Raw genomic sequence first — 56833 nt, forward strand, 5'->3', positions numbered from 1 at the left:
CGGTCCAGGAGCCAATTGAGCGATACCTGCCCCTCAGCAAGCATGGCATCGAGCATGGCTTCCAAGGCGAAGGAGGTGGGCGGGCGCAGGATCATTGCGCCGCCAACATAGGCACGCGCGGCGGTCTGCCAGCAATCGATCGTGCCTCGCTGGGCGAAGGCCATCGATCGGCTTGCGAGACCGCTCGCCGAACTAGAGCAGATCCCGATCAGCTGGACTCACCTGATCGGGTGAAGATGCTCGCAAGAACAAAGGCCTGGAGCGGTGTTCGTGAGCCGAGGCGAACGGAAACCGCTCTAGGTAGAAGCCGATCCTTCCGCGGCTGCTTCGCCGGTGGATAGATGCGTCCTTGCGATTGCCTGGCCCGAGCGGCACGCCGTCAACGGCTGGCGATTACGCACCTGACGGACATAGGCACAAGACGACTCTTCGTCAGCGCCGGCGGACGTCATCTCATCATCGATGCGTTGAAAGAGGAGAGTGGCCATGAGGCCGCTTCGAACACCCGACGCCCAGTTCGGCCAATATCCGCCGGCGCTTGCGCTGGATCGGCCAATGCCTTCCGTCAAGGACGAGTTGTTCCTGGTGCTGCCGTCCCTGCGAGGCTACGCCAGGGCCCTGACCCGCAATCATCACGACAGCGAAGACCTGGTTCAGGATTCCATTGTCCGTATTCTGGCCGCGGCGGATCGGTTCCAACCAGGGACCAACTTCCGTGCCTGGGCCTTCACCATCGTGCGCAACCGCTTCCTCTCCGCCTTGGTGGCGAGCAAGCGGCGGTTCGTATGTCTGGATGACGTGGATCTGGACACTGCGCGCAGCGCGCCCACGCAGATGCATGGGCTCGAGCTCCAGGATCTGCGGCACCAGTTCGATCTTTTGCCAATCAAGGCGCAACTCGTCTTGCGGCGTGCTGCCGACGACAATGTTGCGTATGCAACATTCGCGAAGGATGCCTGTTGCAGCGTGAACACCATCAAGAGCCGGGTGCATCGTGCGCGTGCCGCAATGCGCAAGCGGTTGCAGTCCGCCTACCAGCCAGCCCGCGCGGCAGGCCACGCGCGGACCACGGCTTCATCGGGACGTCCTCTCCGGCTCATTGTCGGCGCTTAGAAGGCCGGAGACGGGCTGTGGAGACCCGAGGCTCATCCGAACCTCAAAACCCGCAGCGTCGGCGCCCTGGACGACGCTGCGGTGCGTTCACGCGGGTGCGACGTTAGGTCGGATCAGCCACGGGGCTCGTAGGCGAAGGCCGGCCGTGCAGCGAGGTTCTCCTTCGTGGCACTGTTAAGGTGCCAACGGCTCGTCTGTTGATTGTAGGTCAAATCCCGCAGCGGCACTGTCACCAGACGAGAGCCCATGCCCAGGAACCCGCCAATCGAGAGCACGGCCGTCGGTCCGGCTGGATCGGTCCCAAGGATCAGGTCATCCACGGAGCCGATCGAATCACTCCCGCTATTGTAGACGGTGGAGCCGACGATGCGGCTCGTCCGCTGCTCTGACGATGCGTGCGTCGGCATCGGTGAGAGACCTGCCGCGGTGGTGGTGGGCGCAATCACGACGGACGGAGCGGGCCGCGTGGTGGTGGTCGAGGAGGGGATTCCGGGCGCGGCCGGTTGCATCGGCGTCGCCTGCGTGGCGGCGGGGGGACGCGTATCGGCAGTCTGCGCGTAGGCCAGCATTGGCACAACGAGCATCGCGCTGCAGGCGGTGGCTTTCAGCATCAGGATGCGGGAGGTCATGGGTGGTATTCTCCGGGAGGTCGCTGGTCGGCGGATAGGCCGATCGAAAGAGCAACCGGCGCAGACCTCTCAGGTTGCCTGGGCTCGGATAGAGTTTTGAACCGTGCAGCGATCCCGCACCGGCCCCCACATGATCGCCTACGACTGACGAAGCGCGTGAGGGCCGACCAGGCGTGCTGGAATCGACGTACCGCAAGGTGCCACCGTCCTGCAGCGACCAGGTGTCATCACCATGTTCCAAGCCTACGCAACGGAGTCAGCCGGCTTGGATCAGGACCAGAAGGCAGACCCTCGGCTCGGGCGATTGCCCAGGGAGCCCATCGACCGGTTCACCAGGCCCCTCGCGCGGTTCCTGCGGATCGAGACTGTCAGCGGCGCCGTCCTTCTCATCGCTGCCATGGTCGCCTTCGGACTGTCGAATTCGGCGTGGGCCGATGGCTTTCTGGCCTTTTGGGACACACCCATCGGCCTGCGTACCGGCTCCTTCCAGTTCCAACGCCCGCTTCGCGACTGGATCAACGATGGCCTGATGACTTTCTTCTTCTTCGTCGTCGCGCTCGAACTCAAGCGCGAACTGGTTGTCGGCGAGCTTAGGGAGCCACGCATCGCCGCATTGTCGATCGCTGCGGCAGCAGGCGGCATGCTGGCGCCGGCGGCGATCTACCTCGTGCTGCAATTCGGCCAGCCTGGCGAACATGGTTGGGGCGTCGTCATGGCGACCGACACGGCCTTCGTCATAGGGTGCCTGGCGCTGCTGGGGCAGAATGCGCCGCGGCGGCTGCGCGTCTTCCTGCTGTCCCTCGCGGTGGTTGACGACATCGGCGCCATCCTGGTCGTCGCGATCGGCTACAGCAGTGGCGTCGGCTGGATCGCGCTCGCGGTCGGCATCACGGGCCTCGCGGTCGTGTATGGCCTGAGGCAGCTCGGCATCCGGAGCGTGCTGGTCTATGTGCTGGCGGGCATCCTGATCTGGCTTGCCATTGATGCCTCAGGGATCCACCCCACGGTTGCCGGCGTGGCGCTCGGTCTGCTGACGCCGACGCGCGGCTGGGTCAGCGACCGGCGCCTGCGCGCCATCCTACGTCGCGTTCTCGCCTATCCACCCGGCAACCATTGGAGCGGGGATACCGAGGACAGGAAGTTGCTGCGCTCGGCTGGCAAGGCGGCGCGGGAAGCACTGGCACCGGTGGAGCGACTGGAATTGATCCTGCATCCCTGGGTGGCATTCGGCGTCATGCCGCTGTTCGCACTGGCCAATGCCGGTGTGCATATTTCCCTCGCCGGTCTTGCCAATCCGGTCACCTTGGCCGTGGTGATCGGCTTCACTTTTGGCAAACCGGTCGGAATTCTGGCCTTCGCCTGGCTGGCGGTACGCTTGAGCGTGGCCGTGCGACCGACGGCTCTGGGCTGGGGCGTCATGGCCGGCGGCGGCATGCTCGCTGGCATCGGCTTCACCATGGCGCTGTTCATCGCCGAGCTTGCCTTCAAGGACGAGCTTCTCGAAGCCGCGAAACTTGGCATCTTCATCGCGTCCGTCATCTCGGCGGCGGGGGGATTCTCGCTGCTGGCCTGGCTCGGCCATCGTGACCGCGATCGTTCGGCCATGGCGAGAGGTGTGGATGCCCAACGGCACGAAATGATGCTTCCCCGCGCCCTGTGATTCCGAGGTGTGCATCACGACCTGCCCTGTGCAGGCACATCACTTGCGGCCGCGCTGTCCGCAGCGAGGCGTGAGAATGCGTCGGGCCACGACCGGCAGCGCGCTGTGTCCGTCAATCACAGGAGAAAGCAATGGCCAAGGGTCAGAAGCGGAACAACCGGGAGGCGAAGAAGCCCAAGCGACCCAAGGTGAAGGTCATCGCTGCTGCGTCGCCTTTCGCAGCCACACGGGCGCAGGCGGCACTCCCGCCTGCGCGGAAGGCTTAGAGACGAGGCATCAGCAGGCCTCGATCGACGGAACGCACGAAGGGACACACGGCCCGGTGACGACGTCGTGACGTTTCTTTGTGCAGCATGACGACGAGCATGCCGATGTCTTGCCATGCGAACCTAGGGCTCGAACGACGCCACGGTGCAGATGTGGGTTGGTGTTCGTGAAGAATGCGCCGGTCCCGGGGGGCAATACGAGACCGGCGCAGCCGGGAGTTTCTGGAGCGGCGTGAACGTCAAACCGCCCAGCGACGCCCGGCAACCTGCTGCATCTGGAAAAGGATCTGGCGATTCATGAACGGCATCCCAAGGACCCGGCGGGTGCACCTGCATCAATGCGGGGATGCCAACGCGTGAACTGAGGCTTCATCGCCTGAACGACCAAGGGTGAAAGAGATCGCAATAGGGCTCCCGTACCGGCGGCTCGCACGACGTCCCAGCATTCGCGCGACTTCACCGAGCGTCACGGTGCCCGCAAACGCGCGTGAGACGACCGAATGGTCAAACACGATCCTCAGCAGGCTGTCGGTGGGCGAGCACGATTGCAGCTGCGTCATGGCGATCTCCAGGATCCTGCGAGCAAATGAGGCCGATCGCCGAGCGACACGGCCGCGGTGCGGCCACGAATGCCCCGGGGTCATCGACCGGAGTCGTGGTCGGCTCTGCGGCGACCTCGGACGGCCCTCATCAGTGCCGGCAGGGCCAAGAGACGCCGACCTACGCATACATGCCAGCCTCGGAAACTACCTAACCTCGGAGCGCCGCCGGCGAATCATGGCTGCGCAGCCGCGGCCAGCGCCAGCCGCGCGAGGGCCGGCAGCGACGCAGCCCCGGTCTTCTGCATGATCGCCGCACGATGGTTCTCAACGGTGCGCTGGCTGATGCCGAGATCCGCGGCAATGTTCTTGCTGGGGTGCCCGGCGAGGACACGGTCCATCACCTCGCGCTGCCGTGCCGTCAGGCTAGCGATACTGTTCGCTGCGCTGTCATGCCAGGCAAGACGCTTGCTCGAATCCCGCGCCAACTCGAGGGCCCGGCCAATGCTGGCGAGCAAATTGTCGCGGCTGACAGGCTTCTCGATGAAATCCACTGCACCCGCCTTCATGGCCTGCACGACCATCCTCGCATCGCCGTGGCCGGTGATCATGATCGTGGGCAGCCGGTGGCCCGCGGCTCGGAACCGATCCAACAGCTCCAGGCCATCCATCCCGGGCAGATGGACGTCGAGCAGCACGCACCCCTCAACACCAGGCCGATAGGCTTCGAGGAATGCCTTGCCGCCAGCGTGATCCTCGACGTGCATGCCCGCATCCTCGAGCACGGCACGGATGGCGGCGCGCACCTGGCTGTCGTCGTCGATGATGAAGACGGTCTGCGATACCGCATCGGTGGTGCGCGGCAGCGATCGCGTCGACACCAGAAGTTGCTGAATCGCCTCGGTCAATTCGGGCAGCTTCACGGGCTTGTGCAGCCGCACGCAGTCCAGCAGGGCGATTTCACGGAGCGAGCCGGTCGAGATGTCGCCTGTCAGCATGATGGCCGGCACCGGATGATGCAGCCTTTCCCGCAACTTCGTCGACAGTTGCAGGCCATCCAGGCCGCCTGGGAGGTTGTAGTCCAGGAGAAGCAGATCCGGGCGAAGTCCTCCACTCGCCACCAGTTCCAGTGCCGCGCTGCCGTCGGGTGCCGCGATCACCTGATGACCTTCTCCCTCCAATACCCGGGTCAGGAGGTCGCGCACCTCGGGATCGTCCTCGGTAAGCAGGATCACGCCACTGCGGCGCGTGCCGTCTGCGTCACCGGCCTGCGACGTGTCGTGCGGAGGAAACACATCGGCGCCACCGAGAGCCAGGGCCACATCGATGCTGAAGACCGAGCCCCGACCAGGTGCGGAGCGAACGCGCACCGCATGGCCGAGCATCAAGCCCAAGCGCCGGACGATCGACAGACCAAGCCCAAGCCCGCGGTTGCGCTCGCGTGCGGCATTATCGATCTGATGGTACTCGTCGAAGATCGCCTGCTGCTCGTCCGGCGCGATGCCGATCCCGGTATCCCAGACTTCGATGCGAAGCATTCCGGCGCTGCGACGGCAGCCGAGCAGCACCTTGCCTTGCCGAGTGTACTTGAACGCGTTCGATAGCAGGTTGCGGATCATCTGCTCGAGCAGCCGGCGATCGGTGCAGACTGATAGGCTGCAGGGCACCACACGCAGTGCCAATCCCTGAGCGCGAGCGTGATACGTGAATTCCTCGTGCATCCGAACAAGGATTTCGTTCACGGGAACGCTTGTGATCTGCGTGGTCACTGTCCCTGTCTCGATCTGATTGATGTCGAGCAGCGTGTTCAGCATGTTGGACATCGCGCTCAGGGTCGGATCCAGCAGGGCCACCAGATCCTGCCCTGGCTTACCCTGCACGGCCTTTGCGAGCAGGCCCTGCAGCAGCACCAGCGTCTGGAGCGGCTGCCGGAGGTCATGGCTCGCCGCGGCAAGGAAGCGTGATTTCGCGACGCTGGCCTGTTCGGCTTGATGCTTGGCGGCCTCCAGCGCCGCGGTTGCGTGCTTGCGTTCGGTGGTGTCGGTGAAGGTGATGACGACGCCCTCCACGCGGCCATCGTGAGTGCGATAGGGCTGGATGCGCCGCATGAACCAACCACCGTCCTGGCCCTGGATCTCGCGGCCGTTCGGGACCGCCGTTGTCAGCACCGCCTGTGCATCGGCCAGGAGGGTCTCGTCGGTTGCCAGGGAACGCAGATCGGCAAGCGGCCGCCCGACATCGCCCGGGATGACTCGAAACAGCGCCCTCGTGGCGGGCGTGAAGAAGCGGATCCGGAGGCTCGGGTCGAGGAAGATCGTCGCCACATTCGTGCTGTACAGCACGTTCTGCAAATCGTCCGAGGTGGTGCGCTGCCGTTCGAGTGTTTCCTGGAGTTGGCCGTTGAGCGCCGTCAGTTCCTCATTCAGCGACTGCAGCTCCTCCTTCGAGGTCAGCAGCTCCTCGTTCGCGGATTGGTACTCCTCGTTGATCGAGAGCGCCTCGTCATGGATCGTCTTCTGCTCATCCGCGGCGCGGTCCAGATTGTGGATGGCGGCCTGCAATTCCAGGCGGGTCACCTCGAGCTCCTGCTCGAGCTCGGTGACCCGCGGGAGGTCCTTCGGCCCCGCGGCAGCACGCGGCGCGGCCAGCAGCGTCGGCGCATCAACGAAGCAGATCAGGAACAGCGTCTCGCCATCGTGCAGCACTGGCCGCACGTCGATATTGAATGGCGTTCGCGTGCCGTCCTGCTGCGTGCGGCCGCCAGGAAGGATGACACGTGCCCTTCCTTCACCGGCCTTCTGGATCGCCGTACGCAGCCTGGAGCGCAGAGCCGGTGGAGCCATGGCGAGCAGTTCGTGGGTCGGATGTCCCAGCGCCGGGCGCAGGTATCGGTCTGTCGGACCCAGCGAATAGAGGCAGGCTTTGTTGCGGTCGATCAGGACCGCTGCCGGCGCAAATGCGTCGATCACCAGTCGGCGGCACAGTTCGGCCAATACCGTGGGGCGCATGGTCGCGACGATTGGCCCCAGACGAGCCGCGGCCCGCGCACCGTCATCAGTGGTGCTCGCGACGCGGAGCTCGCCGGAGCGGCTACGGCCGGTGCGGCGATAGATACGCTCCGTTCCGGCAATCGCCACGAAGCCGTCGTCGCCGCTGCCTACCGTCTCCGCACTGCCGAGCAGCAGCACACCGCCAGGGCGCAAGGCGAAGTGAAACAGGGCGATGATCCGGGCCTGTGCCTCCGCGCCGAGGTAGATGAGCAGGTTCCGGCACGAGACAAGGTCGAGGTGCGAGAAGGGGGGATCGGCCAGTATGTCCTGCACCGCGAAGATCACTGTTGCGCGCAGGTCCGGCACGACGCGGTAGCCACATTCCTCCTTCTTGAAGAAGCGGGCGAGCCGCGCGGGAGACACCGCTTCCGTGATGCTGTCCGGGTAGAGACCCTCGCGCGCGCTTGCGACAGCATCCGGGTCGATATCGGAGGCGAAGACCTGTAGCCTGATATCGAGGCCTGTTGCGGCGATCTGTTCCAGAATGAGCATCGCCAGCGAATAGGTCTCCTCGCCGGTGCTGCATCCCGCGATCCAGATGCGGAGGGGACGGTCGGGCGAATGGTTCCGCACGAGGTCCGGCAGGATGGCCGTCTCCAGCGCTTCGAACACCCTTGGATCCCGGAAGAAGCGGGTCACGTGGATGTGCAGGTCCTTCGCGAGGTCCTCGAGTTCGCCTTCATCGCGCCGGAGCAGGTCGAGGTAGCGATCGAGCGCCCTGCGTTCCATCCCCGCCATCGTCATGCGGCGTTCGATGCGTCGCCGCAGGGTGCCCGGCTTGTAGAGCGCGAAGTCCTGCCCGGTCTCGGCGGCCAGCAGGGCGATGATGTCGGGCAGGCAGTCCTTGTCGGCGGCACTCGGCGGCGTGCGATCGCCCGGACGCAGAATAATGCTCGGGATCTCAGCCACCGGCAGGACGAGATCGACCGCACCGGTGGCCATCGCGGCGCACGGCATACCGTCGAAGGCGGCTTCGGCCGGATCCTGCGCGATGACGAGGCCACCCTTGTCCTTCACGGCCCGCGCGCCGAGGCTACCGTCCGTCCCGGTGCCGGATAGGATGATGCAGATGGCGCGCGGGCCATACGCTGCAGCCAGTGAGTGCAGAAGGAAGTCGAATGGCAGGCGCGCACCGTGGCGCGCCTGCGGTGGCGACAGGTGCAACGCGCCGTCCTGGACGGAAAGGTAGGTGCCCGGCGGGATGAGGTAGAGGTGGTCAGGCTCCAGCGCCATGCCGTCGGCCGCCTGACGCACTGTCATCGCGGTGTGCCCGGCGAGCAGGTCCACCATCATGCTCTCATGCGTTGGGTCGAGGTGCTGGATCAGGATGAAAGCCAAGCCATTCATGGCAGGCAGCGCATCCAGGAGTTTGCGGCAAGCGTCGAGGCCGCCGGCCGAAGCACCGATGCCGACAACCGGGAAGGCGGCAGGGTCAGTCCCGAAGGGTGACGATCGCGGCTTCGCCGGATGTGGGATGGGTCCGACCATTCCCCGATTGTCTCTGGTGGTTGCCACGCGATGCGCACGGAAGAGAAGACACCGTAGCACGTCAGGCGCCTTGCGTTTGATCAATCGGCGCGGCCGACCGATCCTGTCCCGAGGTCATACGTAGTTTCCGATCCTTCTGCGTAGGGTTCGCTGACAGTCCGTCACACAAGCTTCACCCGCACAGCCAGATCAATTCGGTAAATCTACGCCCATGGAATTGATGGACGCGGCCACCTGCTTCGATGCTTTGGGTCAGCCAACCCGGCTTGGGCTGATGCGCACGCTCCTCGCCGCCGGCACCAACGGTCTGGGCGCCGGCGAGGTCGCAGAGGCCCTGGGTGTGCCGCCGTCCACGCTGTCCTTCCACTTTCGCGCGCTTGAGGCCGCCGGGCTGATCGCCGCTACCCGCCAGGGCAGGCACGTCATCTATGCGGCCCAGATGGAACGATTGCGGGCGGTGGTGACCTTCCTGGTCGATGCCTGCTGCGACGGCAATCCCGCCCGCTGCGGCAACCTCGGCCTTCTGCTGGACCAGGCCATGGGGAATGCCGCCGTGACACCATCGCTCTTCAACGTCCTGTTCCTCTGCACCCGCAACTCAGCCCGATCCATCATGGCGGAAGCCATCCTGACCAAGCTGGGCCGTGACCGCTTTCGGGCCTTCTCGGCCGGGAGCGATCCGGCGTCGGAGGGTCCGCTGCCCGAGGTCCTCTCCCAATTGAAGGCGATGGGGCATGATGTTTCGTCTCTGCGCAGCAAGAACTGGGATGAGTTCACGGGCCCGGCCGCGCCGAAGATCGATTTCGTCATCGCGCTCTGCGACACGCTGAACGGGCAGGCCTGCCCGGATTTTGGCGCCACCGTCATGACGGGCGCCTGGCCGTTGCCGGATCCCGCCAAGTTTGGTGGCTCCCCGGCGGAGCGGGCGACGCTGCTGAACGAACTCTACGCCGCCCTGCACCGGCGCCTCGCGATCTTCGCGGCCCTCCCGGTTGGCTCGCTCGATCGCATGGCGCTGAAGGCGCGGCTGGATGAGCTGGCTGACCCGCACGCGATGGCGCGCTGACGATGAGGGTCGGAATCAACGGCATGGGTCGCATCGGCCGGCTCGCGCTGCGCGCCGCCATGGGGGCGGCTGACAGGCAGCCCGAGGATCCGCGTGCCGGAAACCGGCTCGAGGTCGTGCATCTCAACGAGATCAAGGGCGGTGCCGCGGCCATCGCCCACCTGCTGGAGTTTGACAGCGTGCAGGGCCGCTGGCGCGCACCCATCACGGCCGAGGCGAATGCCGGGATCCGCATCGGCGCTCACCGCATGACCTATTCCGAGCACGCAAAGCCGGCCGAGATCCCCTGGGGCGATCTCGGCGTGGATGTCGTGCTGGAATGCACGGGGAAGTTCCTGACGCCGGAGACGCTGCAGGGCCACCTCGACCGTGGCGCCAGGCGTGTGATCGTGGCGGCGCCGGTCAAGTTCGACGGCGTGCTCAACGTGGTGGTCGGGGTGAACGAGGCGCTGTACCACCCGGCGCGGCACCCGATCGTCACCGCTGCCTCCTGCACCACCAACTGCCTCGCTCCCGTGGTGAAGGTGGTGCACGAGGCCATCGGCATCCGGCACGGCCAGATCACCACCATCCACGACCCGACCAACACCAACGTCGTCGTCGATGCGCCGCACAAGGATCTGCGCCGCGCGCGCTCCGCCATGCTGTCCCTGCAGCCGACCACGACCGGCAGCGCGACCGCCATCGCGCTGATCTACCCCGAGCTGAAGGGCAAGCTGAATGGCCACGCGGTGCGCGCCCCGGTGCTGAATGCCTCGCTCACCGATTGCGTGTTCGAGATGAAGCGGGAGACGACCGCCGAGGAAGTGAACGCGCTGTTCGCCGCTGCGGCGGCTGGGCCGCTGGCCGGCATCCTGGGCTGCGAAACCCGCCCGCTGGTTTCCGCCGACTATGCCCGCGATACCCGCAGCTCCATTGTGGACGCGCTCTCCACCATGGTCACGGACGGCACGCTGCTGAAGGTCTATGCCTGGTACGACAATGAGATGGGCTATGCCTGCCGCATGGTCGACCTGGCCTGCCACATGGCCGCGGTCGGAATCTGAGATGAGCAGCGGCGCCATGCCATCCGCCAATGCGTCGGGCACCCGCAACTACGCGATCGTGACGGCCGCCTATTGGGGCTTCACGCTGACCGATGGCGCGCTGCGGATGCTGGTGCTGCTGCACTTCTTCCGCCTGGGCTATTCGCCCTTCACACTGGCCTTCCTGTTCCTGCTCTACGAGGCAGCCGGCATCGGCGCCAACCTGATGGGCGGTTGGCTCGCCACCCGCTTCGGCATCGCGCGCATGCTGGCGGTTGGGCTGACCACGCAGATCCTCGGCTTCCTGATGCTGTCCGTGATGTCGCCAGCCTGGGGCGCGGCACTCTCCGTTGCCTGGGTGGTGGCGGCGCAAGGCGTCTGCGGCGTGGCGAAGGACCTCACCAAGACCGCGAGCAAGTCTGCCATCAAGCTGACGGCCGGCGACGCCTCGGGCCGACTGTTCCGCTGGGTCGCCTTCTTCACCGGCAGCAAGAATGCGATGAAGGGGGTGGGGTTCTTCCTCGGCGGGCTGCTGCTGCAACTGCTCGGCTTTCGCGGCGCGCTGTGGGCCATGGCGGCGATGCTCGGCGTCATCCTGGCCGGCGTGGTGCTGTCGCTGCCACCGCTGATGGGCAAGGCCAATGCGTCGAGATCCGCAAGGGAGCTGTTCGCCAGGAACCGCGGCGTGAACCTGCTGGCGGCGGCGCGGGTGGTGCTGTTCGGCGCGCGCGATGTGTGGTTCGTGGTCGGCCTGCCGGTGTTCCTCTATGCGTCGGGCTGGACCTTCACGATGGTCGGCGGCTTCCTCGCGCTGTGGACCATCGGCTACGGCGTCGTTCAGGCCGCGGCACCGGCGCTGGTCCGCCGCAGCTCGGATGGGTTGAGCACCGAAGTCCCTGCCGCGCGTCTGTGGTCCCTGCTGTTGGCGGCCATTCCCTTGGCGCTGGCCGCGGCGGTGATGGCGGGTGTCGCGCGGCCGGACCTGGTCGTGGTGGTGGGGCTGGCGGCGTTCGGCTTCGCCTTCGCGGTGAATTCCTCGATCCACTCCTACCTGGTGCTGGTGTATGCCGGATCGGAGAAGGCGGCAGAGGATGTCGGTTTCTACTATGCCGCCAATGCCGCGGGGCGCTTCGGCGGGATTCTGCTGTCCGGCCTGCTCTATGGCTGGGGCGGGCTGACCGCCTGCTTGCTGGGCTCCGGCCTGATGCTGGCAAGCTGCTGGCTTGTGACACTCTGCTTGCCTACGCGCGGGACGGAAACCCCCGAGGCAGCCTGATACGGCCTGCGGAACCGGCCCTTCATCGGAACCCCGACAACCCCGATCGGAAAGGGCTCCGAGGCAGTCGGCCAGCGAAGCCTTCCATGCAATAAGAAGACTACTCCTCCATCCCTTCCAGGCCATCGCCATCAATGTCGACCATGCCCGCCAACGCCTCAGCCGAACCCGCCCGCGCGGACCCGGCTCGGTTGCGCGGAATGCCTCTGTTCGGCGGGATCGGGCCCGTTGCGATCGGGGAAATCCTCCGGCTCGGGCGGTTGCAGGACGTCCGGCGCGGCGCGACGCTGTTCGCCCAGGGCGCCGCCGCAACCAGCCTCCACCTGCTGCTCGAGGGCTTTCTCAAGGTGGTGCAGACCGGCCCCGACGGCCGCCAGATCGTGGTGCGGCTTGTCGGCCCGCGGGAGCCCGCCGGCGTGCTTGCCCTGCTCGGCCCGGATCAGACCTACCCGGCCACGGTGCTGGCCGTAGCGCCGAGCGTCGTGCTGACCTGGGCCGGCGCGGCCCTGCACGACCTGCGCGAGCACCACACGGCGCTCACCCTCAATGCCATGCGTGCCCTCGGCTCCCGCACGCAGGAGGCGCATGCGCGGCTGCGTGAGGCCGCCGGCGATCCGGTGGAGCGGCGCCTCGCCGCCACGGTGCTGCGCCTGGCTGCCCAGATCGGTGCGCGTCTCGAAGACGGTTCCATTGCGATAGCGGCGCCGCTGGCGCGACAGGATCTCGCGGAACTCGCCGGGACCACGCTGGCCACGGCGAGCCGCGTCCTGAGCGCCTGGAAGCAGGCCGGGATCCTCGGCGGCGGCCGCATGCGCCTCGTCGTGCGCGATCGTCGCGCACTCATGCGCCTGGCCGGGGCCTGATATGGCGCGCTACGGCGCCCACTCCTCGGCGAGCGGCGGCAGGTCGAGCGCGAGCAGGTCGATCGCCCGCCGCGCCATGTGGTCCACGATCGCTCCAACGCTGGCGGGGCGGCGGTAGAAGGCGGGCACCGGTGGGGCCATGATGGCGCCGATTTCGGTTGCCGCCACCATGGCGCGCAGATGTCCCAGATGCAGGGGCGTCTCGCGCACCATCAGCACCAGGCGCCGGCGCTCCTTCAACTGAACGTCCGCCGCGCGCACCAGCAGATTGTCGGACGCACTTGCCGCAATCGCCGAGAGCGTGCGGATGGAACAGGGTGCGACGATCATGCCCGCGGTGCGGAAGGAGCCGCTGGCAATGCTCGCACCGATATCCTCGACCGGATGGCGGTGCGTCGCCAGGCCGGTGATGCGCGCGAGCGCCGCCGGGCCGGATTCCTGCGCGAGCGTTCTCTCGCCGGCCCGGGAGACGACGAGATGCACCTCGCACCGCCCGCTGCGCGCCAGCAGCTCGATGACCCGCTCGCCGATCATGGCGCCCGAGGCGCCGCTGATGCCGACCACCACGCGCAGCGGGGCCGTGCTCATGCCGCGCGCTCCGGCGCGGCGCCGCGCGGCGGCAGGCCGAGCCGCGACCACACGGCATCCACGCGCGCCACCACTGCCGGATCCATCTCCAGCACGCGGCCGAACTCACGCTCCGTCTCGGGCCCGATCTTCACCGTGGCGTCGATGCCGAGCTTGCCGCCGAGCCCCGCCTTCGGCGAAGCGAAGTCGAGATAATCGATCGGCGTGCCGTCGATGCGCAGCAGGTCGCGCGAGGGATCGGACCGCGTCGCGACCGCCCACATCACATCCGCCCAGTCCCGTACGTGCACGTCGGGGTCCACCGCGATCAGCATCTTCGTGTAGGTGAACTGCGGCAGCAGCGACCACAGGCCGAGCATCACCCGTCGCGCCTGGCCCGGATAGGACTTGCGCAGCGCCACCACGGCGATGCGGTAGGAACAGGCCTCCGGCGGCAGCCAGATGTCCGTGACTTCGGGGAAGTGCCGCCGCACGAAGGGCAGGAAGAGGGGGTTCAGCGCCTCCCCGATGCGGGAGGGCTCGTCGGGCGGCCGGCCGGTGAAGGTGGAGAGATAGACCGGCCGCTCCCGCATCGTGACGGCGCTGACGCGCATCACCGGGAAGTCCTCGACCGAATTGTAGTAGCCGGTGTGGTCGCCATAGGGGCCTTCGGGCGCGGTCTCGTCCGGGGCGACATGGCCCTCGATGACGATCTCCGCCTCCGCCGGGACCTGCATAGGGATGCTCGCGCAGCGCGCCAGCGCCGGCCGCTCCCCGCGCAGCAGGCCGGAGAAGGTGATCTCCGACACGGTCTCCGGCAGCGGCAGCGCGGCGGCCAGGATGGTGGCCGGGTCGGCGCCGATCACCACGGCGACAGGCATGGGCTGGCCGCGCGCCTGCCACATCCGGTGGTGCCGCGCGCCGCCGCGCTGCGCGAGCCAGCGCAGGATCGCGCGGTCCCGCCCGAGGACCTGCATGCGATAGACGCCGAGATTGTAGTCCTCGGGCGACTCGCTGTCCGGCGGGCGGGTGACGACGAGCGGCCAGGTGATCAGCGGCGCCGGCTCCCCGGGCCAGCAGACCTGCGCGGGCAACTGGCCGAGATCCACCGCCGCGCCGCGCCGCACCAGCGCCTGCACGGCCGGGCGCGTCACCTCCCGCGCGCGCATCGTGAGCGCGGCCCGCGCCAGGGGCAGCTTGCGCAGCACGTCGGTCAGGCCCTGTGGCGGGCGGGGCTCGCGCAGCTCGGCCAGCACATCGCCGAGGCCCGGCAGTCCGGCTGGCCGCACGCCGAGCCCCCAGGCCACGCGTTCCACCGTGCCGAACAGGTTGACCAGCACCGGCATGTCCGAACGCGCGCCATCGGCCCGCGCGACGTTCTCGAACAGCAGCGCCGGGCCGTCTTCCGCGAGCACGCGGCGGTGGATCTCGGTGATCTCGTGCACGGCGGATACCGGCTCGGCGATGCGCCGGAGCTGCCGGCGATCTTCCAGGAAGGTCATGAAGGCGCGCAGGTCGCGGAAGGGGGGCAGGTCTCGGCGCGGCACGGCGATGCTCCGGCAAGGCGGCGCCTGTCTGCCCGCCGACCCGCGGCGCGTCTTTGTCGGCCGACAAGGACGGGCGGCGGGGACGGCAGTATCGAAGCCGCGATGCCCATGAACGCGCCTGCGGCGGCGACCCTGCCGCCCCTGCTTCAGGCGGCGCTGCGGCCGCTGCCGCTGGCGCCGCTGGACCCGTTGCTCGGCCTGGTGCTGCGCGCCGTGCTGCGGCGCCACCCCGCCATCTTCGACAGGCTGGGCGGGCACGCGCAGAAGAGCTTCGGCCTGCGGCCGACCGACCTGCCCTTCGCCCTGGTGCTCACGCCATGCCCCGAGGCGCCGCGCATCGCGGCGGTGCGGTCGCTGCCGCGCCACGGCCTCGATGCGCGGATCAGCGGCCCGCTGCGCGCCCTCGTGGCGCTCGCGGAGGGGGAGATGGACGGCGACGCGCTGTTCTTCTCCCGCACGCTGACCGTGGAGGGCGACATGGAGGCAGTGCTGGCACTGCGCAATGCGATGGACGGGGAGGGGCTCGACCTGGTCCGCGACGTCGCCACCGCGCTGGGCCCGCTCTCGCCGCTCGCGGAGCGCCTGGGCATCAGGGGCCGGCGCCTGCTGGACCGGCTGTCACGCCCGCGGGGGAAGCCGGCATGGAGCTGATCTGCCCCGCCGGCACGCCGGCGGCCTTTCGCCAGGCGGTGGATGCCGGCGCGCACGCCGTCTATTGCGGCTACCGCGGCGAGACCAACGCCCGCAACTTCCCCGGCCTCAACTTCAGCCACGCCGAGATGCGCGAGGCGATCGCCTATGCCCATGCGCGCGGCGCCAGGGTGCTGGTGGCGATCAACACCTTCCCGCGCGCCGGCGCGCTCGATCTGTGGCACCGCGCGGTGGACGAGGCGGTGGCCGCCGGGGCCGACGCGCTGATCCTCGCCGACATCGCCGTGCTGGACTATGCCGCGCGCACCCATCCCGCGCAGCGGCTGCACGTCTCGGTGCAGGCGGCAGCGGCGAACCCCGAGGCGGTGCGCTTCTACGTCGAGGCCTTCGGCGTGCGGCGCGTGGTGCTGCCCCGCGTTCTCAGCGTGGCGGAGATCGCCGCCATCACGCGCGCGGTGGCACCCTGCGAGACGGAGGTCTTCGTCTTCGGCGGCCTCTGCGTCATGGCCGAGGGGCGCTGCTCGCTTTCCTCCTACGCGACCGGGCAGTCGCCCAACATGAATGGCGTCTGCTCTCCGGCCGGGCATGTCGCCTACCGGCAGGACGGCGCGACGCTCGTCTCACGCCTCGGCGACTTCACCATCAACAAGTTCGCCGAGGGCGAGCCCGCCGGCTATCCGACGCTGTGCAAGGGCCGCTTCGCCACGCCACGCATGGATGGCTACATCTTCGAGGATCCGGTCAGCCTCGATGCGGCGGAACTGCTGCCGGCGCTGGGCAAGGCCGGCGTCACCGGCCTCAAGATCGAAGGGCGGCAGCGTGGCCGCGCCTATGTGGAAAGCGTGGTGCGCGCCTTCCGCGCGGCGCTGGATGCGCTGGAAGCGGGCCGCCCGATCGTCTCGCCCGGCCTGCTCTCCCTGACCGAGGGGCAGAGCACGACGCAGGGCGCCTATCGGAAGACCTGGCGATGAGGCTCACCCTCGGCCCCGTGCTGTTCAACTGGGCGCCCGAAGCGTGGCGCGACTTCCACTTCCGCATCGCCGACGAGGCGCCGGTGGATCGCGTGATCATCGGGGAGGTGGTGTGCTCCAAGCGCTCGCCCTTCTTCGCCGATCATCTTCCCGAGGTGGCGGAACGGCTCGCCGCCGCGGGCAAGGAGGTGGTCTTCGCCTCGCTGGCGCTGGTGACGCTCGAGCGCGAGCGCCGGGCCATCGCCGAACTCGCCGCCGACGATGCGATCCTGATGGAGGCGAACGACGTCTCCACCCTTCGCGTGCTCGCCGGACGGCCCCACCTGATCGGGCCCTTCGTGAACGTCTACAACGAGGCCACGGCGCAATGGCTCGCCGCGCGCGGAGCGCGGGCAATCTGCCTGCCGCCGGAACTGCCCGGCACCTCCATTGCCGCCATCGCCGCTTCCGGCGGCGTGCCGCTGGAAGTCTTCGCCTTCGGCCGCGTGCCGCTCGCCATCTCGGCGCGCTGCTACCATGCGCGCGTGCACGGGCTGCACAAGGACAATTGCCGCTTCGTCTGCGACCAGGACCCGGACGGGATGGGCGTGGAAACGCTCGACCACGAGCCATTTCTCGCGGTGAACGGGTTGCAGACCCTCTCGCACCGCTGCGCCAGCCTGATCGGGGACATTCCGGCGCTGCGCGGAATGGGGGTGGCATCGCTGCGCCTCTCGCCACAGCATTGCGACATGGTGGCGGTCGCACAGGTGTTCCGGGACGTCGCGGATGGCCGGATGGAAGTCGCGGCGGGCCGCGCCGCGCTGGCGGGGCTGTTCCCTCTCGCGCCCTTCTCCAACGGGTTCCTGCACGGTCGCGCGGGCGTGGCGCAGGTGGGCACGGCGTGAGGGCGGGTGGCGCGCCGGGCGTCGCCGCCGTCCTGACCGGCCGCGCCTTGCCCTATGCGCGGCCCGGCGCCCGGAGCGCCATCGCCAAGCATCCGCGGGGGGGCGCCGTCGCCGTGGGGCTGCTCGGCCTCGATGGCGACGAGCAGGGCGATCCGCGCCACCATGGCGGGCCGGAGAAGGCGGTGCATCTCTATGCGCTGGACCACTATCCCGTCTGGCGCGCCGCGCTGTCGGGACAGCCCCCGGCACTGGCGGTCCTAGCCGCACCCGGCGCCTTCGGGGAGAACCTGGCGGTCACGGGCCTCGACGAGGAGACGGTCTGCCTCGGCGATGCCTGGCGCCTCGGCACCGCGGTGCTGGAGGTAAGCCAGGCGCGGCAGCCCTGCTGGAAGCTCGACCATCGCTTCGGCGTGCCGGGCATGGCGCGCCTCGTTCAGGAAAGCGGGCGCACCGGCTGGTATTGCCGCGTGGTGGTGCCTGGCGAGATCGCGGCGGACGACGTGCCGCGGCTCGAGCGGCGCCCGCAGCCAGGATGGCCGCTCGCGAGGTTGCTCCGGCTGCTCTATCGGGACACGCTGGACCGCAGCGCGCTGGCAGAGGCGGCGGCGCTGCCGGAACTCGCCGAAGGTTGGCGACGCCTGTTGGCCCGGAGATTGGAACGGGGCGACGTCGAGGATTGGCGGGCGCGCCTCGATGGCAGGTGAGGCGCGGGCGAGGTCAGGCGGCATGGGCAGCAGCACGGACAATGAAGCGGCGCACCCGGATCGGCCCGATTGGGATCCGCGCTCGCGTGAGACGCTCGACGACCAGATCGCGGCCTATGACGCGCTGCGCCGGCGCTGCCCCGTTGCGCGCAGCGACTACCTGAACTGGTCGTTCCTGACGCACGCCGACGTCATGCGCGCGCTTCGCGATCACGATACCTACAGCAACGCGGCGTCGACGCATCTCTCGGTCCCCAACGGGATGGATCCGCCGGAGCACACCTTGTTCCGCCGGATCATCGAGCCGTATTTCGCCCAGGATGCGATGGCTGTATTCGAACCGGCCTGTCGGGGCATCGCGGACGCCGTCGCGGCAAGCCTGCCATCGCGCGGCGAGATCGACCTTGTTCCCGCCGTGGCGGAGGATTTCGCCCTCAAGGTGCAATGCGCCTTCATGGGGTGGCCGGCCGAGCTGCACGAACCACTGCGGGCCTGGGCCCGGCGCAATGCGGAGGCGACCCTCGCGCGGGACCGGACGGAGATGGCCAACGTCGCGCTGGAGTTCGACGCGCATATCCGCGGCTTGCTGAAGATACGCCGCGACGCGGGCGAGCAGGCGCAGAACGACGTGACGACGCGGCTGATGCGGGACAGCGTCGACGGGCGGCCGCTGACCGAAGCCGAGATCGTCAGCATCGTCCGCAATTGGACCGTCGGAGAGGTCGGGACCATCACCGCCTCGATCGGAATCATCATCCACTACCTTGCCGAGCGTCCGGCGCTGCAGGACCAGTTGCGCAGGATGCCGGCCGCGTTGCCGGCGGCGATCGACGAGATCCTCCGGATCCATGCGCCGCTGATCGCCAATCGTCGCGTCACTACGCGCCCCGTCGTGGTCGGTGGACGCAGCATCCCGGCGGGTCAGCGCGTCACCCTGATCTGGGCGTCGGCCAACCGGGATGAGGCCGTCTTCGGCGATCCCGACGTCTTCGACCCCGACCGGAACGGGCCGCAGAATCTCCTCTACGGCGCGGGCATCCACGTGTGCCCCGGCGCTCCGCTCGCGCGCCTGGAACTCCGGCTGATAATCGAGGCCTTGCTTCGGCGGACGCGACGGATTGCAGCCATGCCCGACAGACTGCCCGTGCGCGCCGTCTATCCCGGCAGCGGTTTCACGAGCCTGCCGCTTTGGATCGACTGCGTCGAGGACGCCTGCTGAAACCGCTGCGGGCGCGTGCTGCGGGGACCGCTCCAGGCATGACGGCCGTGCATTGCCACCTGATGGACATCTCGGCGAAAGCGTTCTCAGATCGCTGCCGCTGCGTCGCCGCGGCCATCGTGACGTGCATGCTCTCCGGGGAAAGTCGGACATGAAGACCTACGGCCATTTCATCGACGGGGCCTATGTGGAGCCCACGGGCGGCAAGTGGATCGACAGCCTCAATCCCTACACGGGAGAGGCCTGGGCCCGCATTCCGCAAGGCTGTGCCCAGGATGCGGACCGGGCCGTCCAGGCGGCCGCCAAAGCGATGCACGAAGGCCCGTGGGCGGGCATGAACGCCTCGACCCGTGGAAAGCTGATGCTTCGGCTCGGCGAACTGATCGCCGCGAATGCCGAACGGCTGGCCGAGGTCGAGGTGCGGGACAACGGCAAGCTCCTGGCCGAGATGCTCGGCCAGGTTCGCTACAATCCGGAATGGTGGCGCTACTTCGGCGGCCTTGCCGACAAGCTCGAAGGCGCAGTGGTTCCGATCGACAAGCCGGACATGTTCGCCTTCACGCGGCACGAGCCCGTCGGCGTCGTTGCGGCATTGACGGCCTGGAACTCGCCGCTGCTGTTCATCGCCTGGAAATGCGCTCCCGCACTTGCGGCCGGCTGCACGGTCGTGGTGAAGCCGTCGGAGTTCGCGTCCTGCTCCACGCTGGAGTTCGCCGCCTTGACCAAGGAGGCGGGCATCCCCGATGGCGTGTTCAACGTCGTCACCGGTTATGGGCCGGAAGTGGGGTCGGCCCTCGTCGAGCACCGGGATGTTGCGAAGGTCACTTTCACCGGGTCGGACGCGACGGGCGCGCGCATCTATGCGCAGGCGGCGAAGACCATGAAGCGTGTCTCGCTCGAGCTCGGCGGAAAGTCGCCCAACATCGTCTTCGACGACTGCGACATCGATGCCGCGATCGCCGGCGTCATCTCCGGGATCTTCGCGGCGACAGGCCAGACCTGCATCGCGGGATCCCGCGTCCTGGTGCAGAACTCGATCAAGGAGCGGTTCACCGAGCGGCTGGTGGAGCTTGGGCGGACGGCGCGGAAGGGCGATCCGATGCTGCCCGACACCAATATCGGGCCCGTCACCACCGCACCGCAGTACCGCAAGATCCTCGACTACATCGAGATCGCGAAGGCGGAGGGCGCACGCTGCATCCTGGGCGGGGGGCCGGCGCCGGACCTGCCTGGCGGCCAGTTCGTGGAGCCGACCATCTTCGCCGACGTGACGCCGGACATGCGCATCGCCAGGGAAGAGGTTTTCGGCCCGGTGCTGTCGATCATCGGCTTCGATGATGAGGCGGAGGCCGTGCGCATCGGGAACGACACGATCTACGGGCTCGCGGCCGGCGTCTGGACGAAGGACATCGGCCGTGCGGTGCGGATGTCGGCGGCGCTGAAGGCCGGCACGGTGTGGGTCAATACCTATCGGGCGGTCAGCTACATGATGCCTTTCGGCGGCATGAAGCATTCGGGCATCGGCCGGGAGAGCGGGATCGAGGCGGTCCGCGAGTATCTCGAGACCAAGAGCGTGTGGATCTCGACAGCGCAGGGCGTGCCTGCAAATCCATTCGTCATGCGATGACGCATCACGCCCAACGCCGGTCCCGGAATTGAGCGCCGCACCGTTCGCGGCGGCGCTCCTTTCGGATCATTCGCCCTGCACGGCCTGCGCGGCGTGCAACTCGTCATCGCCGACGCCCATGAGGGGCTGAAGGCGGCCGTGCGGCGCGTGCTGCACGCCATCGCACAGCGCTGCCGGGTGCACGTCATGCGCGACGCGACCGCGCATGACGGCAAGGGTCAGGTTCCTGGCTCGCGCCCTGGTGGCCGTGCAATCACCACGCGGGAGAGGATCCTGCCTTCGCCATCCACCGTCAGTCGCAGCACGCGCCCGTGGTGGGAGAAGATCAGGCGGTGGCGCCCCTCATGCTCGTCGATCCCCTTTTCGCAACGGCTCGTGAGGATGCCCTCCCGCAGACTTCGGAAGACCTCGGCCGTGTTCACATGGAAGGCGCGGGCGAGATCCTCGGCATCGACGACGAAGGCCTCGCCGTCGACATGCACGGCGCTCACCTTGACCCCCGCCAATGGTCGTTGGCCGCCGCGATGGTCGCGAAATTCGTGGCCACGACCTGCGAGACGGCAATCAGGGAATCCGCATCCTCGGCGTAGTCCGGTCGCAGGCGGTCGCGCACGGCGGCGTCCGGCTGCGTGGATTTGATGGCCATGCGGGAGAGCTTGATCGCGAGTTCGAAGCCCTCAGTCGGCGTCGCCGTGGTGAGCGTCGGCAACCAATTGTCCATGGCGGTGTCCTTTCCGGTGGGGGTTGGGTTCGATGCACGCATCGGTGAACAGGATCCGCGATGCGGCGCCTTCAGGATCGTTGAACTGGCCGTGTTCCAGCGCCCAGAAGAAGGCGCCGAGCCCGATGAGCCCCATGCCGATCGACAGAGGGATGAGGATGAACGGGATCACCGCCGGGCATCCTCGGCGCCGATCGCGCACCAGGCATGCCAGGTGCCGTAGCCGAGCACGGGGAACACGATGACGAGCCCGAGCAGTCCCGTCGCGGCCGATAGCGCCAGGCCCGCGACGATGATCACTCCCCAGACGAGCACGGGTCTCAGGTTCTGGACCGTCATCGCGAAGCTCATGCCCATCGCAGTCAGCGCATCCCGCCGCCCGGCCAGCAGCATCGGGATCGAGAACAGGCTTGTGGCGAAAGCGAAGGAGGCGAAGAGCCCGCCCACCGCGCTGCCGACGCCGATCAGCGCCCAGCCCAGCGGTGTGGTCAGAACGTTTCCGAGCGCCTCCGCAGCCCCCGGGAACGGCGCGAGTCCGAAGAACAGCGCATAGAGAAGGTCCGCCGCGCGCAGCCAGAACACCACCAGAAGTCCGAGCATCAACCCCGCATAGGCGACCTGCGCGCCGGATGCCGGGCGAACCAGGACCATGCCGCGCAGGCTGAGGTCGCGGCTCTCCATGCGGGCGCGGCTCTTCGCATAGAGCCCGAGCGCCAGGAACGGCCCCACGATCAGGAAGCCGGCAATCGCCGGCAGGGCCAGGTAGAGCAGCCCGGCCGCACGGAGCGCGGCCAGCACGATGAGCGACAGCGACAGCAGGAACAGCCCGTAGGCCAGGCTCGGTCCCGGCGCCGCCCGATAATCCGCCCATCCTGCCGCGAGCCAGCCGAACGCCGCATGTGCCGGCAGGTGGCGCGCGAAGGCCGCGGGGCGGCGGCGGGGTGGATTGAGGGCGGGCAGCGGTCTCAGCATCGGGCCTCCCTTCAGCAGGCCGGGCGCGCCGGCGGCTTGCCGGGCGCCGGCTGCACGCAGTCGGACATCGAGGTGAAGGCCACCGTCACGAGATGGATGTTCGCCGCGAGGAACCCGCCGACGACGATCACCGCGGTCAGGATGGCGAGCCGCTTCTGCGCGCGCGGTCCGATCATGGGGCCTCCGCGCGTTGGCCGTTTGCGCCGAGTCGGGAGACATAGACCGCGAGGAGGTTGATCTCGGCCGCGCTCAGCCGATCGGCCCAGGACGGCATCACCCCCTGCCGGCCGCCATGGATCGTGGCGAGGACCGTCGCCCTGTCGCCGCCATAGATCCAGCGGCCGCCGGCGAGCGCGGGCGCGCCGGTCCCGAGGCCTCCGCTGCCGGTCTCGCCGTGGCAGGCGACGCAGTTCTCGGCGAAGGCCTGCGCCCCGGCGTGGTGCTGTCCGGCTGCGCCGCCCGGGAGGGCGAGCACATAATCGGCCACGGCCTGCACCACCTCGCGCGGCAGAAGGCCGTCGCGCCCGAAAGCCGGCATCTGGGAGACGCGGGTGTCGGGATGTCCGCTGTTGATGCCGACGCGCAGCGTCTCGACGATGGCGGCAGGCGAGCCGCCCCAAAGCCAGTCGGCATCGGTCAGGTCGGGGAAGCCGGGACCGCCCGTGGCGCGGGTCCCGTGACAGGCGGCGCAATTGTCGGCGAAGAGCCGCCGCGCCGCGGGCATGGCGCGCGCCATCAATGCCGGGTCGGCTGCGAGCGCATCGAGGTCGCCCGCGGCGAAACCTGCCATCCAATCGTCGCGGGCCTTCTCCAGCGCCGCGAACCCCTGCATGGCGACCTGTCGCTGATCTAGACCGAGGACCCCGCGCGTGTAATCGCGTCCGATCGGCCAGGCCGGCAGCAGCACCCAGGCGATGACGGAATACAGGAACGTCAGCGCCAGCGCCCAGATGACGATACGCGGGAACGGCGTATTGAGCTCCCGGATGCCGTTCCAGTCATGGCCTGTCGTCTCGTAGCCGGTGACGGGATCGATCTCCGCGTCGTGATGCTTCTCCGCGCTCATGGGCTGCCGCCCGGCACGCCGCTGTCGGCGAGGATCGAACGCGCCGCCCGCTCATGGGCGGCCTTGCGGCTCGGCCTATAGGCCAGCACCACGACGATGGCGAAGAAACCCATCATCCACAGCAGGCCGAAGGTCTTGGCGATGAACACCAGCATGTCGTGGGTCACGCGAGCCTCCTCTGCCTAATGCGGATCGTGGGCTGCCGTCGTCAGCCGGCCGAGGGATTGCAGATACGCCACCACCGCATCCATTTCGGTCAGGCGCGTCGGGTCGCCGCCGAAGGGGCGGACCGCCACGCGCGCGCCGTAGCGTTCCGCGACGCCCGTCGCGCCCGCACTGTCGGGGCGCGCCTGCGCCAGCGCGTCCTGCGCGGCGTTGGCGATCCTCTCCCGCGAATAGGGCACGCCGAGGCGCGCGAGCGTCGCCATCTGCGCGGACAGGGACGATGTCTCGAGCGGTGTGGCCGCGAGCCAAGGGTAGGCCGGCATGATCGAGGCAGGCACGACAGCGCGCGGGTTCACCAGGTGCGCGGCATGCCAGGCATCGGAGTACTTCTCCCCGATCCGCGCGAGGTCCGGGCCGGTGCGCTTCGACCCCCAGAGCATCGGATGGTCGTAGGCGGATTCCGCGGCGAGGGAGTAGGGGCCGTAGCGATCGATCTCGTCGGCGAGGGTGCGCACCATCTGGCTGTGGCAGGCGTAGCAGCCTTCGCGGATGTAGATCTCCCGCCCGGCGAGTTCGAGCGGCGTGTGCGGGCGCAGGTCGGCGGGCGCTTCGAGCGTCTCGTCGATGGTGAACAGCGGGGCGATCTCGACCAGGCCGCCGATCGAGGCCGCGACGATGATGGCCGCGACCAGTCCCATCGAGACGCGTTCAAGATTGTAGTGCAGCCGCAGCATCGGCCTACTCCGCGGCCTGGGGCAGAAGCGGGCGGTCCGTCGCGCCGGCGGCCGCGGGGGCCGCAAGCATCGTCGCGCGGACGTTCAGCGCGCAGATGGCGGCACCGGCGAGGAACAGCGCGCCGCCCACCGTGCGCAGCAGGTAGTAGGGCGCCATCGCCATCACCGATTCCAGGAAGCTGTAGGCAAGCCCGCCATTGGCGCCGTAGGTCCGCCACATCAGGCCCTGGGTGATGCCGGCGTTCCACATCGCGACGACGTAGATCAGCGTGCCCGTCACCGAGAGCCAGAAGTGCCATTCGATCGCCTTCGGCCAGGCCATCGTCCTGCGTCCCGACAACTGCGGCACCAGCGTGTAGAGCGCGCCGAAGATGATCATCGCCACCCAGCCCAGCGTGCCGGAATGCACGTGACCCACGGTCCAGTCCGTGTAGTGGGAAAGCGAGTTGACCGGGCGGATGGCGAGGAACGACCCCTCGAAGGTCGAAAGCCCGTAGAACACCGCCGCGACGAACATGAAGCGCAGCGTCGCGTCGTCGCGCACCTTGTGCCAGGCGCCGTTCAGGGTGGCGATCGCATTGCCCGCCGACGCCCAGGAGGGGACGAGCAGCATGACGGAGAACGTCATCCCCAGCGTCTGCACCCAGTAGGGCAGCGCGGTATAGTGCAGGTGGTGCGAGCCGACCCAGATGTAGAAGAAGACGATGCCCCAGAAGCTGACGATGGACAGCCGGTAGGACCAGATCGGCCGTTCCGCGCGCACCGGGAGGAAGTAGTAGAGCATCCCGAGAAAGCCGGCGGTCAGGAAGAACGCCACCGCGTTGTGCCCGTACCACCACTGCACCATGGCGTCCTGGATGCCGGCCCAGACGGTGAAGCTTCTCGATCCTGCAAGGCTGACCGGCAGGGCGATGTTGTTGACGATGTGCAGCATCGCCACCACCAGGATGAAGGCCAGGTAGTACCAGTTCGCGACGTAGATGTGCGGTTCGTTGCGGCGCGCCAGCGTGCGCAGGTAGAGCGCGAAATAGGCGACCCAGACCACCACCAGCCAGAGGTCGGCGTACCATTCGGCCTCGGCGTATTCCTTGGACTGCGTGCTGCCCATCAGGTAGCCCGTCACCGCCCAGGCGCAGAACAGGTTGTAGCCGATCAGCACGAACCACGGCGTGACCGAATCCGCCAGGCGCGCGCGCGAGGTGCGCTGCAGGACATGCAGCGATGTCGCGATCAGCGCATTGCCGCCGAAGCCGAAGATCACGCCGGTGGTGTGCACCGGGCGCAGCCGGCCGAAGCTGGTGGCGGGCCAGAGCGGCGTCGCTTCCGGCCAGTAGAGCAGGGCCGCGACCCATACGCCGATGCTCATCCCGATCAGGGCCCAGACGAGGGTCATCGCGATCCCGAAGCGCGTGGGTTCGTCGTAATAGAGGGCCGTCCGCCCGGCGGGCGCATCCGGCTCGAACAATGCCCCCGCGAGTGCGAAGGCGAGCAGGATGCCGAGCACCATCGCCATCGCGCCGTGCACCGCCATCGGGCCTTCCTTGGCGGCCCCCAGCATGGCGAGGCCCAGCACCGCGAGACCGATCGCGAGGATCAGGCCGCTCTGGCGCTCGGGCATGCTGAGCGATGCGATCATTGGTGCATCCTCACTTGCGACTCACGAAGGCATCGGGTCGGGAAGCTGCCGGTCGAACGGCAGTTTCACGCCGGGCGTGAGCATGAACGTCCACGCCCAGAACCATGCTTACGCGTTAAATTGGTATCGTCAATACCAGATTAAGCGGTGCCGGCGGCGCGGCACGGCGCCTCTCGCCGTATCGCCCGAACAGCCTGCGCCGACGACGATGCTCCGGCGGCATGGGTCCGCTTGCCGCCTGCGCCAAAGGTGATGAGCTGGCCTGCGTCTTTGCGCGGCTGCTGGTGTGGAAGGCTGCCGCGGGCGCATCGGCGGATTGCCGCTGCACTGCGCCGGTCACGGGCACCGGTCGTGGTCGCTCACGCGACAGCGTGACCTGCAAGGATGCGTAGCGCCGCAATCAGGCGAGGGGGGAAGAGTCGTGCCGCGGCCCGCGATCACTCTCCTCGTGAGCGTGCGGTTGGTCGGCTGGCCGATGCATGGTCCAACGGCCAGACCGAGGGTCAGATCAGCAAGCTGAAGCTGGTCAAGCGCCGGATCCACGGCCGCGCGCGGCTCCTCGCGGCCGCGTAGCACGGCCGGAGGAACCGCACCGAGAGTGAGTCAGAGCCCTTTTCCAGGCCGACCCACATTCACTTCGCCATCCCGGCCCGCTGCAGGATCGGTCCCATGGTTTCTGCTCCTCGACGCAGCAGCGCCGCGTATTCGGCGCCCGGCAGCGCCTGCGGATCGACCCCGGTCGCACCGATCTGCTCGGCCACGGCAGGGTCCCGCAACGCGGCGAGCGCCGCCGCCTCGAGCCTTTCGATGATCGGACGCGGCGTGCCCCGGGGGGCGGCAACGCCGAGCCAGGAATCGATCTCCACATCGTAACCCGCCTCCCGCATGGTCGGGACCTCGGGGAACTCCGGCCAGCGCATCGGGCTGGCCGAGGCGAGGAAGCGGAGCTGCCCCGCGCGGATCTGCGACACCACGTCGGACGGGTTCTGCACGATCACGTCCACATGCCTGCCGAGCAGCGCCGCGACCGTTTCCGCACCCGAGCGATACTGGACCTGCTCGAACTTCGCGCCGGTGACGCGCCCCAGTTCGAACATCGCGAGATTGTTCGGCGCGGAGGGAGCCCCGACGAACAGGCCGTTGCCCGCCTTCGCGGCGCGCACCAGGTCGTCGAGCGTCCGATACGGCGAATCCGCGCGCACCGTGACGCCATAGCGGAAGCGCCCGTAGCCGGCGATGAAGTCGAAGCTGTCGATCGTGTAGGGCACATCCCGCACATGCGGCTGGATGGCGACGGTCGAGTAGGTGACGACGCCGATGGTGTAGCCGTCGGGCCGCTGCGTGGCGATGAAGGCCGGACCGATCGTGCCTTCGGCACCGGGGCGGTTGAACACCACCACCGGCCTGGAGAGTTGCCGCTCAAGCCCGCGCGCGAAGGCGCGTGCTGAAACGTCGGTGTTCCCGCCGGCCCCGTAGTTCACGACCAGCTGGATCTCACGCTCCGGCCATTCCGCGCGGGCCGCGGACGTGCCTGCCACCAGCATGCCGCCCAGCAATCCGGGGATATGCCTGCGCCTGATCGCGATCGTCATGGTTCATACTCCATTTCTATCGTTCGTTCCGCCAGTAGCGCGCCCTGCACGTGGTAGAGCCGTCGGCGATCAAGTTCCGTGCGTCACGGGAATGCCGCACCGACCTGCCAGGACGCAACGCCCGGCCCTGGTCCGGGGGCTGCGTCCTGGCGCGGCCGTCGCGCGCGGCGGCTCAGGGCATGTAGCTGCCGCCGCCGATGTCGATCGTCGTCCCCGTGAGGTAGGAAGCCGCATCCGAGGCGAGGAAATGCACCAGCTCCGCGACCTCCTCGGGCTCACCCAGGCGGCCGAGGGGAATGCGCGCGAGGAACGCCTCGTTCATCCCGGGCGCCGCGCCGGCCACCATGTCGCTCTTGATGCGTCCCGGCGCGACGCTGTTCACGGTGATCCCGAACGGCCCGAGTTCCGCCGCGAGGTTGCGCGCGAGGCCCATCAGCCCGGTCTTGGACGCGCCGTAATAGGCGCCGGTGATGGTACTCGGCACGCGCGCCGCCTGGCTCGTCATCATCACGATGCGTCCCCAGCCGCGCTTCTTCAGCACAGGAATCGCCTGCCGCGACAGCATGAACGGCCCGTTGAGGTTCACGTCGATCACGCGGCGCCATTCATCGGTGGGTATTTCTTCCACCATGCGCTTGCGGCCGTTCACCTTGGGTGAGATGCCAGCGTTGTTGACCAGCACGCCGAGGCGGTCCCACCAGTTGCCGAGCACCTCGGGCAGCGCGGCGATCGCCTGCTCGTCGGCGACATCGAGGCGGATCGCGCGCGCCTGGTGTCCGGCTGCCGTGATCTCCGCCGCGGTGGCATCGACGCTGTCAAGCACGTCGGCCAGGACGACCGGATGCCCGGCGGCGGCGAGGCGCCGCGCGATGGCGGCGCCAAGGCCGCGTGCGGCGCCCGTGACGAGGGCGACGCGATCTGCGTTGCTCATGGCTGTGTCCTTGGAATGGAGCAGGGCGGGGGGCGTCAGGTCAGCCATCGACGGTGATGCCGAGCCGCTGCACCAGGGCGCGCTCACGCGCCGTCTGCTCGGTGACATAGCGCGTGTAGCCGGCAGGGTCGAAATAGGCGAGCTGCAGGTCGAAGCGCTCGCGGATGGCGATGTTCGACGCTTCGAACAGGCCTTCCTTGAAGGCGTCGTGCAGCCGCATGGCGATGGCCGGATCCATGCCCTTCGGCCCGCTGATCCCGTAGGGCGCGACGGAAACGAGATCGATGTCGAGATCCTTCAGCGTCGGGACCGAAGGGAAACGGCGGGAGCGCTCCGGCGACCACACGTGCAGCGCGCGCATCTCGCCGGAATCGACGAAGGGTGCCCAGGCGGCGCTGTCGCTGACCATGTCGACATGGCCACCGAGCGTCGCCGTCATCGCCTCCGCCCCGCCGCGATAAGGCACATGGGTCAGTTCGATGCCGAGCTTCTCCTGGATCTCGACCATCGTGAGGTGCGGGGAGGAACCCGCGCCGGTCGCTCCGAAGGTCAGCTTGCCCGGATTGGCGCGCGCCGCATCGACCACGTCCTGCCAGGAGCGGAAGCGGCTGTCCGCCTTCACCACCGTGCCGAAGAGCCAGCCGGCGAGGCCGATGACATGCGTGAAATCCGCCACCGGATCCCAGCGTGGCGTGCGCGTCATGAAGGGCCAGCGCATCACCGTGTGGTGCATCACCGTCAGCGTGTAGCCGTCGGGCCGCGCCTGGGCCGCCACCTGCTGCGGGCCGAGCGTGCCGGCGACGCCGGGGCGGCTCTCGATGACGATGGGCTGGCCGAGCACGCGGCTGGCCGTCTCGCACATGCCGCGGATCTGCGCATCGGCGGACCCGCCCGAAGGCCAGGGAAAGACGAGCCGGATCGGGCGATCCGGGTAGCGCGGCTGCGCCAGCGCAGGAGCGGCGAGGGCAACGCCGCCGAGTCCAAGCGCGGCACGGCGCGTCAGCCTGGCAGGCGCGGATGCATTGGTTTCGTCAGCGGTGCTGGGCATCATTCGTCACTCCCGGTTCATGGTTGCTTGTCGTCGTCACATGCCCCGGCGGACGGCGCGCGGCGTGCCGCCGCCACCGCGCCTGCCGGTGGCTGGCCGGCGCCCCTCGGGAGGCGCCGGCGGGCTCAGGGCATCAGGATCACCTTGCTCGCCGCGCGCTGGCGGGCGAGCTCGAAGCCCTCCAGCCCGCGCTCGAGCGGCATGCGGTGCGTGATCATCGGCCGGTAGGCCTCGGGGTCGCGCGCAAGCAGGGAGATCACGCGCTCCCAGGTCCGGTGCTCGGAACCGTGGGAGGCACGGAGCTGGTGCCGGTTGCGCACGAAGGTGGTCAGCGGCAAGGCGAGCGGCGCGGCGTGGATGCCGGCGACCACCAGGACGCCCTCGCGCTTCAGCGTGGGCAGGGCATCGGTGATCGAAGGCGGGTGGCCGGTCGCTTCCAGCACGACGTCCACCGGCTTGCCGCCCGTGGCCGCCAGCACCTGGTCGGCCAGCGGGCCCTCGGCGACATCGACGATGTCGGTGAAGCCGAGATCGCGCAGCACGGCGTAGCGCGGCTGGTCGGCACGGCCGGCGATGATCACGCGGCCGGCGCCGGCCGCGCGCGCCATCAATGCCAGCCCCTGGCCGATCGTGCCCGGCCCGAGCACGAGCACGGTGTCGCCGATGCCGACATCGCCCACCAGCACGGCCTCGGCCGCGACGGCGAGCGGTTCGACCAGCGCGCCGAGTTCCGCATCGACCGCATCCGGCAGCGGCAGGACATTGCCGGCGGACACGTTGACGAAGCGCGCGAAGCCGCCATCGGCGGTGAGGCCGAGGCTGAGCCGCGCGCCGCGCAGACGTGGGTCGCCCGGCCAGGCCGCCATTCCGTCGCCGCGCTGCACGCGCGGGTGCACGGCAACGCGCGTGCCTTCCGCCACCGCGACCCCGGCGCCGGCCGCGACGACGCGCCCGGCGAATTCATGGCCCATGGTCAGCGGCAGGTACGGCACCATGTGGCCGTAGCCGTCCGTCCACTCATAGGCATGGACGTCGCTGCCGCAGATGCCCACGGCCTCGATGCGGACCTGGACCTCTCCCGGCGCGGGGGCGCCGGGCTCGGGCACGTCCAGCGCCTCGAGCCCGAACCCCGCCTGCGTCTTGCGCAGGGCCAGCATGGTCAGAAGGGTTCCGGGTAGTGGGCGGCGTAGATGCCCAGCGGCGGCTTGCCGTTCGGGTCGGTCATGACCTCGATCAGCGTGGGCTTGCCGGAGGCGAAGGCTGCGTCGAGCGCCGGGCCGACATCCTCGCCGCGCTCGACGCGCACGCCGGCGATGCCGCAGGCGCGCGCGATCGCGGCGTGGTCGACCTCGGCGAAGTCGCAGGCGATGGTGTGGTCGCCGTACTTCGCGTCCTCGGCGTGCTTCTGGAAGCCGAGGATGCCGTTGTTCAGCACCACCACCGTCACCGGCACCTGCAGGCGGCGCAGCGTCTCGAGTTCCGCCCAGGAATGGCCGAAGCCGCCATCGCCCACCAGGCAGACGACGCGCTTGCCCGGCTCCGCGACCTGCGCGCCGATCGCCAGCGGCACGCCCCAGCCGAGGCCGGCGAGGCCGCGCGGGCTGAGGAAGCGCTGACCGGCGCGCTTCGCCGTCATGTAGATGTTGATCCAGTTCGACGAGTAGGACGCATCCGCGACCATGATGCCGTCGGCGGGCAGGCGCTTGTCGATCTCGGTCGCGACGCGCTCCGGCCGCACCGGGCCGCCGTCGCGCGTGGTCACGCCGGCGATGAGCTTCTGCCAGCCCTCGACGGCCTTGGCGATCTGCGCCTCGACCTTCGGGCGGGCGGCGGCGCGGGCCGAGAGGTCATGCTTCAGCACCGCCTCGCGCAGCGCGGCGAGGGTCAGCTTGGCATCGCCCGTCAGGCGCAGCGCCTCGTAGTTGCGGCCGATCTCCGAGGGATCCGGATCGATGTGGATGTAGCGCGCGCCGCGCGGATAGAGCGTCCAGGAATCCGTGCCGTTCTGGTTGGTCCGGTTGCCGACGAGCAGGACGACGTCGGCCTCCGTCACCATCGGCTTCAGGTCGTGCGTGCGGGCGCCGCGGGCCATCGTGTTGCCGACCACGCCGAGCGAGAGCGGGTGCGTCTCATCGACGCTGCCCTTGCCCATGAAAGTGGTGGCGACGGGCAGGTGGCCGTCCTGCTGGAGCGCTGCGAGTTCCTGCGCCGCGCCGGAGATGTGCACGCCGCCGCCGGCGATGATCAGCGGGCGCGCGGCCTTGGCGAGCAGCGCCGCCGCTTCCTCGATGCGGGCAGGGTCGGCGAGCGTCCGGTCGAGCGGGAAGGTGCCGAGCATGGCGCGGCGCTGCGACGCGGCCGCGGCCTTCTCCAGCAGCAGGTCGGCCGGCAGCAGCAGAACGGCCGGGCCCGGACGGCCGGAGGTCGCGGCCGTGAACGCCATGTCCACGTAGTCCTCGAGCCGGTCGGCGCGGTCGATGCGGCGGACGAACTTGGCCACGCCCTCGAACAGCTTGATGTGGTCGAGTTCCTGGAACGCGTTCTTGTCCACGGCATCGCGGGTGACTTCCTGCACCAGCGCGATGACCGGGATGCTGGCCTTCAGCGCCTCGGCGAGGGGCGGGACCAGCAGCGTCGCGGCCGGGCCGTTCTGCGCCGTCACCACGCCCACCTTGCGGGAGATGCGGGCGTAGCCGTCGGCCATCGTGCCGCCCATGTTCTCCTGGCGGTACACGGTCTGGCTGATGCCGGCGTGCGGCGCCGCGAGATGGAAGGCGGAAGGGAGGCTCTGCCCGAAGGTCGTGGTCACGCCGTGCCGCGCGAAGGCCTCGGCGAGACGGAGCGCGACGGTCGCATTTGCGGTTGCAGTGGCGGGGGGGGCGGCATCGGGCATTCGGGCGTCTCCAATTTCGAAATGATATTTGCTATAGCAAACATCATGACGCTTGACAGGTCAACCTTGCCCCCGGGACAAGCTTGGTGATGGCATCCGATACGACCCTTGCTCCGGTGGACCGCGACGAGACGCTTGCGGAGAAGGTCTATGGGCGCCTGCGCGGCGCCCTGGTGGGAGGGCGGCTCGTGCCGGGGCAGAAGCTGGTCCATCGCCAGTTGGCCGCCGAGCTTGGCGTGAGCCCGACGCCGGTGCGCGAGGCGCTGCTGCGGCTGGTTTCCGAAGGTGCGCTCGATCTGGATGTCCGCGGGATTTCCTGGGTGCCGCGCCTCTCACCGGGCCGCTATGCGGAAATCATGGACCTGCGTGGCGAGCTGGAGGGACGGGCCGCGGCACGTGCGGCACTCCTGGCGACGCCGGAGGAGATCGCGACGCTGCGCGCCATCCATGATCGGCTGATGGAGGGGCGACGCGCCAAGGATGCCCCGGTCGTCCTCGCAGAGAATGAACGCTTCCATTTCGGCGTGATCGCGATCGCCCGGATGCCGGTGCTGCAAAAGGTCGTCGAACACCTGTGGACCCAGGCCGGCCCGACGATCAACCTGTTGCTCACCGTGCCGCGTCCCGACTGGCCCAACGGCCATCCGCACGAAGACCTTCTGCGGGCGCTGGATGCGCACGATGCCGATGCGGCGCGCGCTGCGGTGGAACGCGATCTGCGCGAATACGCGAAGATCGTCGCGCCGCTTCTGGAACGCGATTCGGGGCATGGCAATCCGGATTGAAGCAGGGACGCATGAGACTGCGCCGAACCGCCGCGGCGGTCGCCGCGGTTCAGCAACCCTCAATCCGGACGATCGATGCGGGCGGAGCTGGTCGGACCGTCTTGGGAGTTCGGAACAAGGGGCGCTCCAAGGAGCAGTGCTGGCAGGGTAACGCGGTGCACCGTCGCTGGGTGGCCGAGGCCATCGGCATCATCGAGGCCGACTTCAACCGCTCCGCCGACACGCATGTGCTGTAGAAGTACCGACCTGATCTGTCGGATATTCGATCTGGCGTGGTGGGTGTCCCCCGGGTCGAACATCCGTCGGATCAAGCCGATACTTCTATGCCCGCTCCCCCGGAACGATCGACGACGGACGCCGCGGGCGGGTTCCTGGCGCTCCTCCCGGAGCGGGGCCCGATATCCAGGATAAGGTTGCAGTGCATGGCAACGGGCGAACCCGATGACCGATGATGTCCCGCCGCGGGACCGGGCACTCCCTTCCCGGCAATCGGCCGCAGAGGTCCTGGCCGCGCTCGGCACGAATGCGCGGCACGGGCTCAGCGAGGCGGAGGCGCGGACGCGGCTGGAGCGGCACGGCAGGAACGAACTGGCTGCCGAGAAGCCGGTTCCCGCCTGGCGCCGCTTCCTCGCCCAGTTCCAGGACGTTCTCGTCATCCTGCTGCTCGTCGCCGCCCTGATCTCGGCGGGACTGTGGTTGATCGAGCGCGACAGCGCCCTGCCTTACGAGGCGATGGCCATCCTCGCCGTCGTGCTGCTCAACGCGGTCATGGGCTACGCCCAGCAGGCGCGGGCGGCGCAGGCGGTGGCGGCGCTGCGCCGCATGTCGGCGGCGCAGGCCAAGGTCGTCCGGGACGGGGAGCAGAAGAATATCCCCGCGGCCGAACTCGTGCCCGGCGACGTCATACTGATCGAGGAGGGCGACACCATCCCCGCCGATGCGCGGGTGATCCAGTCGGTCGCCCTTCAGGCGGCGGAGGCGGCGCTCACCGGCGAGAGCCTGCCGGTGGCGAAGGACACGGACCCGATCGCGGAGGAGGTGGGCCTCGGCGACCGCGGCAACATGGTCTTCAGCGGCACGGCGGCGACCTACGGGCATGGGCGCGCGGTGATCACCGCGACCGGGATGCGGACCGAGATGGGCCGCATCGCCGGGATGCTGAAGGCGGCGCCCCAGGACACCACGCCGCTGCAGAAGGAACTCGACGGCGTCGGGCGGCTGCTGGGGAAGATCGTCGTCGCCATCGCCGTGATGATGGTCGCGACGATCCTGCTGGTGGAGGATGTGCACGGCGCGCGCGCGGTCTTCGACGTGCTCATCCTCGGCGTCGCCCTCGCTGTCGCGGCGGTGCCGGAGGGCCTGCCGGCGGTGGTCACGGCCGTATTGTCCATCGGTGTGCAGCGCATGGCGCGGCGGAACGCCATCGTTCGCCACCTCGCGGCGGTGGAGACGCTCGGCTCGGCGGATGTCATCGCCTCGGACAAGACGGGCACTCTGACGAAGAACGAGATGACGGTGCGCCGGATCATCACCGCCAGCGGCGGCGTGAGCCTCGGCGGCAGCGGCTACCTGCCCGAAGGCGAAGTTCGGCGGGACGGCGGCGGCGAGATCGACGACGGCCTCCGCGCCGAGTTCGTGCGCGCTCTCTCCGCTGCCGACCGCGCCAACAATGCCGTGCTGCAGGAGCGCGACGGGCGCTGGATGGTGCAGGGCGATCCGACCGAGGGCGCGTTGATCGTCGCCGCGCGCAAGGCCGGGCTGGAGGCGGAGGCCCTCGACGCCCGCTTCGTCCGCATTGCGGAGGTGCCCTTCTCCTCCGAGCGCAAGCTGATGAGCACGGTGCACAGCGACGCCGAGCGGGATGAACGCCTGCTCGCCTTCACGAAGGGGGCGCCGGATGTGCTGCTCGGGCGTTGCACGCAGGAACTGGTCGGCGAGCAGGCACGGCCCCTGACGGCCGCGCGCCGCGCCGCCATCCTGGAGAGCAATGAGGAACTGGCCGGCCAGGCCTTGCGCACCCTCGGCGTCGCCTTCCGTTCGCTGCCGAAGGGTGCAGCCGATCGGGACGAGCTCGACGAGACTGTGGAGCGGGACCTCGTCTTCCTCGGGCTGATCGGCATGATCGATCCGCCGCGCGAGGAAGCGAAGCACGCCGTCACGCGCGCGCAGGGTGCCGGCATCCGCACCGTGATGATCACCGGAGACCATCCGCGCACGGCGGCCGCCATCGCCGCCGAGCTCGGCTTCGACTCCGCCGGGCGGGCCGTCACGGGCACCGAGTTGGAACGGATGCCCGACGACACGCTCGACGGCGTGGTGCAGGAAGCGTCGGTCTTCGCGCGCGTCAATCCCGAGCACAAGCTCAGGATCGTGCGCGCCCTGCAGCGCGGCGGCGCGACGGTGGCGATGACCGGCGACGGGGTGAACGACGCGCCGGCGCTCAAGACCGCCGATATCGGGATCGCCATGGGCATCACCGGCACCGACGTCTCGAAGGAGGCGGCCGACATCGTGCTGGCCGACGACAATTTCGCGACCATCGTCGCCGCCGTCGAGGAAGGCCGCGCGATCTTCGCGAACATCAGGAAGTTCCTGCGCTATCTGCTCTCGTCGAACATCGGCGAGGTGATGACGATGTTCTTCGGCGTGCTGCTCGCGGATGTCATCGGCCTGATCCCGCCCACCGGCGGGGGCGTGGTGCTGCCGCTGCTCGCGACGCAGATCCTCTGGATCAACCTGGTGACGGACGGCGCGCCGGCCCTCGCGCTCGGCGCCGACCCGGCGGACGCGGGAGCGATGAGCCGGCCGCCGCGGCCGCGCGGGGAAGGCGTGATCACGCGCCGCATGTGGGCGGGCATCTTCTTCGTGGGCGTCATCATGGCGGCGGGAACCCTCCTCGTGCTGGATGCCTCGCTGCCGGGCGGCCTGATCGAGGGCTCGGGCGACCTGCGCTACGGGCAGACCATGGCCTTCACGACGCTGACGCTGTTCCAGCTGTTCAACGTGCTGAATGCGCGTTCCGACGAGCGGAGCGCATTCGTCGGCCTGTTCGCCAATCACTGGCTGTGGCTGGCGATCGGGATCTCGCTGGTGTTGCAGGCCGCCGTCATCCATCTTCCTGTTCTGCAGCAGGCTTTCTCGACCGTTGCGCTGGACGCCGGCGATTGGCTGACCTGCGCGGCGGTGGCGAGTTCCGTCCTCTGGCTGCGGGAGGCGAGCAAGCTGCTCACCCGCCTCGCCTCGGCGCGGCACCGGCGCGGGTGACGGAGCGCGGGGGGCGAAGGACGGCGGAGCAGGGTCGGACAGGAGGACGTGACGTGAAGCAGCAGAAATTCGATCCGAAGTTCAATACCTGGTACTGGATCGCCGCGCTGTTCGGCCTGCTGCTCGTGCAGTACGTCATGACGAATGTCGCGCAGCCGGTCGCGACAATCCCCTACAGCCAGTTCCAGCAACTCCTGAACGACGGCAAGGTCGTTGAGGTCGGGGTCTCCGATCGCTTCCTCCAGGGCACGCTGAAGGAGCCGCTGCCCGGCGGCCAGATCCGTTTCTCGACGACCCGCGTCGAGCCGCCCGAATTCGCCGAGGAGCTGAGCCGCCACGGGGTCCGCTACACCGGCCAGGTGGAAAGCAACCTGCTGCCGATGCTGCTCTCCTGGGTGGTGCCGGTGCTGCTCTTCGTCGGCGCCTGGCTGTGGATCAGCCGGCGCATGGGTGGCCAGGGCGGCCTGATGCAGATCGGCAAGAGCAAGGCGAAGGTCTATGTCGAGGCCGACACCGGCGTGAACTTCGCCGATGTCGCCGGCGTGGACGAGGCGAAGGCGGAACTGCAGGAGGTCGTCGACTTCCTGCGCGAGCCCGACCGCTACGGCCGCCTCGGCGGGCGGATGCCCAAGGGCGTGCTGCTGGTCGGCCCGCCCGGCACCGGCAAGACGCTGCTCGCCAAGGCGGTGGCAGGCGAGGCCAAGGTGCCGTTCTTCTCGATCTCGGGCGCCGAATTCGTGGAGATGTTCGTCGGCGTCGGTGCGGCGCGCGTGCGCGACCTGTTCGAGCAGGCCCGGCAGAAGGCGCCAGCCATCATCTTCATCGACGAGCTGGACGCGCTCGGGCGCGCCCGTGGCGTCGCCGGGTCCTATGGCGGCGGCCATTCGGAGGCGGAACAGACGCTGAACCAGCTGCTGGTCGAGATGGACGGCTTCGACAGCCGCTCCGGCCTGGTGATCCTGTCCGCGACCAACCGGCCGGAGATCCTCGATCCCGCCCTGCTGCGCGCCGGGCGCTTCGACCGCCAGGTCCTGGTGGACCGGCCGGACCGGAAGGGCCGCGTGGACATCCTCAACGTCCACATGCGCAAGGTGAAGCTCGCGCCCGACGTGGATGCCGACAAGGTGGCGGCGCTGACACCCGGCTTCACTGGCGCGGATCTCGCGAACCTGGTGAACGAGGCCGCCCTGCTTGCGACGCGGCGCGGCGCCGATGCGGTGACGCTGGAGGATTTCGGCAATGCGGTGGAGCGCATCGTCGCCGGCCTCGAGAAGCGCAACCGGCTGCTCAACCCCAAGGAGCGCGAGGTCGTCGCCTATCACGAGATGGGCCACGCGCTGGTGGCGCTCGCCCTGCCGGGCATGGACCCGGTGCACAAGGTCTCGATCATCCCGCGCGGCATCGGCGCGCTCGGCTACACCATCCAGGTTCCGACCGAGGACCGCTTCCTGATGACGCGGGAGGAACTGGAGAACAAGATGATGGTGATGCTCGGCGGCCGCGCCGCGGAACTGGTCGTCTACGACCACTACTCGACCGGCGCCGCGAATGACCTCGAGCGCGTCACGGAGATCGCGCGCAGCATGGTGGCGCGCTACGGCATGTCGGAAAAGCTCGGCAGCGTGGCCTATGACCGGGACCCCCGGAGCTTCCTGGCGGGGCCCGACGCGATGTCGGGTTCGCGCGGGCACGACTTCGGCGAGGCGACGGCCAACACGATCGACGCCGAGGTCCGGACCATCATCGATCGCGCTCTGGAGCGAACCGTCGCGCTGCTGCGTGAGCGGCGCGACGTGCTCGAACTCACGGCCCGGCGGCTGCTGGAGAAGGAGACGCTCGATGCGGCCGAACTGGCGCGGCTGGTCGGACGATCCACCGAGGCCGCAGCCCCCGGCGGTGCCGCGCCCGCGGGGTGATGGCCCGATGATGCCCCGGACCGCTGGCCCGTGCGCAGGAGGGAAGGCGGGCACCGTCGCGCCGGCATGGGCACCGGCCGATCGCAGGCGGTAGCCGGCGCCACGGCCCTGTTGCCGCGCACGAACCGCCCGGTGCCGGGCCCTTCCCGGATCTTGCGGTGCGGCGGGGAAGGCATTGGCATCGCTGGTGCCGCCGGCCTCGGCGGCACGGACTCATGGCCGGTGGGTCCCGGGTGTTCGTCCCGGCCGGTCGCCGCATCGTGATAGGCGCGGCCTATCGCACCTGTTGAGGCAAGGGGCTTCCTATCGGCTTCGGGATGCCGCTAGCGTTGCGCAACGGTTTTCGCTGGAGCCAGAATTGGCAGCATCCTACGCCTGACCACGCGCGCCGGCGCGCCCGTCGTCGTCAACCATGACGGCCTGACCATCGGCCCGGACGGCCTCGTGCTTCTGCTGGTCCGGCGCGGTCATCGTGGCGACCGGGAAACCGGAACGTCGTGCACAATCGTCGCGGCTTTCACTCACCGAGCAGGTCAATCGGCACAACGATGGGAGAGAAACATGGATGGAAATGACGGGCAGGGCGCCGGCAAGTGCCCGGTCGCGCACGGAGCCCCCAGGCTGGCGACCCGGTCGAACCGGGATTGGTGGCCGAACCAGCTGAACCTCAGGATCCTTCACCAGAACCCGCCTCAGTCCAATCCCTTGGGGGCTGCGTTCAACTACGCCGAGGAGTTCCGGAAGCTCGACCTCGCGGCTGTGAAGCGGGACCTCGTCGCGCTGATGACGACGTCGCAGGACTGGTGGCCCGCGGATTTCGGCCATTACGGCGGACTCATGATCCGCATGGCATGGCACAGCGCCGGCACCTACCGCATCGGTGACGGCCGCGGCGGCGCTTCCTCGGGCACGCAGCGCTTCGCGCCGCTCAACAGCTGGCCCGACAACGCCAACCTCGACAAGGCGCGCCGGCTGCTTTGGCCGGTCAAGCAGAAGTACGGCAACAGGCTCTCCTGGGCCGACCTCATTGTCCTCGCGGGCAACTGTGCCCTGGAGTCCATGGGGTTCAGGACCTTCGGCTTCGGCGGCGGCCGCGAGGACGTGTGGGAGCCGGAGGAGGACATCTACTGGGGCGCCGAGGACACCTGGCTGGGCGACAAGCGCTACAGCGGCGACCGTGACCTCGAGAATCCGCTCGCCGCCGTGCAGATGGGCCTGATCTACGTGAATCCCGAAGGGCCGAACGGCAACCCGGATCCGGTCGCGGCTGCGCGGGACATCCGCGAAACCTTCGCGCGCATGGCGATGGACGACGAGGAGACCGTCGCCCTCATCGCCGGCGGGCACACCTTCGGCAAGACCCATGGCGCGGGCGATGCGAAGCTCGTCGGCCGCGAGCCCGAGGCCGCCGGCATCGAGGAGCAGGGCCTCGGCTGGAGGAGCAGCTACGCCAGCGGCAAGGGCGCCGACGCCATCACCAGCGGCCTGGAAGTCATCTGGAGCGCCACGCCGACGAAGTGGAGCAACAACTACTTCGACAACCTGTTCGGCTACGAATGGGAACTGACCAGGAGCCCGGCCGGCGCGCATCAGTGGAAGCCGAAGGGTGACGCGGGCGCCGGCACGGTGCCGGATGCTTTCGACCCGTCGAAGCGTCATGCGCCGTCCATGCTGACGACGGATCTCTCCCTGCGGATGGACCCGGCCTACGAGAAGATCTCGCGGCGCTTCCACGAGAACCCGGACCAGTTCGCGGATGCCTTCGCCCGCGCCTGGTTCAAGCTCACGCACCGCGACATGGGGCCGCGCGTCCGCTACCTCGGCCCCGAGGTTCCGGCCGAGGACCTGATCTGGCAGGACCCCGTTCCGGCGGTCGATCACAAGCTGATCGACGAGCAGGACATCGCTGCGCTCAAGGCGAAGATCCTCGCCTCGGGCCTGTCGATCCCCCAGCTGGTCGCGACCGCATGGGCGTCGGCCTCGACCTTCCGTGGCTCCGACAGGCGCGGCGGGGCGAACGGAGCGCGCATCCGGCTCGCGCCGCAGAAGGACTGGGAGGCGAACCAGCCGGCCCAGCTCGCAACCGTGCTCGCTAAGCTCGAGGGCATCCGAAAGGAGTTCGACGCGGCGCAGACCGGCGGGAAGAAGGTGTCCCTCGCCGACCTCATCGTCCTCGGCGGTTGCGCGGCGGTCGAGCAAGCCGCGAAGAAGGCCGGGCACGACGTGAAGGTTCCCTTCTCGCCGGGCCGCACGGATGCTTCCCAGGAGCAGACCGACGTGGACTCCTTCGCCGTGCTGGAGCCGATCGCGGACGGGTTCCGCAACTACCTCAAGACCCGCTACAGCGTGTCGGCCGAGGAGTTGCTGGTCGATCGGGCGCAATTGCTGACGCTGACCGCGCCGGAGATGACGGTCCTCGTCGGCGGCATGCGCGCGTTGAACGCGAATGTCGGGCAGTCCCCGCACGGCGTCTTCACGAACCGGCCCGGAACGCTGACCAACGACTTCTTCGTCAACCTGGTCGACATGGGCACCACGTGGAAGGCGACCTCGGAGGCCGAGGAGGCGTTCGAGGGGCGCGATCGCGCGACGGGCGCAGTGAAGTGGACCGGCACCCGTGTCGATCTCATCTTCGGCTCGAACTCCCAGCTCCGCGCCCTCGCGGAGGTCTATGCACAGGGCGACTCGCAGGAGAAGTTCGTGCGCGACTTCGTGGCGGCGTGGACCAAGGTGATGAACCTGGATCGCTTCGACCTCGCCTGAGGTCGGCGGAAATGGCCCCGGGCGCGGCGGTCGTTCCGTCGCGTCCGGGGCCGGTCGCTGCCATGCGCGCCTGCGCTCCCCCGGGACGCGGGGGCAGGAAGACTGCGTCTCGAATCCGGGGGACGCCGCGTGCCGGACGGAGCGGCGCCGCGCCGGTCATGGGGCCGGTGCGCCGGCCCCGCCTCCGGAGGACATCCAGGCGTCCCATTCCGGCCATTCGCCGAAGCGGGGGACGAGGAAGTCGATGAAGCTGCGGACCTTGGCCGAAAGATGCCGGCCTGGCGCATAGACCGCGTGGATGACCAGTTCCGGCGCGCGGTAGCCGGGCAGGACCGGGACCAGGCGCCCCGCAGCGAGATCCGCGCCGACGATGAAGCTCGGCATGGCGACGAGGCCCGCGCCGCGCAGCGCCGCCGCGCGCAGCGCGTCACCATTATTGGCCTGCAGGCGGCCTCGGACTCGAATGGCCACCGTGCCGTCCGGGCCGTCGAGGTGCCATTCGTCGCCGCCCACGTCGTAGCTGTAGAGAAGGCAGTCGTGGTGGACGAGATCAGCGGGCTGTCCAGGCCAGCCGCGCTGTTCCAGATAAGCCGGCGATGCGCACACCACCGTCCGGCTGGGCGCGAGGCGGCGGGCGATCAGGCTGCTGTCCGCAAGCCGGGCGATGCGCACCGCGAGGTCGTAGCCTTCCTCGACCAGGTCGACGACGCGGTCGTTCAGGGTCAGCTCCACCGTGACGTCTGGCTGGGCCTTCATGAAGTCGACGATCGCGGGCGCCAGGTGCAACGCGCCGAAGGAGACCGGCGCATTGACCCGCAACCGCCCGCGCGGCGTGGTCTGCAGAGCGCCCACCACGCCCTCGGCTTCGGCGAGGTCGGCCAGGAGCTGGACCGAGCGGTCATAATAGAGCCGGCCGACCTCGGTCAGGCTGACCCGCCGCGTGGTCCGGTTCAGCAGCCGCGCCCCGAGATGCGCCTCCAGGTCCTGGATGTGCTTGCTGACCATCGCCCGGGACAGGCGGAGATCGTCGGAAGCGGCGGTGAAGCCGCCGCGCTCGACCACCTTCACGAAGGCCTCCATGGCCGCCAGACGATCCATCCGGAACTCCCCCCGCGTGGCGCCGCCTGACCACCCCGGCCGATGTCGTCGCCCAGCGCAGATTGGTCATCATGAATGGACAATCTGTCAAATGCAGACCTGATTATTTCAAGAGTTGCACCACCGATCATACGGAATGAACACGACAGGACGTTCCGAGGGCTCGCGACAGGAGCACGGCACGCGCCCTGCGGTCGGAGAAGCCGCCTGATCATGACCATTCCCCCGAAATTCATGCGGTCGCTGCGTCGCCATCTGCTGGGCGGCATCTCCTCGCTGACGGCGGTCAGTTGCTCGACCGACGTCCTCTCGGCCCGGCTGGGCTCGACCTACGGGCTGGATGACCAGGAGGTGGACAGCGAGACCTACGACCACGGGCATGAACTTGGGATCGAGTTCTTTCGGGCCTCGCATGGCTGGCGCCGTCCGCTGGTGGTGTTCTTCCCTGGCGGCGCCTGGCAGCGGGCGAGCGGCCAGGTCATGTATCGCACCTTCGCCCGATCACTGGCGTCGCGCGGCCTTGTCGTCGCGCTGCCGGAGTATCGCACCTATCCGCAGGTGCTCTTTCCTTCATTCCTCGATGATTCGGCGCATGCGGTCGCCTACGCGATCCGGCGGGCGGCCGCGCTGGGTGCGGACCCGGACCGCGTGTACCTGATGGGACATTCCGCGGGCGCCTACAACGCGATGATGCTGGGGCACGATCCTGGCCGGCTTCTCGCCGCGGGCGTCCCGGCCGGCACTATCCGCGGCACGGTCGGCATATCGGGTCCCTACACCAGGGCGCGGCTCCGGCACTGGGCCGTCGCCGATGTCTTTGCCGGTCGTGCGGACGAGGAGATCGATCTCCGTCACATGATCCGCCCCGACGCGCCGCCGACATTGCTGCTGACCGGCGATGCCGATGCCGTCGTGCCGCTCGAGGAATCCCGCGTGCTGCATGACGCGATCAAGGCCCGCGGCGGACGCGTGACGCTTGAGGTTCTCCCGGGCGTGGGCCACCTCGACCCTGTTTCGTCGGGCCCCTGGCTGCCGACGGTCGATGAGGTGGTCGGGAAGTCCGCGAGCTTCATTCGCGGTATTGGCCGGGCGGCCCCGGCATGGCCCGTCGCGGCCTGGCGGTTCCCGGCCGCGGACGCCGCCTGCCCGGCGTAGTGGCGGGGTCGCTCTCGGGTCCGCCTCGCGGAGTGCCGTCCTGGAGCGAATCGCTTGCGGCTCGAACCGGTCGTGGGCGCGAAGACGCCTGTTCGCGCGGGGAGAGGGCGGTTTCCGCGCATGTGGAAGCCGCGTCGCCGGCAGGCCGCCATACGCGCGTTCCGGGGCGCCGCATCCTGGCGCCCGTGCTTCGATGCCGGCCCTGCGCGCCGCTGCCGCACCCATTGGGCGCATCGCAGGAGGCCACGGGTTTCCCGCGCCTCCACGTCACCGCAAGGTGCTTATTGGACAATAACGATAGACAATATTTCAATCAGAGGTGCGTTTATCCAATATTTTCGGTATATTAACTTCCGTCTCGATCGAGGCACCGCCACGCGGCGTCTCTTCCGCAACCGGATGCCGGACACCCGCAGCGGGTCAGCCGGCCAGCCAAGGCGAGACATGACGACCATGAACATCCTCCACATCGACACCAGCGTGCTCGGCGATGCCTCCGCGTCCCGCCGCCTGACCGGCTCCATCGTCGAGAACCTGCGCCACTCCGCGCCGAATGCCGTGGTGTCCTACCGCGACCTCGCCGCTGCGCCGCCAGCCCATCTCTCCGGCCAGGTGCTGCAGGCGATGACCAGCGCCGAGCCCGGCAGCCTGACCGAGGCGCAGCGCCAGGAGCGGGCCCTCACCGATGCGTTGGTCGAGGAGTTCCTCGCCGCCGACGTCGTGGTGATCGGCGCGCCGATGTACAACTTCGCCATCCCGACGCAGCTCAAGGCCTGGATCGACCGCCTCGCCCAGGCGGGCAAGACCTTCAAGTACACCGAAGCCGGCGCGGTCGGCCTGGCCGGCGGCAAGCGCGTGGTGATCGCCTCCTCGCGCGGCGGCGCCTACTCCACCGATGCGACGCTGCAGGCGCTCGACCACCAGGAAGCCTACCTGCGGACGGTGCTGGGCTTCTTCGGCATCACCGACGTCACCGTGGTGCGCGCCGAGGGCCTCGCGATGGGCGACGCCGCTCGCAACAAGGCCTTCGTGCAGGCGCAGTCGCAGATCGACGGGCTGTCGCTGCGCGCGGCTGCCTGATACGGGCCACGCCCGGTCGTCGTCATCCGGACAGCACGAGAATTCTCATGTCCGATGTCCGTAGCCTGCTGGGAGATTTGGTATGGGACTTCTCGTCGATGGCGTCTGGCAGGACCAGTGGTACGACACCGGCAAGACCGGTGGCCGCTTCGTGCGCAGCCAGAGCCGGTTTCGCAACTGGGTGACGCCTGACGGCACGCCGGGACCCACCGGCGAGGGCGGCTTCGCCGCCGAGCCCGGGCGCTACCACCTCTACATCTCGCGCGCCTGTCCCTGGGCTCACAGGACCATGATCTTCCGCGCGCTAAAGGGGCTCGGGAACGCCATCTCCTTCTCGGCCACGCACTGGCTGATGGCCGGGCAGGGCTGGACCTTCGATCCAGGCCCGGGGGTGATCCCCGATGGCGTCAACGGCGCGCGGACCATGCATGAGATCTACCGTCGCGCCGACCCGCGCTACTCCGGCCGCGTGACGGTGCCGGTGCTGTGGGACAAGCAGCGGCGGACCATCGTCAGCAATGAATCGGCCGACATCATCCGCATGTTCAACAGCGCGTTCGACAGTGTCGGCGCTGCGAAGGGCGACTACTACCCCGACGCGCTGCGTGCCGAGATCGAGGAGCTGAACACGCGCATCTACGACACGGTGAACAACGGCGTGTACAAGGCGGGCTTCGCCACCACGCAGTCCGCCTACGAGGAAGCCGTCCGTCCGTTGTTCGCGACGCTGGACTGGCTGGAGGAGCGCCTGTCGCGCCGGCGCTTCCTGTGCGGCGACCGGCAGACCGAGGCCGACTGGCGCCTGTTCACGACCCTGGTGCGCTTCGATCCGGTCTATGTCGGCCACTTCAAGTGCAACATCCGGCGGCTGGCCGACTACCCGAACCTCTGGTCCTACACGCGTGAACTCTACCAGACGCCGGGGATCCGCGAGACGGTCGACTTCGACCACATCAAGGGGCACTACTACCAGAGCCACGCCACCATCAATCCGACGGGGGTGGTGCCGCTCGGTCCCGTCATCGACTTTGAGGCGCCGCCGGATCGGCACGCGGCACGGCATCTTGGTGGCGGGCGTTCGGCCCGCGTGACCTCCACCGACGATCATCCGGTGCCTGCGCGAATACAGGATGGGCCCGATGTCGGAGCGCAACGGGCGGGCGCTGTCGATGGCATCGGCCCGCATGCCCGGACCGATGCAGGCTCGCATTCGCGGTCGGAGGCCGGGGCCACCGACCGCATGGCGATCCGGCCGGGCCGGACGCAGGCCTGAACCCTCGACGCCCCGAACCGGCGGGCGCGTCGCGTCGCGGGGGCGGTCCGCGCCGATCCGCCGCCGGGCCTACGCGCCCGCCTGCCGGGGCAGGACGGTCAGGACCCTGCCGATGAAGGCGTGGAACTCGGCCATGTAGTTGCGCAGGAATTCCTTCGTCGATGCCACGGTGACCTCGCCGTCATCCGTGATGAGGCCCGGCGTGAAGTGGATGTACGCCTCGGGCGCGTTCATCTGCGGCGAGTTGCAGAAGCTGAGCACGCTCCGGAGGCTCTGCTGCGCGACCGCGGTGCCGATCGAGCCCGGCGACGTGCCGATTACCGCCGACGGCTTGCGCGTGAAGGCGTTCGTGCCGTAGGGGCGGCTCGCCCAGTCGATCGCGTTCTTCAGCCCGCCCGGGATGGATCGGTTGTATTCCGGAGTGACGAAGAGGATGGCGTCGGATGCGGCGATCGCGCCTTTGAACGCCTGCGCGACGGGCGGGTAGTTGCTGTCGTAGTCGTAGCTGTACAGCGGCAGGTCCTTGAACGATATCTCGTGGAATTCGAGCCCTTCCGGGGCGAGGCGGATCAACGCCCTGGCCAGCTTGCGGTTGATCGAGCCAGCGGCGAGGCTCCCGATCAGGTAGCCGACCTTGTACCGTGTCATGGCGCCTCCTTTCGTGCTGGAACGCGGATTTCCCGAGATCGGTGAATGCCTCGGATCCCGGAGCGATGATGCCACCCGGAGATGCAAGGCCGTCGCCAAGTGGTGAGCCCGGCACGGAAGGAATCTATCCCCGGCCCGCTGCCTCCGCACGCATAAAGAGACGGACCGTGGCGATCGGGCGGCAGCGCGAGCGGCGTGGACGTGCGTGCCATGCGTCCGCGACGGCAGGCCTGCTTGCGACGCCCCGCGCCGCGGGTGCACGCTGGCCCTGGAAGGCCATGCGGCCCATCAAGTCGATCGCGGAGAGATCTCGATGCCGGCGACACAGCATTACGCGTATCCCGATGCCATCGTCACGACCGAATGGCTCGCCGGAAATCTCTCGGACGCATCGCTGCGTGTCTTCGATTGCACGACGTACCTGCGCTACGAGACGGGAACGGGCCGGCCGTATCGCATCGAGAGCGGCCGCGCCGACTATGACAAGGGGCACATTCCCGGCTCGGCCTTCCTCGACCTGCAGGGAGAACTCTCGGACAGTTCGAGCAGGTTCAATTTCACGATGCCCGATGCGCAGGATCTCGCCGCGCGCTTCGCGGCCAAGGGCATCGGTGACGGCACGCGCGTCGTCCTCTACTCCCGCAGCAGCCTGCAATGGGCGACGCGGATCTGGTGGATGCTGCGGGCGATCGGCTTCGATGACGCCGCGGTCCTGGACGGCGGCTTCGACAAATGGAGCGCGGAAGGCCGCCCCGTCGAGACCGCGGAGACGCGCTATCCGGCGGCGAGGCTCGCGGCCAGGCCGCGCCCCGGATTGTTCGTCGGCAAGGAGGAGATCAGGGCCGCGATCGGCGACGCGAAGGTCTGCACGATCAACGCGCTCGCATCGGACCTGCACAAGGGGGAGAATCCTCGATACGGCCGGCCGGGCCGCGTCCCGGGCAGTGTCAACGTGCCGGCGCTGGCCCTGGTGGACGCTGCATCCCTCACCTTCAACGCGGCAGATGCGGTGGCCGCGACCTTCGGTGCCGTCGGTGCGGACAAGTCGAAGCGTATCCTGGTTTATTGCGGCGGCGGCATCGCGGCCACGCTCGACGCCTTCCTCCTGCATCAGCTCGGCTACGAGGACATCGCCGTCTACGACAATTCGATGAACGAATGGGCGAGGGACGAATCACTGCCGATCGAACTGGGGTGACATTCGGCGCCCGTCGTGTTGCCGGGCCTTAGGGCAGATCCCGATCAGGTGGACTCACCTGATCGGGTGAAGATGCTCGCAAGAACAAAGGCCTGGAGCGGTGTTCGTGAGCCGAGGCGAACGGAAACCGCTCTAGCCGACGCCGACCACCCGGTAGGTGTATTCACGCCCGTCCGGCTCGGTGACCGTCACGTACTCGCCCGGCCGCACCGGGTCCGGGCCGCAGTCGAAGCGGGTCTCGGGCGCGTCCGGGCCTTCCGCCGAGGCGCCGTAGAAGCGGATCGACCAGCCATGATCGGGGTCGTACTGGACGTCACCCTGCACCGGCGCGGCCTCGGGCACGATCCGGCGCGCCCGCCACGGATTGGAGTCCGCGAGCCACGCTGCCGCATCCGGCCGCCCGCCGGGGTCGAGCGAGAGTTCGATCTCGTAGCGATGCCCGGGGCTGCCGTCGGCGAAGCCGGGGCCGGCGGCCAGTGCAAGGATCACCGTCGCCATGCATGCCTCCTCAGATCGCCACCCGCACGCCGAGCTCGACCACGCGGTCGGGGGGGATGCGGAAGAACTCGGTGGCCGGCACCGCGTTGCGGCTCATGATGCCGAAGAGCCACTGCCGCCACTTCGACATCTTCGGCACCGCGGCCGCCACCACCGTCTCGCGGCCCAGGAAGTAGGAGGTCTGCATCGCCTCGTAGGCGATGCCGAGCGGCTTCAGCGCCTCGAGCTCCTTCGGGATGTTGGGGCTTTCCTGGAAGCCGTAGCGCAGTGCTACGCGGTGGATGTCGGGGGCGAGCTGCTCCACCTCCCGCCGGCGATCGGCCGGGACATAGGGGATCGGTTCGTTGGTCACGGTCACGAACAGCACGCGCTCGTGCAGCACCTTGTTGTGCTTGAGGTTGTGCAGCAGCGCGCCGGGCAGGTAGTCCGCCTGGCTGGTCATGAACACCGCCATGCCCGGCACGCGGATGGTGCGGGACTGCGGCAGCCGCGCGATGAAGGAGCGCAGCGGCAGCCCGTCCTGCCGGAAGCGGGCGAACAGCAGTTCCCGCCCGCGGTTCCAGGTCGTCATCATGGCGAAGAGCGCCGCGCCCAGCACGAGCGGCACGTAGCCGCCCTGCGGGATCTTCAGCACGTTCGAGGCGAAGAACAGCAGGTCGAGCACCAGCAGCGGCCCGAACACCCCGATCACCAGCGGCCAGGCCCAGCCGAACTGCCGGCGGAAGACGATCAGCGCCAGGCAGGATGTGCAGACGAAGGTGCCCGTCACCGCGATGCCGTAGGCGGCGGCCAGGTTGTCCGAGGTGTGGAATGCCATCACCAGGATCAGCACGCCGATCAGCAGCAGCATGTTGACCTGGGGCATGTAGATCTGCCCCTCCTCCGTCTCGCTGGTGTGGCGCACCTCGAGGCGGGGGATGAAGCCGAGCTGCACGCACTGCCGCGCGATGGTGTAGGCACCCGAGATCATCGCCTGGCTCGCGATGATGGTAGCGGCGGTGGCGAGGATGACGAGCGGCAGGCGGAACCACTCGGGTGCCAGCAGGTAGAAGGGGTTCTCCAGCGCCGCGCGGTTGCGCAGCAGCAGTGCGCCCTGGCCGAGGTAGTTCAGCGCCAGCGCCGGCAGCACCAGCCATAGCCATGCCCAGCGGATGGGGCGCCGCCCGAAATGACCCATGTCGGCGTAGAGCGCTTCCGCCCCAGTCACCGCCAGCACCACGGACCCGAAGGCGACGAAGGCCAGCAGGCGGTAGGTGAGGCAGAACTGCACCGCGTAGTGCGGCGACAGCGCCAGCAGCACGGCGGGGTTGTGCAGGATCTCGATCACGCCCAGCACGCCGAGCACCAGGAACCAGACGGCGCAGATCGGCCCGAACATCGCCCCCATGCTGCCCGTGCCGCGGAACTGCGCGAGGAAGAGGGCGAGCAGCATGGCCACCGCGATCGGGATGACCGCGTGGTCGAAGGCGTCGGAGACGACCTTGAGGCCTTCCACCGCCGAGAGCACCGAGATGGCCGGCGTGATGATGCCGTCGCCGAAGAACAGGCAGGCGCCGATGATGCCCACCACTGCGACGGCCCAGCGCGCTCGTGGGGATTCGACGTTGCGCTGCGCCAGCGCCATCAGCGCCAGGATGCCGCCTTCCCCGCGGTTGTCGGCGCGCAGGATGAAGACGACGTACTTGACCGTGACCGTCAGGATCAGCGCCCAGATGATGAGGCTGATGATGCCGAGGATTTCCCAGTCCTCGAGCCCGTCGTCGCTGAAGTGCAGCAGCGCGGCGCGCAGCGCGTAGAGCGGCGAGGTGCCGATGTCGCCGTAGACGACACCGAGAACGCCGAGCACGAGGGCTGGCGTCAGCGGCTGGATTCGGTCGGAGCCGGGGGTGGGAGCGGTCACGGAGCCTCGCTGCGGGGCGGCAAGGCCGGAAGCCTTAAGCCGGTCGGGCCGGGCGGCGCAATCCTGCCGCCGCGGCAGAGCCGGGACGGGGTGCGGGGGGCAGCGATGGAACAGTCCGCCATCGCCGCCCCCGCGGTCAGTGACCGCGCAGGATCTGGCTGAGGAAGAGCTTCAGCCGGTCCGTCTTGGGGTCGTTGAAGACCTGGGTGGGGGTGCCGACCTCGACCACCTCGCCGCGGTCCATGAACACCACCCGGTCGGCCACCGTGCGGGCGAAGCCCATCTCGTGCGTCACCACGATCATGGTCATGCCGGTGCCGGCGAGCATGACCATGGTGTCGAGCACCTCCTTGATCATCTCGGGATCGAGCGCGCTGGTCGGCTCGTCGAACAGCATGATCTTGGGCTTCATGCACAGCGCGCGGGCGATGGCGACGCGCTGCTGCTGGCCGCCGGAAAGCTGGCCGGGATACTTCTTCGCCTGCTCCGGGATCTTCACCCGGGTCAGGTATTCCATCGCCAGTTCCTCGGCATCCTTCTTCGGCATCTTGCGCACCCAGATCGGCGCAAGCGTGCAGTTCTCCAGCACCGACAGGTGCGGAAACAGGTTGAAGGACTGGAACACCATCCCGACCTCGCGCCGGATGGCGCCGAGGGCGCGGACGTCGTCCGACAGTTCGATCCCGTCCACCAGGATGTGGCCTTCCTGGTGCGTCTCCAGCCGGTTGATGCAGCGGATCATGGTGGACTTGCCGGAGCCCGAGGGCCCGCAGACCACCACGCGCTCGCCGGCGGCGACCTGCAGGTCCACGTCGCGCAGCACATGCAGCGCGCCGAACCATTTGTTGACCTTGTCGAGCACGATCGCCGGCGGGGCGTCGGTGCGGACGGCGGAGGCGATGAAACCTGGCGTCTCGATGGCAGCGCTCATTTCGTATCGTGTCCCAGACCCGTTGTTGCGAGCATCAGCGGCGACGGTGGCGGTTGAGTTCCGCCTCCAGGCCCTGGCTGTATTTCGACATGGCGAAGCAGAACACCAGGTAGATCAGGCCCACGAAGACGTAGACCTCGACGCCGAAGCCCTGCCAGGAGGGTTCGACGATCGCCGTCTTGCCGGCCGTCAGCAGGTCGAAGATGCCGATGATCAGCACCAGCGAGGTGTCCTTGAAGAAGCCGATGAAGGTGTTGACCAGGGGCGGGATGACCAGCCGCAGCGCCTGCGGCAGGATGATGAAGCCGGTCTTCTGCCAGTAGGACAGGCCCATGGCGTCGGCGGCCTCGTACTGGCCCTTGGGCAGCGCCTGCAGGCCCGCACGCACCACTTCCGCGAGGTAGGCGCCCGCGAAGAGGATGATGGCGATCTGCGCGCGCAGCAGCTTGTCGATGTTCATCCCTTCCGGAAGGAAGAGCGGGAACATCACGCTCGCCATGAACAGCAGCGAGATGAGCGGCACGCCGCGGATCAGCTCCACGTAGAGCACGCAGAGCACCTTGATCGCCGGCAGGCTCGACCGCCGCCCCAGCGCCACCAGGACCGACAGCGGGAAGGCGAAGGCAAGGCCGAAGGTGGCGAGGATCAGCGTGATCGGCAGGCCGCCCCAGCGTTCCTGCGGGACATAGGGCAGGCCGAAGATGCCGCCCCACATCAGCACGCCGATCGCGGTCAGCGTCACCGTCCAGATCGGGATGAGGCGCCAGTTCCAGAAGCGCCGCAGCGAGGAGACGATGTAGAGCGCGACGAACAGGATGCAGACCAGCGCCGGGCGCCAGTGCTGCTCGTAGGGGTAGGTGCCGAAGAGCATGAAGCGGTGCTTCTCGGTCACCACGGCCCAGCAGGCGCCGCTGCCGTGCAGTTCGCGGCAGGCCTGGGTCTGCGCCACGCCATTGGTCACCGGCACCGACCAGATGGCATTGACGAAGGCCCAGTCGACGAACCCCATCACGGCGCGGACGAGCACGTAGCCGATCACCAGCGTGACGGCGGTGGACAGCCAGCCGGAGAACAGGTTGGCCCGCAGCCAGGCGATCGGCCCGACGGCGGTGATCGGCGCGCTGCGTGGCTCGCTGCCGATCGGGGTGTTGACGGTGATGTCGCTCATGGCCGTGCCCTCACCGTTCCACAAGCGCGATGCGCGCGTTGTACCAGTTCATGAAGAGGCTGATGGACAGGCTGATGGTCAGGTACACCAGCATGATGATGGCGATGCCTTCGATCGCCTGGCCCGTCTGGTTCAGCGTCGTGTTCGCGATGCTGACGATGTCCTGGTAGCCGATGGCGACGGCGAGGGAGGAGTTCTTCGTCAGGTTCAGGTAGTTCGACGTCATCGGCGGGATGATGACCCGCAGCGCCTGCGGCATGACGATCAGCCGCAGCACGGAACCGGACCGCAGGCCGAGCGCCTGCGCCGCTTCCCACTGCCCCAGGCTCACCGAGAGGATGCCGGCGCGGACCACCTCGGCGATGAAGGCGGCGGTGTAGGTGACAAGGCCGACCAGCAGGGCGAAGAATTCCGGGCTGACCGTCAGGCCGCCGCGGAAGTTGAAGCCGCGCAGCGCGGGCCAGTCGATCTCCCACGGCGCGCCCATGACCTGCCAGGTCAGGATGGGCAGGCCGAGCACCAGCGCGACCGCGGCCGGCCAGACCTTGCGCGGCTGGCCGTCGATCATCCGCTTCGCGCGCGCGGCGCGGGCGTAGAGCCAGGTCAGCACGATGCCGGCGACGAAGGCGAGGGCGGCCGCGGTGTGCGCGTTCTCCCACACCAGCGCCGGCACCTTGAAGCCGCGGTTGGACAGGAATACGCCGTCCACCGGCTGCATGGCCTGCCGCGGTCCCGGCAGGCTCTGCATGATCGTGTACCAGAACAGCAGCTGCAGCAGCAGCGGCAGGTCGCGGATCACCTCGACGTAGAAGCCGGCGATCTTCGCCACCAGGAAGTTCCGGGACAGCCGGGCGATGCCGATGGCGGTGCCGATGATGGTCGCCAGCACGATGCCGATGACCGCCACCTTCAGCGTGTTCAGCACGCCGACGGTCAGCGCGCGCAGGTAGGTGTCGGTGGGCTCGTAGGAGATCAGGCTCTCGGCGATCGGCAGGCCCGCTTCGCGGTGCAGGAAGCCGAAGCCGGTGGCGATGCGCCGCACCTCGAGGTTGTGGGCGGTGTTCGACCACAGCCACCAGACGATCGTGCCGACGATGCCGACGACGATGATCTGCCAGAAGATGCCGCGGATGCGTTCATCGGCCCAGGAAAGGCGCAGCGGCCGTTTCGGCGGTTTGCGCCGGAACCGGGGGTCGGCGGTCGCATCTGACATTGTTCTCGGGCCTCACCTGTGTCGTTGCCCGCCAAAGGGGCGGGGGAAGTGCCGCGGGGCGGGGAACGTCGTCCCCCGCCCCGCGTGTCGGTCGCTCAGCGGAAGGGCGGCGCGTACTGGAGGCCGCCCGGCGTCGTCCACAGCGCGTTCGGGCCGCGCTGGATGCCGATCGGCGTCAGGTTGCGGGCGAAGACCTCGCCGTAGTTGCCGACGGAGCGGATGACGTTGACCATCCAGGCATTGTCCACGCCCAGCATGCGGCCGAGGTCGCCATTGCGGCCGAGCATGCGCTGCACCTCGGGGCGCGCGTCGCTCGCCGCCATCTCCTGCACGTTGGCCGTGGTGATGCCGAGCTCCTCGGCGCCCACCAGGCCGAAATGGACCCAGCGCACGAGGTCGGCGAAGCGCTGGTCGCCGTGGCGCACCAGCGGGCCGAGCGGCTCCTTGCTGATCACTTCCGGCAGGATGACGTGGTCGTTCGGGTTGGCCTGCACGGCGCGCGTGGCCGCGAGGCCCGAGACGTCCGTGGTGTAGGCGTCGCAGCGGCCGGCAAGGTAGGCGTTGATGTTGTCCTCCAGCCGCTCGATCACCACGGGGGTGAAGCGGATGCGGTTGGCGCGCGCCCAGTCGGTCAGGTTCTGCTCGGTGGTGGTGCCCGGCTGCACGCAGATGGTGGCGCCATCGAGCTGCGCCGCGTTGTTCACGCCGAGCGAACGCTTCACCATGAAGCCCTGGCCGTCGAAGAAGGTGATGGCGGCGAAGTCGAAGCCGAGCGAGGTGTCGCGCGACAGCGTCCAGGTCGTGTTGCGCGCCAGGATGTCCACCTCGCCCGACTGCAGGGCGGTGAAGCGCGCCTGCGCCGTCGCCGGCACGTAGCGGACCTTGTTGGCGTCCCCGAGCAACGCCGCGGCGACCGCGCGGCAGTAGTCCACGTCGAAGCCGCGCCAGACGCCCTGGCTGTCGGGCTGGGCGAAGCCGGCGAGGCCGGTGTTCACGCCGCAGACCAGCGTGCCGCGCGCGCGGATGGCGTCGATCGTCGACGAGGCCGGCGCCGCGGGCTGCTGCTGCGCTGCGGCCGGCAGCGCGATCGCCGTCGCGAGCAGGGCCGCGCCGAGGCCGCGCAGGAAGGTCGGCCGAGATGGCATCTTCACGAGTCTTCTCCCTTGTCGTTCCCGCCTGGTGGACGGCCGGCGGGCCCATGTCGTTCGAGGCGCGCATGCTGCTCCACGGCAGGGCGCGGATCAACGCGCATCGCGCGCCCTGCCCCGGCAGCCGCATGTTCCGGGCTGAGGGGCCTAGCAAACACCGGGCCGGGAAGGCAAACCTGCCCCTCCCGCCCGTGGGGGCGGGGCGGGTGACGGGGGATGCGACGCGATGCTGCAACTGGACCGGGACGCGATCCGCGCCGCCCTGCCGTGGGACGCGTTGATCGACGCGCTGGCCGCGATGTTCCGCGAGGGCTGCGAGGCCCCGCTGCGCCACCGCCACGTCATGCCCGGCACCGGTGGGGCGGAGAACACCTTGCTGCTGATGCCGGCCTGGCGCGCCGGCGGGCATACCGGCGTGAAGATCGTGCATGTCGCGCCCGGGAATGCGGCGCGCGGGGAGCCGGCGGTGCATGCCGCCTACCTGCTCTCGGACGCCGCGACGGGCGCGCCGCTCGCGCTGCTCGACGGGGGCGAGCTGACGGATCGGCGGACCGCGGCCGCGAGCCTGCTCGCCGCCGGCCATCTGGCGCGACCGGAGAGTTCGCGCCTGCTGCTGCTCGGCAGCGGCAAGGTCGCCCGGGCGCTGGCCGAAGGCTATGCGGCGCGGTTCCCGATCACGGATATCGCCGTCTGGTCGCCCACGGCGGCGAATGCGGGGCGGCTCGCGGTATCCCTGGCGGAACACGGCCTGCCGGCCCGCGCGGTGGATCGGCCCGACCCCGCGCAGGCGGACATCGTCGCCGCCGCCACGCTGTCCACCGCGCCGCTGATCCGCGGGGCGGAAGTGCGTCCGGGCACGCATGTGGACCTGGTCGGCGCCTATCGGCGCGACATGCGCGAATCGGACGCGGCGCTGATGGCCCGCGCGACGCTGGTGGCCGACACCCGCGCCGGTGCGCTCGCCGAGGCGGGGGATATCGTCCAGGCCATCGCCGAGGGCGCGATCACCGAGGCGCAGATCGCGGCGGAACTCGCGGATCTCTGCCGCGGCACGCATCCGGGCCGCCGCTCGGCCGGGGAGGTCACGGTGTTCAAGTCGGTCGGCTGGGCGGGGGAGGATCTCGCCGCCGCGGTGCTGGCCTACCGGCGCGCGGCCGGGGCGGGCTGAACCCCTCGCGCGGTTTTCCGCTCGCCCTGACCCCCGGCCGCCGCGCCAGGCGCCTGTTTTCGCGAGCATCCTCGACCGAGCAGGTGATCCCGCCCGATCGGGATCTGCCCTACCGCTGCTGGAAGCCGGCCGGCGTCAGGGCGAAGCGACGCAGGTCGATGCCCTGGAACTGCACCACCGCCTGCGCGACCTCGGCGCGGTAGGCGAGGAGGTCGCCGCCCGCCGCGCGCAGGTCCTGGTGGCGTGCGGCGATCGCCATGGCGTGGAAGGCGAGAGTCTCGGCCGTCGCCTGGCGCTCGGCCTCGTCCAGGCGCGCGAGGTTCGGGGAGGCCGAGAGCATCTGCCGCGCCTGCCCGCGCACCGCCGCGATGCCGGCAGGCTGGGTGGTGGCGTCGCCGCCGGTCGCGACCTCCCAGGCGATCAGGTAGAAGGCCGCGACCACGTCCGCGAGGTCGCGCGGGTCGTAGCCGTGCTGCTGCAGCAGCCGGTCGAATTCCTGCCAGGGCGCGCCGGATTCGACCGCCGCGCGCAGCCCTGCGGGATTGGGGCTGGTGGGCAGGGCGCCGGCCAGTACCTCCTGCCGCACGCGGGCGCTGACGGTCGGATCGGGCGTGAAGGCGGTGGCGCTGCGCGTCGCGACGGCCCGGCCGAGGGGCGGCGGCTTGCCTGCGGCGGCGACGGCGGCTCCGGCCGGGGCAGGCTTGCTGCCCGGCAGGATGGC

Annotated in this window: 49 protein-coding genes and 1 pseudogene; 23 read left to right on the plus strand and 27 right to left on the minus strand. The window is 69.0% G+C overall.

Annotated features, from left to right (window positions below; genetic code table 11):
- Window positions 1-486: 486 nt before the first annotated feature.
- Window positions 487-1113 carry a sigma-70 family RNA polymerase sigma factor gene (locus GXW76_RS10430; RefSeq protein WP_211861958.1) on the plus strand — a complete coding sequence of 209 codons (627 nt, stop codon included), beginning with the start codon at window positions 487-489 and terminating at the stop codon, window positions 1111-1113.
- Window positions 1114-1226: 113 nt separating this feature from the next.
- Here GXW76_RS10430 and GXW76_RS10435 read toward each other — a convergent pair whose 3' ends face one another.
- The gene (locus GXW76_RS10435) at window positions 1227-1742 is read right to left on the minus strand and encodes a PRC-barrel domain-containing protein (protein WP_211861959.1); all 516 of its coding nucleotides are present in this window, start codon (window positions 1740-1742) and stop codon (window positions 1227-1229) included.
- 232 nt (window positions 1743-1974) lie between these two features.
- On the opposite strand from GXW76_RS10435, the gene nhaA reads away from it, so the two are divergent.
- Complete coding sequence (nhaA, locus tag GXW76_RS10440) at window positions 1975-3402, plus strand: Na+/H+ antiporter NhaA (protein WP_211861960.1); 1428 nt, start codon at window positions 1975-1977, stop codon at window positions 3400-3402.
- Window positions 3403-4443: 1041 nt separating this feature from the next.
- On the opposite strand, the gene GXW76_RS10445 is transcribed toward nhaA, so the two are convergent.
- A complete protein-coding gene (locus GXW76_RS10445; RefSeq protein WP_211861961.1) occupies window positions 4444-8745 on the minus strand; it encodes a chemotaxis protein CheB in 4302 nt (1433 codons plus the stop codon).
- Between the two features lie 211 nt (window positions 8746-8956).
- Between GXW76_RS10445 and GXW76_RS10450 the strand changes: the two genes are divergently transcribed.
- From GXW76_RS10450 to GXW76_RS10465, 4 genes are all read left to right on the plus strand, one after another.
- On the plus strand, window positions 8957-9811 hold the full coding sequence (locus GXW76_RS10450) for a metalloregulator ArsR/SmtB family transcription factor (protein WP_211861962.1): 855 nt from the start codon (window positions 8957-8959) through the stop codon (window positions 9809-9811).
- 2 nt (window positions 9812-9813) lie between these two features.
- Window positions 9814-10857: an ArsJ-associated glyceraldehyde-3-phosphate dehydrogenase gene (locus GXW76_RS10455; RefSeq protein WP_211861963.1), complete on the plus strand. Its 1044-nt coding sequence runs from the start codon at window positions 9814-9816 to the stop codon at window positions 10855-10857.
- Window position 10858: 1 nt separating this feature from the next.
- The gene (gene arsJ, locus GXW76_RS10460; protein ID WP_211861964.1) at window positions 10859-12112 is read left to right on the plus strand and encodes an organoarsenical effux MFS transporter ArsJ; all 1254 of its coding nucleotides are present in this window, start codon (window positions 10859-10861) and stop codon (window positions 12110-12112) included.
- A gap of 200 nt (window positions 12113-12312) precedes the next feature.
- Entirely contained in the window at window positions 12313-12975 is a 663-nt protein-coding gene (locus tag GXW76_RS10465; protein WP_211861965.1) for a Crp/Fnr family transcriptional regulator, read from the plus strand.
- Between the two features lie 9 nt (window positions 12976-12984).
- On the opposite strand, the gene GXW76_RS10470 is transcribed toward GXW76_RS10465, so the two are convergent.
- The gene (locus GXW76_RS10470) at window positions 12985-13563 is read right to left on the minus strand and encodes a UbiX family flavin prenyltransferase (RefSeq protein WP_211861966.1); all 579 of its coding nucleotides are present in this window, start codon (window positions 13561-13563) and stop codon (window positions 12985-12987) included.
- Entirely contained in the window at window positions 13560-15089 is a 1530-nt protein-coding gene (locus tag GXW76_RS10475; protein ID WP_456307103.1) for a UbiD family decarboxylase, read from the minus strand. Before GXW76_RS10475 ends, GXW76_RS10470 begins: the two co-directional genes overlap by 4 nt.
- A gap of 108 nt (window positions 15090-15197) precedes the next feature.
- Between GXW76_RS10475 and ubiT the strand changes: the two genes are divergently transcribed.
- The 7 genes and pseudogenes from ubiT to GXW76_RS10510 form a co-directional block, all read left to right on the plus strand.
- Window positions 15198-15740, plus strand: coding sequence for a ubiquinone anaerobic biosynthesis accessory factor UbiT (gene ubiT / locus GXW76_RS10480; RefSeq protein WP_211861967.1), 543 nt, complete (start codon window positions 15198-15200; stop codon window positions 15738-15740).
- Window positions 15731-16711, plus strand: coding sequence for a ubiquinone anaerobic biosynthesis protein UbiU (ubiU, locus tag GXW76_RS10485; RefSeq protein WP_211861968.1), 981 nt, complete (start codon window positions 15731-15733; stop codon window positions 16709-16711). The genes ubiT and ubiU overlap by 10 nt, the downstream gene beginning before the upstream one ends.
- Window positions 16708-17598: a ubiquinone anaerobic biosynthesis protein UbiV gene (gene ubiV, locus GXW76_RS10490; protein ID WP_246514094.1), complete on the plus strand. Its 891-nt coding sequence runs from the start codon at window positions 16708-16710 to the stop codon at window positions 17596-17598. The genes ubiU and ubiV overlap by 4 nt, the downstream gene beginning before the upstream one ends.
- A complete protein-coding gene (locus tag GXW76_RS10495) occupies window positions 17595-18302 on the plus strand; it encodes an MOSC domain-containing protein (RefSeq protein WP_211861969.1) in 708 nt (235 codons plus the stop codon). Before ubiV ends, GXW76_RS10495 begins: the two co-directional genes overlap by 4 nt.
- A gap of 22 nt (window positions 18303-18324) precedes the next feature.
- A complete protein-coding gene (locus GXW76_RS10500) occupies window positions 18325-19521 on the plus strand; it encodes a cytochrome P450 (protein ID WP_211861970.1) in 1197 nt (398 codons plus the stop codon).
- On the plus strand, window positions 19421-21148 hold the full coding sequence (locus GXW76_RS10505; protein WP_246514095.1) for an aldehyde dehydrogenase: 1728 nt from the start codon (window positions 19421-19423) through the stop codon (window positions 21146-21148). Before GXW76_RS10500 ends, GXW76_RS10505 begins: the two co-directional genes overlap by 101 nt.
- A gap of 66 nt (window positions 21149-21214) precedes the next feature.
- A pseudogene (locus GXW76_RS10510) lies at window positions 21215-21364 on the plus strand (transposase); the annotation flags it as partial.
- A gap of 2 nt (window positions 21365-21366) precedes the next feature.
- On the opposite strand, the gene GXW76_RS10515 reads toward GXW76_RS10510, so the two are convergent.
- From GXW76_RS10515 to GXW76_RS10580, 14 genes are all read right to left on the minus strand, one after another.
- Window positions 21367-21630, minus strand: a complete 264-nt coding sequence (locus GXW76_RS10515) for a DUF6522 family protein (protein ID WP_211861971.1) — start codon at window positions 21628-21630, stop codon at window positions 21367-21369.
- 5 nt (window positions 21631-21635) lie between these two features.
- On the minus strand, window positions 21636-21869 hold the full coding sequence (locus GXW76_RS10520) for a hexameric tyrosine-coordinated heme protein (RefSeq protein ID WP_246514097.1): 234 nt from the start codon (window positions 21867-21869) through the stop codon (window positions 21636-21638).
- The gene (ccoS, locus tag GXW76_RS10525) at window positions 21826-22041 is read right to left on the minus strand and encodes a cbb3-type cytochrome oxidase assembly protein CcoS (RefSeq protein WP_338150934.1); all 216 of its coding nucleotides are present in this window, start codon (window positions 22039-22041) and stop codon (window positions 21826-21828) included. The genes GXW76_RS10520 and ccoS overlap by 44 nt, the downstream gene beginning before the upstream one ends.
- Entirely contained in the window at window positions 22038-22841 is an 804-nt protein-coding gene (locus tag GXW76_RS10530; RefSeq protein WP_211861973.1) for a DUF2189 domain-containing protein, read from the minus strand. The genes ccoS and GXW76_RS10530 overlap by 4 nt, the downstream gene beginning before the upstream one ends.
- An 11-nt stretch (window positions 22842-22852) precedes the next feature.
- Complete coding sequence (locus tag GXW76_RS10535) at window positions 22853-23017, minus strand: hypothetical protein (protein ID WP_211861974.1); 165 nt, start codon at window positions 23015-23017, stop codon at window positions 22853-22855.
- Window positions 23014-23907 carry a cytochrome-c oxidase, cbb3-type subunit III gene (gene ccoP / locus GXW76_RS10540; protein WP_211861975.1) on the minus strand — a complete coding sequence of 298 codons (894 nt, stop codon included), beginning with the start codon at window positions 23905-23907 and terminating at the stop codon, window positions 23014-23016. The genes GXW76_RS10535 and ccoP overlap by 4 nt, the downstream gene beginning before the upstream one ends.
- Window positions 23904-24074: a CcoQ/FixQ family Cbb3-type cytochrome c oxidase assembly chaperone gene (locus tag GXW76_RS10545; protein WP_211861976.1), complete on the minus strand. Its 171-nt coding sequence runs from the start codon at window positions 24072-24074 to the stop codon at window positions 23904-23906. Before GXW76_RS10545 ends, ccoP begins: the two co-directional genes overlap by 4 nt.
- 15 nt (window positions 24075-24089) lie before the next feature.
- Window positions 24090-24806, minus strand: a complete 717-nt coding sequence (gene ccoO, locus GXW76_RS10550) for a cytochrome-c oxidase, cbb3-type subunit II (RefSeq protein ID WP_211861977.1) — start codon at window positions 24804-24806, stop codon at window positions 24090-24092.
- 4 nt (window positions 24807-24810) lie between these two features.
- On the minus strand, window positions 24811-26442 hold the full coding sequence (gene ccoN / locus GXW76_RS10555) for a cytochrome-c oxidase, cbb3-type subunit I (RefSeq protein WP_246514098.1): 1632 nt from the start codon (window positions 26440-26442) through the stop codon (window positions 24811-24813).
- Between the two features lie 632 nt (window positions 26443-27074).
- Window positions 27075-28034 (minus strand): Bug family tripartite tricarboxylate transporter substrate binding protein, encoded by a 960-nt coding sequence (locus GXW76_RS10560; RefSeq protein ID WP_211861978.1) that lies wholly within the window; start codon window positions 28032-28034, stop codon window positions 27075-27077.
- Between the two features lie 172 nt (window positions 28035-28206).
- Window positions 28207-28965 (minus strand): SDR family NAD(P)-dependent oxidoreductase, encoded by a 759-nt coding sequence (locus GXW76_RS10565; RefSeq protein WP_211861979.1) that lies wholly within the window; start codon window positions 28963-28965, stop codon window positions 28207-28209.
- A gap of 40 nt (window positions 28966-29005) precedes the next feature.
- Window positions 29006-30016: a tripartite tricarboxylate transporter substrate binding protein gene (locus GXW76_RS10570; protein ID WP_246514099.1), complete on the minus strand. Its 1011-nt coding sequence runs from the start codon at window positions 30014-30016 to the stop codon at window positions 29006-29008.
- A gap of 122 nt (window positions 30017-30138) precedes the next feature.
- Complete coding sequence (locus GXW76_RS10575) at window positions 30139-31170, minus strand: zinc-dependent alcohol dehydrogenase (RefSeq protein ID WP_211861980.1); 1032 nt, start codon at window positions 31168-31170, stop codon at window positions 30139-30141.
- 2 nt (window positions 31171-31172) lie between these two features.
- Window positions 31173-32906: an acetolactate synthase catalytic subunit gene (locus GXW76_RS10580; protein WP_211861981.1), complete on the minus strand. Its 1734-nt coding sequence runs from the start codon at window positions 32904-32906 to the stop codon at window positions 31173-31175.
- 116 nt (window positions 32907-33022) lie between these two features.
- Here GXW76_RS10580 and GXW76_RS10585 point away from each other — a divergent pair, with 116 nt between their 5' ends.
- The 5 genes from GXW76_RS10585 (at window position 33023) to katG (ending at window position 41634) form a co-directional block, all read left to right on the plus strand.
- Window positions 33023-33691 carry a GntR family transcriptional regulator gene (locus tag GXW76_RS10585; RefSeq protein WP_211861982.1) on the plus strand — a complete coding sequence of 223 codons (669 nt, stop codon included), beginning with the start codon at window positions 33023-33025 and terminating at the stop codon, window positions 33689-33691.
- A 101-nt stretch (window positions 33692-33792) separates the two neighbouring features.
- Complete coding sequence (locus tag GXW76_RS25980) at window positions 33793-33927, plus strand: hypothetical protein (RefSeq protein WP_272876048.1); 135 nt, start codon at window positions 33793-33795, stop codon at window positions 33925-33927.
- A 205-nt stretch (window positions 33928-34132) separates the two neighbouring features.
- Window positions 34133-36955 carry a cation-translocating P-type ATPase gene (locus GXW76_RS10590; RefSeq protein ID WP_211861983.1) on the plus strand — a complete coding sequence of 941 codons (2823 nt, stop codon included), beginning with the start codon at window positions 34133-34135 and terminating at the stop codon, window positions 36953-36955.
- A gap of 53 nt (window positions 36956-37008) precedes the next feature.
- Window positions 37009-38871: an ATP-dependent zinc metalloprotease FtsH gene (ftsH, locus tag GXW76_RS10595; protein ID WP_338150935.1), complete on the plus strand. Its 1863-nt coding sequence runs from the start codon at window positions 37009-37011 to the stop codon at window positions 38869-38871.
- Between the two features lie 561 nt (window positions 38872-39432).
- On the plus strand, window positions 39433-41634 hold the full coding sequence (gene katG, locus GXW76_RS10600; RefSeq protein WP_211861984.1) for a catalase/peroxidase HPI: 2202 nt from the start codon (window positions 39433-39435) through the stop codon (window positions 41632-41634).
- A gap of 156 nt (window positions 41635-41790) precedes the next feature.
- Here the strand turns inward: katG and GXW76_RS10605 are convergent, their stop codons facing one another.
- Window positions 41791-42732: a LysR family transcriptional regulator gene (locus GXW76_RS10605; protein WP_211861985.1), complete on the minus strand. Its 942-nt coding sequence runs from the start codon at window positions 42730-42732 to the stop codon at window positions 41791-41793.
- 75 nt (window positions 42733-42807) lie between these two features.
- Between GXW76_RS10605 and GXW76_RS10610 the strand changes: the two genes are divergently transcribed.
- The 3 genes from GXW76_RS10610 (at window position 42808) to GXW76_RS10620 (ending at window position 46240) form a co-directional block, all read left to right on the plus strand.
- The gene (locus tag GXW76_RS10610) at window positions 42808-43887 is read left to right on the plus strand and encodes an alpha/beta hydrolase (RefSeq protein ID WP_211861986.1); all 1080 of its coding nucleotides are present in this window, start codon (window positions 42808-42810) and stop codon (window positions 43885-43887) included.
- Between the two features lie 444 nt (window positions 43888-44331).
- Entirely contained in the window at window positions 44332-44967 is a 636-nt protein-coding gene (locus GXW76_RS10615) for an FMN-dependent NADH-azoreductase (RefSeq protein ID WP_272876049.1), read from the plus strand.
- Between the two features lie 82 nt (window positions 44968-45049).
- Window positions 45050-46240: a glutathione S-transferase family protein gene (locus tag GXW76_RS10620; protein ID WP_211861987.1), complete on the plus strand. Its 1191-nt coding sequence runs from the start codon at window positions 45050-45052 to the stop codon at window positions 46238-46240.
- Window positions 46241-46309: 69 nt separating this feature from the next.
- Here GXW76_RS10620 and GXW76_RS10625 read toward each other — a convergent pair whose 3' ends face one another.
- Window positions 46310-46888 (minus strand): NADPH-dependent FMN reductase, encoded by a 579-nt coding sequence (locus GXW76_RS10625; RefSeq protein WP_211861988.1) that lies wholly within the window; start codon window positions 46886-46888, stop codon window positions 46310-46312.
- A gap of 313 nt (window positions 46889-47201) precedes the next feature.
- Between GXW76_RS10625 and GXW76_RS10630 the strand changes: the two genes are divergently transcribed.
- Window positions 47202-48086 carry a sulfurtransferase gene (locus GXW76_RS10630; protein WP_211861989.1) on the plus strand — a complete coding sequence of 295 codons (885 nt, stop codon included), beginning with the start codon at window positions 47202-47204 and terminating at the stop codon, window positions 48084-48086.
- 132 nt (window positions 48087-48218) lie between these two features.
- Here the strand turns inward: GXW76_RS10630 and GXW76_RS10635 are convergent, their stop codons facing one another.
- The 6 genes from GXW76_RS10635 to GXW76_RS10660 form a co-directional block, all read right to left on the minus strand.
- Complete coding sequence (locus GXW76_RS10635; RefSeq protein WP_211861990.1) at window positions 48219-48584, minus strand: hypothetical protein; 366 nt, start codon at window positions 48582-48584, stop codon at window positions 48219-48221.
- Between the two features lie 10 nt (window positions 48585-48594).
- A complete protein-coding gene (locus GXW76_RS10640) occupies window positions 48595-50484 on the minus strand; it encodes a potassium transporter Kup (protein WP_338150936.1) in 1890 nt (629 codons plus the stop codon).
- A gap of 136 nt (window positions 50485-50620) precedes the next feature.
- A complete protein-coding gene (locus GXW76_RS10645) occupies window positions 50621-51415 on the minus strand; it encodes an amino acid ABC transporter ATP-binding protein (RefSeq protein ID WP_211861991.1) in 795 nt (264 codons plus the stop codon).
- 34 nt (window positions 51416-51449) lie between these two features.
- A complete protein-coding gene (locus GXW76_RS10650; protein WP_211861992.1) occupies window positions 51450-52583 on the minus strand; it encodes an amino acid ABC transporter permease in 1134 nt (377 codons plus the stop codon).
- A gap of 10 nt (window positions 52584-52593) precedes the next feature.
- Window positions 52594-53796 (minus strand): amino acid ABC transporter permease, encoded by a 1203-nt coding sequence (locus GXW76_RS10655; RefSeq protein WP_211861993.1) that lies wholly within the window; start codon window positions 53794-53796, stop codon window positions 52594-52596.
- A gap of 95 nt (window positions 53797-53891) precedes the next feature.
- Window positions 53892-54941 (minus strand): amino acid ABC transporter substrate-binding protein, encoded by a 1050-nt coding sequence (locus GXW76_RS10660; RefSeq protein ID WP_211862005.1) that lies wholly within the window; start codon window positions 54939-54941, stop codon window positions 53892-53894.
- A 229-nt stretch (window positions 54942-55170) separates the two neighbouring features.
- Here GXW76_RS10660 and lhpI point away from each other — a divergent pair, with 229 nt between their 5' ends.
- Complete coding sequence (gene lhpI / locus GXW76_RS10665) at window positions 55171-56112, plus strand: bifunctional Delta(1)-pyrroline-2-carboxylate/Delta(1)-piperideine-2-carboxylate reductase (RefSeq protein ID WP_211861994.1); 942 nt, start codon at window positions 55171-55173, stop codon at window positions 56110-56112.
- Between the two features lie 109 nt (window positions 56113-56221).
- On the opposite strand, the gene GXW76_RS10670 is transcribed toward lhpI, so the two are convergent.
- The coding region (locus tag GXW76_RS10670) for a DUF6683 family protein (RefSeq protein ID WP_211861995.1) at window positions 56222-56833 on the minus strand (612 nt) is incomplete at its 5' end.

The organism is Neoroseomonas soli (genome assembly GCF_018129065.1).
Taxonomy (GTDB): Bacteria; Pseudomonadota; Alphaproteobacteria; order Acetobacterales; family Acetobacteraceae; genus Neoroseomonas; species Neoroseomonas soli.

What these genes read in the sequence shown, in the direction of transcription:
- GXW76_RS10430 (WP_211861958.1), top strand. Translation starts at nt 487, where the DNA reads ATGAGGCCGCTTCGAACACCCGACGCCCAGTTCGGCCAATATCCGCCG.
- GXW76_RS10435 (WP_211861959.1), bottom strand. Translation starts at nt 1,742, where the DNA reads ATGACCTCCCGCATCCTGATGCTGAAAGCCACCGCCTGCAGCGCGATG.
- nhaA (WP_211861960.1), top strand. Translation starts at nt 1,975, where the DNA reads ATGTTCCAAGCCTACGCAACGGAGTCAGCCGGCTTGGATCAGGACCAG.
- GXW76_RS10445 (WP_211861961.1), bottom strand. Translation starts at nt 8,745, where the DNA reads ATGGTCGGACCCATCCCACATCCGGCGAAGCCGCGATCGTCACCCTTC.
- GXW76_RS10450 (WP_211861962.1), top strand. Translation starts at nt 8,957, where the DNA reads ATGGAATTGATGGACGCGGCCACCTGCTTCGATGCTTTGGGTCAGCCA.
- GXW76_RS10455 (WP_211861963.1), top strand. Translation starts at nt 9,814, where the DNA reads ATGAGGGTCGGAATCAACGGCATGGGTCGCATCGGCCGGCTCGCGCTG.
- arsJ (WP_211861964.1), top strand. Translation starts at nt 10,859, where the DNA reads ATGAGCAGCGGCGCCATGCCATCCGCCAATGCGTCGGGCACCCGCAAC.
- GXW76_RS10465 (WP_211861965.1), top strand. Translation starts at nt 12,313, where the DNA reads ATGCCTCTGTTCGGCGGGATCGGGCCCGTTGCGATCGGGGAAATCCTC.
- GXW76_RS10470 (WP_211861966.1), bottom strand. Translation starts at nt 13,563, where the DNA reads ATGAGCACGGCCCCGCTGCGCGTGGTGGTCGGCATCAGCGGCGCCTCG.
- ubiT (WP_211861967.1), top strand. Translation starts at nt 15,198, where the DNA reads ATGAACGCGCCTGCGGCGGCGACCCTGCCGCCCCTGCTTCAGGCGGCG.
- ubiU (WP_211861968.1), top strand. Translation starts at nt 15,731, where the DNA reads ATGGAGCTGATCTGCCCCGCCGGCACGCCGGCGGCCTTTCGCCAGGCG.
- ubiV (WP_246514094.1), top strand. Translation starts at nt 16,708, where the DNA reads ATGAGGCTCACCCTCGGCCCCGTGCTGTTCAACTGGGCGCCCGAAGCG.
- GXW76_RS10500 (WP_211861970.1), top strand. Translation starts at nt 18,325, where the DNA reads ATGGGCAGCAGCACGGACAATGAAGCGGCGCACCCGGATCGGCCCGAT.
- GXW76_RS10520 (WP_246514097.1), bottom strand. Translation starts at nt 21,869, where the DNA reads ATGGACAATTGGTTGCCGACGCTCACCACGGCGACGCCGACTGAGGGC.
- GXW76_RS10530 (WP_211861973.1), bottom strand. Translation starts at nt 22,841, where the DNA reads ATGCTGAGACCGCTGCCCGCCCTCAATCCACCCCGCCGCCGCCCCGCG.
- GXW76_RS10535 (WP_211861974.1), bottom strand. Translation starts at nt 23,017, where the DNA reads ATGATCGGACCGCGCGCGCAGAAGCGGCTCGCCATCCTGACCGCGGTG.
- ccoP (WP_211861975.1), bottom strand. Translation starts at nt 23,907, where the DNA reads ATGAGCGCGGAGAAGCATCACGACGCGGAGATCGATCCCGTCACCGGC.
- ccoO (WP_211861977.1), bottom strand. Translation starts at nt 24,806, where the DNA reads ATGCTGCGGCTGCACTACAATCTTGAACGCGTCTCGATGGGACTGGTC.
- ccoN (WP_246514098.1), bottom strand. Translation starts at nt 26,442, where the DNA reads ATGATCGCATCGCTCAGCATGCCCGAGCGCCAGAGCGGCCTGATCCTC.
- GXW76_RS10560 (WP_211861978.1), bottom strand. Translation starts at nt 28,034, where the DNA reads ATGACGATCGCGATCAGGCGCAGGCATATCCCCGGATTGCTGGGCGGC.
- GXW76_RS10565 (WP_211861979.1), bottom strand. Translation starts at nt 28,965, where the DNA reads ATGAGCAACGCAGATCGCGTCGCCCTCGTCACGGGCGCCGCACGCGGC.
- GXW76_RS10570 (WP_246514099.1), bottom strand. Translation starts at nt 30,016, where the DNA reads ATGATGCCCAGCACCGCTGACGAAACCAATGCATCCGCGCCTGCCAGG.
- GXW76_RS10575 (WP_211861980.1), bottom strand. Translation starts at nt 31,170, where the DNA reads ATGCTGGCCCTGCGCAAGACGCAGGCGGGGTTCGGGCTCGAGGCGCTG.
- GXW76_RS10580 (WP_211861981.1), bottom strand. Translation starts at nt 32,906, where the DNA reads ATGCCCGATGCCGCCCCCCCCGCCACTGCAACCGCAAATGCGACCGTC.
- GXW76_RS10590 (WP_211861983.1), top strand. Translation starts at nt 34,133, where the DNA reads ATGACCGATGATGTCCCGCCGCGGGACCGGGCACTCCCTTCCCGGCAA.
- katG (WP_211861984.1), top strand. Translation starts at nt 39,433, where the DNA reads ATGGATGGAAATGACGGGCAGGGCGCCGGCAAGTGCCCGGTCGCGCAC.
- GXW76_RS10605 (WP_211861985.1), bottom strand. Translation starts at nt 42,732, where the DNA reads ATGGATCGTCTGGCGGCCATGGAGGCCTTCGTGAAGGTGGTCGAGCGC.
- GXW76_RS10610 (WP_211861986.1), top strand. Translation starts at nt 42,808, where the DNA reads ATGGACAATCTGTCAAATGCAGACCTGATTATTTCAAGAGTTGCACCA.
- GXW76_RS10615 (WP_272876049.1), top strand. Translation starts at nt 44,332, where the DNA reads ATGACGACCATGAACATCCTCCACATCGACACCAGCGTGCTCGGCGAT.
- GXW76_RS10620 (WP_211861987.1), top strand. Translation starts at nt 45,050, where the DNA reads ATGGGACTTCTCGTCGATGGCGTCTGGCAGGACCAGTGGTACGACACC.
- GXW76_RS10625 (WP_211861988.1), bottom strand. Translation starts at nt 46,888, where the DNA reads ATGACACGGTACAAGGTCGGCTACCTGATCGGGAGCCTCGCCGCTGGC.
- GXW76_RS10630 (WP_211861989.1), top strand. Translation starts at nt 47,202, where the DNA reads ATGCCGGCGACACAGCATTACGCGTATCCCGATGCCATCGTCACGACC.
- GXW76_RS10635 (WP_211861990.1), bottom strand. Translation starts at nt 48,584, where the DNA reads ATGGCGACGGTGATCCTTGCACTGGCCGCCGGCCCCGGCTTCGCCGAC.
- GXW76_RS10645 (WP_211861991.1), bottom strand. Translation starts at nt 51,415, where the DNA reads ATGAGCGCTGCCATCGAGACGCCAGGTTTCATCGCCTCCGCCGTCCGC.
- GXW76_RS10650 (WP_211861992.1), bottom strand. Translation starts at nt 52,583, where the DNA reads ATGAGCGACATCACCGTCAACACCCCGATCGGCAGCGAGCCACGCAGC.
- GXW76_RS10655 (WP_211861993.1), bottom strand. Translation starts at nt 53,796, where the DNA reads ATGTCAGATGCGACCGCCGACCCCCGGTTCCGGCGCAAACCGCCGAAA.
- GXW76_RS10660 (WP_211862005.1), bottom strand. Translation starts at nt 54,941, where the DNA reads ATGCCATCTCGGCCGACCTTCCTGCGCGGCCTCGGCGCGGCCCTGCTC.
- lhpI (WP_211861994.1), top strand. Translation starts at nt 55,171, where the DNA reads ATGCTGCAACTGGACCGGGACGCGATCCGCGCCGCCCTGCCGTGGGAC.